We start from the raw sequence: 53,857 nt of genomic DNA on the forward strand, positions 1-53,857 counted from the left end.
GTGCGAGCGTGCGCGCCATGTCCTGTTGCAGGCCGTTCATTTCAGTCGTGAGCGACTGCATCAACGCGCCGATCTGTGCAGTGGTCTGGCTCGCGAAACTCTGCTTGAAGGCTTCGAGCGCGACCAGCCCGTCACGGTAGCCATCCTGGTAACCCGACTGGCGCGCGGCGCGCAGCTGGGCCGCGAGCAGCTCTGCCGGGTCTTGTTTGGGCGGTTCGGCCGCGGCACGTGGCGCACTGGCCGTTGCCTCGGGCCCACCGCCCAGCGCTCCCGGGTTCCACGCGGCGAACTCGGTCAGTTCCTCGCGCGGAATGAAGCGTGCGTAAGCCGCGGCGCGTGCGCCGTCGGCGGGCAAGGGAATGTTCCTGACCTTAGATGAAGTCATCACCGCCGCCACCTCCGAGCACGATCTGGCCTTCGTCGGCGAGGCGCCGCACCACCTTCAGCAGTTCTTTCTGCTCGGCCTCGACTTCCGAGACCCGCACCGGGCCGCGCGACTCGAGGTCTTCGCGCAGCGTTTCCGCAGCGCGCGTCGACATGTTCTTGAACACCATCTCGCGCATCTCGGGCGTGGCGCCCTTGAGCGCGATCACCAGCGACTCGGACTGCACTTCCTTCAGCATCGCCTGGATGCCCTTGTCGTCGAGCTTCTGCAGGTCGTCGAAGCTGAACATGTTGTCGAGGATCTTCTGCGCCAGCTCGTTGTCGGCTTCGCGGATGTAGTCGAGCACGGCGGTCTCGGCGCTCGTGCCCATCAGGTTGATCAGCTCGGCGGCGGCTTTCACGCCACCCAGCGAAGCGCGGCGCGAGCGCTCGCCACCGGCCAGCACCTTGCTCATCACTTCGTTCAGGTCTTTCAGCGCCGAAGGCTGGATGCCGTCGAGCGTGGCCACGCGCACCAGCACTTCGTTGCGCTGGCGCTCGGTGAAGGTCTTGAGCACTTCGGCGGCGTGGTCGAAGTCGAGGTGCACCAGGATTGCGGCCACGATCTGCGGGTGCTCCACACGCAGCAGCTCGCCCACGGCCACCGGGTCCATCCACTTCAGGCCTTCGATGCCGGCGGTGTCACCGCCCTGCAAGATGCGGTCGATCAGCAGGTTGGCCTTGTCGTCGCCGAGTGCGCGGCGCAGCACGGTCTTCACGTACTCGTCGGTGTCGCTCACGAGGTTGCTCTGGGCCGAAGCGGTGCTGGCGAACTTCTCGAGCACGCCGTCGACGCGGTCGCGCGAGATCGACTTCATCTTCGTGATGGTCTCGCCCAGGCCCTGAACCTCTTTCGGGCTCAGGTGCTTGAAAACGTTGGCGGCTTCTTCCTCGCCGAGAGACATCAGCAGGATCGCTGCGTTCTCCAAACCTTGATCGTCCACGGTGCTGCTCTTTCAGTGGGGCCGTCAGGCCGGGGTGCCGCTGGCCTTGGCCGGCGCGGCTTCGCCGTTGACCCAGTCGCGCACGATGCTCGCCACCGCGGCCGGGTTTTCCTTCGCCAGCAGGCGGGCCTCTTCGAGGTGCTCCGAGCGCTTGGGCGCCGGCAGCGCGGGCAGGCTCTGCACATCGTCGACGACCGCGTTCAGGTTCGAGCCGGGCGTGCCCGGCGCACCGGGCGTGCCGGGTGCGGCCACCGGCGGCGCCAGCGCCACCTTCAACGCCGGCCTGACCATGCCGAAGAACAGCAGCAGCGCCACCACCGCGAGGGCAGAAGGCACCGCGGCGGCGCGCAGCATGTCGATCAGCTCGGGTTGTTTCCACAGCGGCAGTTCGACCTGCTTGATGGTCTCGACGCGGAACGGCGTGTTGATCACCTTCACCGAGTCGCCGCGGTCCTGCTTGAAGCCGATGCTCTCTTTCACCAGCGCGGTCAGCTTCTCGATCTCGTCGCTGGTCAGCGGCACCTGCGTGGTCTTGCCCTTGGCGTCGGTCACGCTGCGGTGGTTCACGACCACGGCGGCGTTCAGGCGCTTGATGTTGCCGCTGGCGTTGCGCGTCACACGCACGGTCTTGTCGACTTCGTAGTTGGTGGTGGCGTCGCGCCGGCCGCTGCTGTTGGCGCCGCCGCCTTGTGCGGCCTGCAGCGGCTGGGAGGCTCCGGTGACGGGCGCGGTCGCCGGCACCGGGGGCTGGTTCGTGGCGGCGCCGGGCACACCGCTGGGCGCTCCGCCGCTCGAGCCGGTCTGCTCGGTCGTTTGCTGGCTGCGGATCGCGACGGTGGCGTCGGCGCCCTGGTTCGGCTTGAATTCTTCGGAGGTGGCTTCGCTCTGCGAGAAGTCGACGTCGGCGGCCACGGTGGCGCGCAGGTTGTCGCGCCCGACGATCGGCTCGAGCAGTTCGAAGATGCGCTTGCCGTAGCCGGTTTCGATCTGGCTCACGTACTGCAGTTGCTGCGCGTCGAGGCCGGCCGCCGGGGTGCGGCCCCCGCCGCTGGTGAGCAGCGCGCCGCTCTGGTCGAGCACGCTCACGTTCTTGGGGTCGAGCTCGGGCACGCTGCTCGAGACGAGGTGCACGATGCCGGCCACCTGCGCCTGGTCGAGCGTGCGGCCGGCGTGCATCGTCAGCATCACCGAAGCGCTGGGCTTCTGCTGTTCGCGGAAGAAGCCGTTCTGGTTCGGCAGCGCCAGGTGCACGCGGGCGTTCTGCACCGCGGCCATCGAGGTGATCGAGCGGGTGAGTTCACCTTCGAGGCCACGCTGGGCGGTCAGGCGTTCCTGGAACTGGGTCTGGCCGAAGCGGGCGCTGTCCATCAGCTCGTAACCCGACACCGAACCCTTGGGCAGGCCGGCGGTGGCGAGCTTCAGGCGCAGGTCGTGCACTTGCGCCGCGGGCACCAGGATCGCCGCGCCGCCTTCGCTCATGCGGTAGGGCACGTTCATCTGCGAGAGCTGTGCGATCACGGCGCCGCCGTCCTTGTCGGACAGGTTGGCGTAGAGCACCTTGAAGTCGCCCTTGCTGTTCCACATCAGCATCGCCATCACCACGCCTACCAGGGCGAGCAACCCGAGCACGGCGCTGAGCTTGCTGCGCAGCGGCAGGGCGGCCATGCGGCCACCAAAGCTCGCGCTCTCGACCAGCGGCAGGTTGGGGTTGATGGCGACGGCGTTGTCCATGGGCGAGCTCTCGTTTCAGAGCGGGCACAGCCGAAGGGCCGTTCCCGAATGAAAGTGATTGTTCGAGAACTTGAGGGCAGCGAATGCGCCGAACAGCCGCCCAAAGAGCAGCCTGTTCGCACCATCGTGGCGTGGCCGCTTCTTTACGATTCGGGTCATGCCGGAACTCCGTGAGCCCTGCCATGAACGTGACGCTGAAACCTTTCGACTTTGCCCAGGCCGTGGCCCGCGCCGGCCTGACCACGAGCGGCCAGCCGATCGCCAAGGGCAGCACCGTCGAAGGCGCGGGCTTCCAGCAGGCGCTGAACCAGGCGCTGGGTGCGGTGAGCAAGAGTCAAACCGATGCCACCGCGTTGCAGCGAGAAGTGCAGATGGACAACCCGACCGTCAGCCTCGAGCAGACCATGGTCGCGATGCAGAAAGCGCAGATCGGGTTCCAGGCCACGCTGCAGGTGCGCAACAAGCTCGTGCAGGCCTACTCCGACATCATGTCGATGCAGGTCTGAGCGCGAAGCGAAGGGCGAGGGGCCCCGTCAGCGGGGATCGACCAGCGCAGCGCTCGGCGAGGGAGCGGGCTCGATGCCCGCGACCGAGCAGCAGGTGCTGCCAATGGTCAGGCCGACTTGTCGACCACGTCTCCGAGCACCGGGGCAGGAGCGAAGGCAGCACGCTGGTTCGCCGCCGCTTCGAGCTGCGTCGACAGGCGCGTCAGCCAGGGGAAGCGCACCGGGCGCGGTGTCTCGTGCAACGACTCGGGTTCGGTGGTCGTGCCGCTGATGGACTGGCTGACGGCGGTCCGCGTGAAGTTGGCCGGGGTCGAGGTGTCGGTGTTCAGAGCCGACACTCGCCCGCTCGGGGTGACTCCGTTGACGCTCATGGGGCGCTCCTTGCCGTGATACGGCTGTGGCAGATCAATCGTCTATCGGCACGCCGATTTGCGACTTGAGCTGTTTTTTTTGCCCCTTCCGGCAGAAATCTCGGCGCGGCCTGCGCGTCAACTCAGGGCGAGCAGTTTTCCACGTTTTTGCGTCAGGTCGATGAAGCGCTGCAGTGTGCGTTGCGTGGTGCCATCGGCGCGCACGAGCTCGCAACCGAGGCGCACGCCCTTCGAGTCGGCGTTGATCGCGGTCACGTGGTGCAGGCGCAGGTCGACGTCGAAGCGGGTGTCGGCGTCGAGATCGATCTGCACGCGGGGCAGGGTCACGCCGGGGGTGATGGCCGGCAGTTCGTCGGGCAGGAACAGCGCGCAGCCGCCGATGCTCACGTCGAGCACCCGCAGGGCGTACTCGCGCTCGGCCGGGCCGGCACCGTACCGGAAGCGCGCCGTCGGCGTGCTGCGCAGCAGGGGCCGCACACGGAACGCGCCGCGGCGCTGAAAGCGGAACATCTCGCGCGGCCATCCGCAGTTCAACACGCTGGTGCGGTTGCCGCGCACCAGCACCAGGTTGTTGGCGTCGAACTGCAGCTTCACGCTGTCGAGGTAGCCGACGATCACGGCTTCCTGGCACTCCACCAGCGCGTCGACGGCCGGGTCGTCGGGGTTGACGGAGAAACCAATGCTGCCGCGGGTTTGGTCGGCGGTCCAGAGCGTGGCACTGACGACGCTGCCGTCGCTCCCGTTCAGGTTGAGTTGCACGCTGCCGTCGACCAACAGCTTGAGCATGGCGCCGATCTCGCGCGGCGTGGTGATGCGGAATTCGTCCAGACCGCCGGGCGCAGCGCCCAGCGCGTCCAGCGGCATCGGCAAGGTCTGTTGAGTCACGCCCGTACCTTTCAGTGCACGGTCTTGGTGTGGCCGGCGAGCAGCTCGTCGAGTTCGTCGAGCCAGGGCTCGGCCAGGCGCCGGATCTGCGCGTCGTTGACGAGGATGCGCTGCATGATGCGCGACTTGAACTGCGCTTCGTCGGCGCCCAGGGGGCGGCCGGCCGCGCTTTGCTTGAGCTGCGAGATCAGCAACGCGCACGCGCCTTCGAGCTTGAGAACCTGGTCCCAGTTGCCGGTGCGCGCGGCTTCCAGCATGTCCTGGCTGGCCTTCTCGATGGCCTGGTAGTAGTCGATCAGCGCGGTGTTCATGGCGGCTCCGGGGTCTGGCAGGTTCGGGGGCGTTGGGGTGGTCATTGGCGGGCAGCAGCCACTTGCGGGCCGATGGCGACCCAGGCCAGGCGCACCGGTTCGAGCAGGCGGCCGCACTCTTCGAGCGTGGCCGCGTCGTTGCTCAGGTTGGCGTGGGTCAGGCGCACGCCGATGTAGGCGTAAAGCGCGTTCAGGTCGGCGGCGAGTGAGCCACCGGCCTCGAGATTCAGGCAGGCTTTCAGGCCTTCTTCGACGATGCGTGCCGCGCGCCCGATCGCGCGCCCCTTGGCGGCGATGTCACCGGCGGCGATCGCACCGCGCGCTTGCGCCAGCGAGTCCTGGCAGGCGTCGAGCAGCATCTGCACCAGCTGGTGCGGCGTGGCGCTGGCCACACCGGTCTGCACGCCGACCTGGCGGTAGGTGTTGGTGAAGGCGCTCGCGGGGTTGTTCGGGGCAGCAGTCGCAAACATGGGACGGTGCTTTCAGTGAAGTGGCTTGCCTTGAATATCGGCGCCGCCTCAGGCGACTTGAGCCACTGCAGGCCGGGCTCAGGGCGCGAAACACCGCGCTGTTCCGGCGCTCAACCGTTGTTGTTGTTCGTGCTGGTGAACTGCTGCGTGATGTAGCTCGACAGGCCGGTGAGCTGGCCCATGGTCTTGTCGAGCGCGGTGTACTGCGCACGCAGCCGCTTCTCGACCGCCGCAATGCGGTCGGTGAGCAGGTCCTGGCGGTCCTGGTTCAGGTCGATGCGCTTGCGCAAGCCTTCGCTGCGTGTGCTCACGGTGCCGTCGATGCCGATCAGGCGGTCTGCCAGCGCGCGCATCTGGTTGGCGATGCCGTTGTTGCCCGGCACCAGCAGGTCGGTGTTGGCGAACAGCTTCTTCGTCTCGGCCAGGTTGGCCAGCGCGTTGTTGACCTTGGTGTCGTTGAGCGTCAACGACCCGTCGAGCTTGATGTCGAAGCCGATCTCGCTCAGGCGGGTGAACATCGTCGAGACGCCGCCGGTCGACCCCACCATCGCGCGCATCTGCGCGCGGATGCCGACAGCCGCGCTGTCGCCCTGCAAGCCGCCGGCGGTCTTGGTGCCGGCGTCGTACTTGGTCTGGTCGGCGAGCAGCTTGTTGAGGTCGTTGTAGGCAGTCACGAAGGCGTCGAGCGCCTTGCGGATCGAGGTGTTGTCTTGTGCCGCGGTCAGTTGCACCGGCGCGGTGGTCACCTTGTTCAAGGTCAGCGTCATGCCGTCGAGCACGTTCGAGAGCGTGTTGCTCTCCGAGGTGATCGGCAGGTTGTTCAGCGTGGCCTGCGCGTTCGCGGCGGCCAGGGCTTGCGCCATCGTCGTGACGCCGGCAGACGGGTCGAAAGCCAGCGCGGAGAGGCCGGCGCCATCGGTGTTGTTGCCGTCGGTGTCGGTCACGCCGACCCGAAAGCCGTTGCTCGCGCCGGTGGCCGTCGAGCGCAGCACCAGCCGCGCGCCGTTGGCGTCGCTCAGCACCGAGGCGGTCACCCCGGCACCGGCGCTGTTGATCTGGTCACGCAGTTCGGCCAGCGAGGCGCCGGGCGCGGCGATCGTGATGTCGATCACGGTCGCGCCGGTCTTCGGCGTGAAGCTGGTCTGCCCGGCGCCCCAGGTGCCAAGCTCGATGCGCAACGTGCCTTCGCCGACCATGGCGTCGGCGCTGGCGAAGGTGGCGGTCGCGTTCGACTGCGACGCGGCCAGGCTCTGCACCTCGAGCGCGTAGTTGCCGGTCTTGGTGGTGGCGCTCGTGGTCACGGCCACCGCCGTGGGGTCGCTGCTGGTGCCCGTGGTGGCACCCCAGGTGTCGGTGCGCGTGAGCGCCGACGACGACTCGCGCAAGGCCGACATGTAGGACTGCACCTTGCCGTAGGTGCTCAGCTTGGTCTGAAGCGTCGTCGCTTCGGTCTTGAGCTTGTTGAGCGGCACCTGCTCAACCGCCACCAACTGCGTGATGATGCTGTTGATATCGAGACCGCTGCCGAGACCGATCGATGAAATGGTGGCCATGCAAGTTCTTCCTTAACGTCTTCGGGCTATCGGCCGGCGCAGCACGGACTTGAGCGTTTGTGAAAACAAAAACCCGCCCGGGACCGTGTCCGGGGCGGGTGGTGTTCGTGTCTTGCGCGGATCGATCAGTTGCGCAGCAGCGACAGCACGCCCTGCGGCAGCTGGTTCGCCTGCGCCACCATCGCCGTGCCGGCCTGCTGCAGGATCTGCGAACGCGACAGGTTCGCGGTTTCGGCCGCGAAGTCGGCGTCCATGATCCGGCCGCGGGCGGCCGACTGGTTTTCACCGGTGATGCGCAGGTTCGAGATCGCGAATTCGAAGCGGCTCATCGCGGCACCGTAGGTCGCGCGGTTGGTCGTGATCGTGTCGAGCGCGGTGTCGATCGCCGCCAGCGCGGTCGATGCAGTCGCCGCCGTGGTCACGCCGCCGCCGACCGTGGTCACGGCGGTGGTGGTGACCGTCAGCGTGTCGCCGTTGTTGGCGCCGACCTGGAAGGTCTGCGCGCCGGCGCCGGCGCCGACGATGGCGATGCCGTTGAACTTGGTCTGCGTTGCGATGCGGGTCACTTCAGCCGACAGCTGCTGGTATTCCGTGTCGAGGTTGGCGCGGTCGGACGTGCCGTTCGAGCCGTTCTGTGCCTGCACCGCCAGTTCACGCATGCGTTGCAGCGCGTCGGTCACGGTGGCGAGTGCGCCTTCAGCCGTTTGCGCCAGCGAGATGCCGTCGTTGGCATTGCGGATCGCCACGTTGGTGCCGCGAATCTGCGCGTTCATGCGGTCGGCGATGGCGAGGCCGGCGGCGTCGTCCTTGGCCGAGTTGACCCGCAGGCCGGAAGAAAGGCGCTCCATCGAGGTCGCAAGCGACGACTGCGAGGTGGTCAGGTTGCGTTGGGCGTTCAGCGAACTGATGTTGGTGTTGATCGTCTGGGGCATGTCGGGCACTCCGGTTGGATTCAATGGCACCCGGCACAAAGGCCGGACGTGTCAGGCCAGTGAAGTGCGGCCTGTGTGATGAATTCTCGGCAGCCCCGGCGGCTTCGGTCGGCGGAAAAGACGCGCTTCGACCGGCCATTTGTGTGGCGTGCAGCCACGAAAAAGCCGCCCCGGGGGGCGGCTTGCGTGTGCGGTGCCGAGGCACCGCAGCAGGAGCGCTTGTCGATCAGCGCAGCAGCGAGAGCACGCCCTGCGGCAGCTGGTTGGCTTGCGCCACCATCGCCGTACCGGCCTGTTGCAGGATCTGCGAACGCGACAGGTTGGCGGTTTCCGAAGCGAAGTCGGCGTCCATGATCCGGCCGCGGGCGGCCGACTGGTTTTCACCGGTGATGCGCAGGTTCGAGATCGCGAATTCGAAGCGGCTCATCGCGGCACCGTAGGTCGCGCGGTTGGTCGTGATCGTGTCGAGCGCGGTGTCGATCGCCGCCAGCGCGGTCGATGCAGTCGCCGCCGTGGTCACGCCGCCGCCGACCGTGGTCACGGCGGTGGTGGTGACCGTCAGCGTGTCGCCGTTGTTGGCGCCGACCTGGAAGGTCTGCGCGCCGGCGCCGGCGCCGACGATGGCGATGCCGTTGAACTTGGTCTGCGTTGCGATGCGGGTCACTTCAGCCGACAGCTGCTGGTATTCCGTGTCGAGGTTGGCGCGGTCGGACGTGCCGTTCGAGCCGTTCTGTGCCTGCACCGCCAGTTCACGCATGCGTTGCAGCGCGTCGGTCACGGTGGCGAGTGCGCCTTCAGCCGTTTGCGCCAGCGAGATGCCGTCGTTGGCATTGCGGATCGCCACGTTGGTGCCGCGAATCTGCGCGTTCATGCGGTCGGCGATGGCGAGGCCGGCGGCGTCGTCCTTGGCCGAGTTGACCCGCAGGCCGGAAGAAAGACGCTGCATCGAGGTCGACAGCGAGCTTTGCGAAGTCATCAGGTTGCGCTGCGCATTGAGCGAAGCGACGTTGGTGTTGATCGTGGACATGAAAATCTCCTAAACGGTTGATGGATTCCCGGCCTGGCCGCCGGCGTTACACGCAGGTGCGTCAAAAGCCTGCTTTCTCTTCACCTGTTGCATGCCCGTGCACGAGACGATGTGTTGTGTCTTGTTCACCGGCACCGCCCGCGTCAGTCGGCTTCGGTTCTGCGCAGTGTTGAAGCTGCTTTTCGCCTTGCCTTCCAACCGGACCACGAACCCGAAACTCCAGGTGCGTTGAGAGGGTTATCGGAGCGCCCATTTGCGAACTTGAGGCGAAATTTGCGCGGCTGTGAAAAACGCACTCTGAAACTGAAGCCGGGTGATCGCCGGAAAAGCGGGTCGGGTGCGGGCCTGATCACGCCATCTCCCCAGTTATCGGCGTGTTCGCATCGGGGTTGACACAAAACCTGCGCACGCAAGCGCCCACCATGAACCGCATCGCCCTCGTGATGATCGCCCGCGACGAAGCACGCTGCATCGAGCGCTGCCTCGTGAGCGCGCGCGCCTGGGTCGACGAGATGTGGGTGCTCGACACCGGCTCGAGCGACGCCACCGCACAGATCGCTGCACGCTGCGGTGCACAGGTGGCGCACTTCGCCTGGGTCGACGACTTCTCTGCCGCACGCAATGCCGCGCTGGCCCTGACCGAAGCCGACTGGTGCCTGGTGCTCGACGCCGACGAATGGGTGGTGCGCGGCGGCGAGGCCGTCGCGGCACTGCGAACCCGAAACCCCGACTTCATCGGCCAGATCAGCGTGGCGAGCAGCTTCGACGCCGCCCACGGCGGCCTGGGCGAAGCACCGAGCTGGCTGCCCCGCGTGTTGCCGCGCGGCGTGCGCTACGAAGGGCGTGTGCACGAGCAGCCGCAATCGACACTGCCGCGCCAGCGCCTGCCGCTGCTGGTCGGCCACGATGGCTACTTGGCGGCACAGATGGCGCACAAGCAGGGCCGCAACCAGACCCTGCTGCGGCTGGCGCTGGCAGCGCGCCCCGACGATGCCTACCTGCACTACCAGCTCGGCAAGGACTTCGAGGTGCGCCAAGACTTCGAGGCCGCCGCGCCGCACTATCTTGAAGCGCTGGCGCGTGTGGACGCGCGCGCCACCTGGCGCCACGACCTCGTGTTGCGCACGCTCTTCACGCTGAAGAAGCTCGGCCGTTTCGAAGACGCGATGTCGCTCGCTGCAGAAGAGATGCCCTGCTGGAGCGAGTCGCCCGACTTCCACTTCACGCTCGGCGACCTGCTGCTCGACTGGGCCGCGAGTGCCCCGGCGTGTGCGGCCGAGTTGCTGCCGATGATCGAGTCGACCTGGTTGCGCGCCGTCGAGATCGGTGAACGCCCGGGTTTGCACGACACGGTGCGCGGCCGCGGCAGCTTTCTGGCCGCGCACAACCTGGCGGTGTTTCACGCGAGCCTCGGCCACACAGAGCAGGCCGCGCAATGGCGCGCGCGCGAGGCGGCGTTCCGCGCTCATGCCGGAACCGAGGCGGTCGCTGCCGTCTCGCTGGGCTGATCCACGTCGTTCGCCGAACTGGCAGGCGGCCTCACCGCTTTTCCGGCCTTCGGGCCGGGGCACGCGCGCCTACGCTCGCACACGACTCTGCTCCGAGCTTCTGAACCATGGCCCTCGCCCTGCCTCACCCCGCCAGCCCGCACGCGTCATCGACCGCACACGCCCGCGCCCACCGCCGCTGGCAGGAAGGGCAGGGCCACGCCGAGCGCGAGCACTGGCCGCTGGCAGCGCAAGCCTTCGAGCAGGCCACGAACCTGCATGCCGACGAAGCCTATGCACTGGCTGCGGCGCACGCGCTGATCAAGGCCGGCCGCGCTGCCGACGCTGTCGAGCGCACGCGCGGCCTGCGCCGCACCCACCCCCGCGCCGGCCTGGCCTACACGCTCGAGTCGCACGCCTTGCTCGGCCTGGGCCGCGCCCAAGACGCGGTGGAATGCCTGCGTGCACTGCCCGCCGACGTGGTGCGCGACAACGACTACCACGTGTCGCTCGCGGTGGCGCTGCAGCGCTGCCACCGCCACGACGAAGCGGTCCGCTCGTTCTTCGACGCCCTGGCGCTGAAGATGAACGACGCGGTCTCGCACTTTCGCCTGGGCATGTCGTTCAAGGACCTCGGCATGAAGGCCGAAGCCGCCGAATGCGTGCGCACCGCCGTGCTGTTGGGCCTGGGCACGAGCGAACTCGCCGCCCGCGCACAGCTCGTGTTCCTGGAACGCGAAGCCTGCCACTGGGCCGCCGCCGACGAGGCACTCGCGGCGCTGCGGCCCGCCGTGCGCGCCGTGCCGGCCGACACGCCGCTGGAGACCGGCGCCTTCCCGCACGCCGTGTTCGTGAACGACCCGCTCGAACAGCTGAAAGTGGCACGCCACTACGCGCTGCACGTGGCGCGCGGCGTGCGAGCGCTGCCGCGCCGCCAGGCGCGCCAGCACGGCGGGCGCCTGCGCATCGGCTACCTTTCGGCCGACTTCCACAACCACGCCACCAGCCAGCTGATGGTGCAGATGCTCGAGAGCCACGACCGCAGCGCCTTCGAGATCACGCTGCTCTCGGCCGGCCCCGACGACCAGAGCGGGATGCGCCAACGCATGCGGGCGTCGAGCGAACACTTCGAGGAACTGCGCGGGCGCAGCTTCGAGAGCATGGCGCAGCGTGTGCGCGAGCTCGGCATCGACATCCTCGTCGACCTGAAAGGCGCCACCTACGACACGCTGATGCCCGTGCTCGCCCACCGCGCCGCGCCGCTGCAGGTGAGCTGGCTCGGCTTTCCGGGCACGAGCGGCGCGCCCTTCATCGACTACTTCATCGGCGACAGGGTCGTCACGCCGCTGGCCGACGCCGCCCACTTCAGCGAACAGATCGCGCAGATGCCGCACTGCTATCAGCCCAACGACGCGCAGCGTGGCCTGCCGCTGCCGATGAGCAGGGCTGACTGGGACGCGCCCGAAGACGCGCTGCTGCTGTGCGCCTTTCACCAGCCGTACAAGATCTCGGCCGACGTCTTCGACCAGTGGTGCGCCTTGCTGCACGCCTTGCCCGGCTCGGTCTTGTGGCTGCTGCAATGGAACACCAACGTGCAGGCCACGCTCACGAAGGCCGCGCTCGAGCGTGGCATCGGCCCCGATCGCCTGCTGTTCGCGCCCATGGTCACCCCGCAAGGCCACCTGAGCCGCCTGGCCTGCGCCGACATCTACCTCGACGCCTGGCCCTGCAACGCGCACACCACCGCCAGCGAAGCCCTGTGGTGCGGTGTGCCGGTGGTGACGCTCAAAGGCGCGACCTTCGCCCAGCGTGTGGCCGCCAGCGCCCTGCACACCGTGGGGCTCGACGAACTGGTGTGCGACGACGTGCAGGCCTATGCGCAGCAGGTGGTCGCACTGGCCCACGACGCGCCGCGGCGCGCCGCCCTGCGCGAGCACCTGCACGCGCAGCGCAGCACCAGCCCCCTGTTCGATGGCGCCCTGTTCGCGCGTGACATCGAGGCCCTGTTCCAGCGCATGTGGGCGCGCGCCGTCGCGGGCTTGCCGCCCGAGCACCTGCCGGCGGTCTGAGCGCGGGCTGCGCGCAGCTCGCCGGTTAGCATGGCGCTTCGTCCGCAAGACCGGGTCGAACCCGGCGAGCCGCCCATGACAAACACCACCACACGTACCCGCTGGCCCCTGCCGCGCAGCCTGCCGGCGCTGCTGTGGGCGAGCGCGGTGCTGTGGTCCCCTTCGATCGCGCAGGCCCAGGGCAGCGCCTGCGAGCAACTCAAGGCCACGCTGGCGGCGCGCATCGAAGCCACGGGCGTGCGCGGCTATTCGCTCGAAGCCGTGCCGGCTTCCACGCCGGTGCCGGCTGGCGCCAAGGTCATCGGCAACTGCGAAGGCGGTGAGCGCAAGATGCTGTACCGGCGCTTCGGCGGCGCGTCGGCCGCAGCCTCGGCACCCGCTGTGGCGCAGGAGCCGCCGCCGAAGCGGCAGACAGCGCCTGCAAGAGTGGATGTTCCGGTGGCTGTGGCTGCCTCGGTGCCGGTGCCAGCCCCCAAGCCTGCGCCCGTTCAAGCTGTGGCGCCGGAGCCGGCGAAGGCCGAGCCCGTTGCCTCGAAAGAGATCGAGCCGGTGCGGGTGGTCGAATCTGCGCCACCGCCACCGCCACCGCCACCGCCACCTGCGGCGTCGGCTGTGCTGGCTGTGCCTGTCGAGCCGGGCGTGGAAGGGCCAACGTTGTTGCAGAGGGCGTCTGCATTCGCTGTCGGGTATTGGCCCTGGCTTCTGGCCTTGTTTTTGGTGCCGCTTGGTGTGGTGGGTTGGGCTTGGCGCGCTCACCACTTGGCCTACGACAAGAACGGCTTGCCGCGGGGGCCTCGGCTCTGAATCCGACGTTCGGGGCGTCGCGGCGGGCGGCAGCCGGCGCTGGCTCATGCTGTGGCGGTCGAGGCTGCGCCTCGACTGCACTGCGAAGCGCGTAAGCCTGCCCGCACGCGCCTTTGCCGCTCCAGTCGCCAACTCGAGCAGTCCGACGCACCAGCAGAAAGCGCCCAATAGCGCCCCGATGCCCGTCTTGTTCAAGCCTTCGCCCATCACCCCGCCCGCCTAAGCTCCCAGCACCGGGCTACTGTGACCCGGCTCCTGTCGAACAAGGCGCGCCGATGAGCCAGCACCCTCCCATTCACCTCTGCATCCAGCAACCCGCGGGCTACGTGCATTCGCTCGGGCTGCTCGACCAGGCGCGGTACTTCCGCTACCAGTTCCGGCGCCTCGGCCTGAACGTCACGCTCGCGAAGAACCGGCTGCGCCACGACGCTGTCAACTTTGTCTTCGGCGCACACCTCGGCTTCAACGCGGCACAGCGCGAGCGCCATGCCTGCATCTTCGTCAACCTCGAACAGCTGGGCGAGGGCGGTGCCCAGGTCTCGGCAGCCTACCTGAAGCTGCTGGCCACCTCCGCCGTGGTCGACTACAACGACGACAACCGCGCGGCCTACGCCGCCGACGTGAACGATGTGCCGGTCGTGCCGCTGCTGCACGCGCCCTACCTGAAGCCTGAACACTCGATCCCGCTTGAAGAGCGGTCGATCGACCTGCTCTTCATCGGCAGCATGAACGAACGCCGCCGCGCCTGGCTCGACCGCATCGAAGCGCTCGGCCTGTCGGTGGCCATGTTCGACGGCCCGCTCTACGGCCCCGAGCGTGACCAGTTCATCCTGCAGGCCAAGGCCGTGGTCAACGCGCACTTCTACGAGAGCAGCCGCTTCGAGCAGGCACGCGTGGCGCATTGCCTGTCGCTCGGCACGCCGGTGATCGCCGAGCGCACCGCGCGCACCGAGCCGCACCCGGCATTCGAAGACTGCGTGCTGTGGCTCGAAGGCGAGCAGCTCGAACAGTTCTTCAGCGACGATTTCGGCACGCCAGAATTTTTCAATGCCTCGCGCGAAGCCTTGCAACGCTTCGAGCAGGCCGACCCGATCGAGGCCTATGCCGATCTGGTCGGATTCGCGACCGGCTTTTGCCACGCCCACCACGAGCGCCGCCCGAAAGACGCCTGGCAGCCCACGAGCATCAACCTCGGCTCGGGCAAGGACTACCAGAGCGGCTGGCTGAACCTCGACGTGCTCGACCGCACCGAACCCGACCTGGTGCTCGACCTCGGCCAGCCCTGCACCTGGCCGCTCGAAGCACAGAGCCCGCTGGCCGGCGCCGTGCGGCTCGAAGAAGCCAGCGTCGACACCATCTACGCCAACAACGTGCTCGAACACGTGCCCGACCTGCCGCGGCTGATGGGCAACTGCCTGAAGCTCCTGAAGACCGGCGGCCAGTTCATCATCGAGGTGCCCTACGAACACGCGCAGACGGCCTGGCAAGACCCGACCCACCTGCGCGCATTGAACGAGCAGTCGTGGATCTACTACGCCGACTGGTTCTGGTACCTCGGCTGGTTCGAACACCGCTTTCACGTCGAACAATCGGGCTACCTCGACATCGAGTTGCGCGAATGCACGCGCGACAAGGCTGCCTTCATGCGCGTGTGCCTGCGCAAGGTCGAGACCACGCTGCGCGAACGCACGACCGCGCGCACCATGGCGGCCCGGCTCGAACTGCCCGAAGACGACGCGCCGCTGGCCTTCCAGCCGCAGCGCGAATCGGTGGCGCTGCGCGCCTGAGAACAGCCATGTCGCAGGCCCACCGTTTTGCGAAGCTCGACTTCGAGGCCTTTCGCCAGCTCGCCGGCGAAGCGGGTCTGAGCCGGCACGAGAAGGTCGGCTTCCCCGACGACTACCGCGATGGCAAGGAAGAAGCGATTTTTGCCGACATGCTCGCCAAGCTGCCCTCGCTGCAGAAGCCGGGCGCCCAGGTGATCGAGATCGGGCCGGGCTGCAGCGCCTTGCCGGTGATGCTGGCCGGGCACTGCGCAGCGCTGGAAGGCCGGCTGATGCTGGTCGACAGTGCAGAGATGCTCGCGCTGCTGCCCGACGCGCCGCACGTGCACAAGGTGGCCGGCGCTTTTCCGGAGGCGCTCGTGCCGTTGCAGGACATGCTGCGTGGCCGCATCGACACCATCGTCGCCTACAGCGTCGTGCAATACGTGTTCGCCGAGGGCAATCTGTGGCGCTTTCTCGACCGCTGCTTTGCGCTGCTGGCCGACGGCGGCGAGCTCTTTCTCGGCGACATCCCGAACACGACGATGCGCAAACGCTTCTTCGCCAGTGCTGCAGGCGTTGCGAGCCACCGCGCATACACCGGCACCGATGAAAAGCCGGTGGTCGCCTTCAACGTGCCCGAGCCCGACCAGATGGACGACGCCGTCGTCTTCGGCATCCTGATGCGCGCCCGCGCCCAGGGCTTTCACGCCTGGGTGCTGCCGCAGGCGGCCGACCTGCCCATGGGCAACCGGCGCGAAGACATCCTGATCCGCAAGCCCTGACCCTCACCGTTCGAGGAGCCGCGTGTGAACAAGACCCGCAAACTGATCATCGTCGGTGACTCGGCTTTCGCCGAGATCGCGCACGAATACTTCGACGCCGATTCCGACTACACCGTGGTCGGGTTTTCGGTCGAAGCGGCCTACCTCAGGCGCAGCGAACTGCACGGCCTGCCGGTGGTGCCTTTCGAAACGCTGGAACAGCACTTCGCACCCGGCGAACACGAAGTCTTCGTCGCCACCACCTACACCCAGCTCAACCGCCTGCGCGCGCGGCTGTCGGCGCAGGCCAAGGCGCGGGGCTACAAGCTGGCCTCTTACGTGAGCTCGCGTGCCTTCGTGTGGCGCAACGTGACGCTGGGCGAACACTGCTTCATCTTCGAAGACAACACCGTGCAGCCCTTCGTGAGCATCGGCGACAACGTGGTGCTCTGGAGCGGCAACCACATCGGCCACCACTCGGTCGTGAAAGCACACTGTTTCATCGCGTCGCACGTGGTGATTTCGGGCTTCTGCACGGTGGGTGAATACAGCTTTCTCGGCGTGAATGCCACGCTGGCCAACAACGTGACCGTGGGCCGCGACAACTGGGTCGGCCCGAATGTGGTGTTGATGAAAGACACGCCCGACGGTTCGCTGTTCAAGACCGAGCAGCCCGAACCGGCCCGCGTGAGCGCCACGCGGTTCTTCAAGGTGGCGGCCTGACGATGCAGTGGCGCAAGCACGGCGTGGTGTGGCAGCCCGACGGCAGCCTGCCGTGGGCGCGCTCGCACGCCACCTGCCCCACGCCGCTGCGGCGCGCCGACGGCAGCCTGCGCGTCTACCTGCAAAGCCGTGACGAGAACAACGTCGGCCGCATCGGCTTTGTCGACCTCGACCCCGAAGACCCGCGGCGGGTGGTCGGCGTGGCAAAACGGCCGGTGCTCGACATCGGCGCGCCCGGCAGCTTCGACGACAACGGCGTCTTCCAGACCTCGGTGATCACGCTGCCCGACGGGCGCCTGTTCATGTACTACGTGGGCTTCGAGCTCTGCCACCACATCCGCTACCGGCTGCTCACCGGCCTGGCGGTCAGCGAAGACGGCGGCGACAGCTTCGTGCGCGCGAAGGCCACGCCGATTCTCGAACGGTCTTCGGCCGAGATGCACTTTCGCTGCGGGCCTTTCGTGCTGCACGACGGTGAAACCTTCCGCATGTGGTATGTGGCCGGCAGCGACTGGGAGACCATCGCCGGCAAGGCGATGCCGGTCTACGACATCCGCCACATCGAGTCGAAAGACGGCATCCACTGGCCCGACACCGGCCGACTGGTGCTGCCGGTGCAGGCGCAACAAGAACACGGCTTCGGTCGCCCGTGGGTGGTGCGCGATGGCGACGGCTACCGCATGCACTACTCGGTGCGGCGCCGCAGCCCGGCGCGTTACCGGCTGGGCCTGGCGCATTCGCGCGACGGCCTGGCCTGGCAACGCAGCGACGAACGCCTCGGCCTCGACGTGAGCCCCGGCGAATGGGACGGCGACTCGGTCGAATACGGCGCCGAGATCGAAGCCGGCGGCCGCACCTGGTTGCTCTACAACGGCGACGACTTCGGTGCCACCGGCTTCGGCGTGGCCGAGCAGTTGGCACCGTGATGCAGTTGCGTGCTTGTGCGCCGGCCGATGCCGAGCGCTGGGATGCCTTCTGCGCCGAAGCCCATGGCGCGACCTTTCTGCACACGCGGCGCTTTCTGTCGTACCACGGCGAGCGTTTCGTCGACCGTTCCCTGATCTTTCATGACGGCGAGCGCTGGCTCGGCGTGTTGCCGGCGGCGCAGAGCCCGTCGCGGCCCGAGCTCGTGGTCTCGCACCCCGGCATCACCTACGGCGGCGTGTTGCATCACGGCGCGCTGCGTGGCGAAGCCATGCTCGACGCGCTGAACGCGGCACGCGAGCACTACGCCGCGGCCGGCCACCACTCGCTGCTGTACAAGCCCGTGCCGCACATCTACCAGCGCGCGCCGGCGCAGGACGATCTCTACGCGCTGTTCCGCCTCGACGCGAAACGTGTGCGCTGCGACCTGTCGAGCTGCATCGACCTCGCGCACCCCTTGCCGGTGAGCGAGCGCCGCCGCCGCGCGCTGAAGAAGGCGCAGCGCGCCGGCCTGACGCTCGAAGCCGGCGCGCCTCTGGTCGCCGACCTGTGGCCGGTGCTCGAAGCCAACCTGGCCGAGCGCCACGACCAGAAACCGGTGCACTCGCTCGCAGAGATTCAGCTGCTGCTGGAGCGCTTTCCGCAGGCCATCCGGATCTGCGTGGCACGGCTCGAAAAGCAGGCCATTGCCGGCACTGTTCTGTTCATCGCCGGCGGGGTGTGCCACACACAATACATCGCATCGAATGCCCTCGGGCACGAAACCGGCGCGCTGGACTTCGTGTTCGATCGGCAGATTCAAGAGGCCCGCGACATGCGCGCCCGGTTTTTCGACTTCGGCATCAGCAACGAAGACGGTGGCCGCAGCCTGAACGAGGGCCTGCACCGCTTCAAGTCGGAATTCGGCGCCGGGGGCGTGGTGCACGAGTATTACGAGATCGATCTGAACCGCTGAGGCGGGTTGGAGTGAATGTGATGACGATTGCCGACTGCCGCATGCTCGACCTGCCGAAGATCCACGATCCGCGCGGCAACCTGACCTTCATCGAAGGCAACCAGCACGTGCCGTTCTCGATCGAGCGCGTCTACTACCTCTACGACGTGCCGGGCGGCTCCGACCGCGGCGGCCACGCGCACAAGGGCCTGCATCAGTTCATCGTGGCCATGTCGGGCAGCTTCGACGTGCTGCTCGACGACGGCAAGGACAAGAAGCGCGTGCACCTGAGCCGCTCTTACAACGGCCTGTACCTGTGCCCGATGATCTGGCGCGAGCTCGACAACTTCTCTTCCGGCTCGGTGTGCATGGTGCTGGCCTCGTCGCGCTACGACGAAGGCGACTACTACCGCGACTACCCCGAGTTCATGCGGGCGCGGTGGAGCCAGTGATCCCCTTTCTCGACCTGAAGCAGGTCAACGCGCCACACGAAACCGCCATCCGGCAAGCGATCGCCCGGGTCATTGCATCGGGCTGGTACGTGCTCGGCGAAGAGACCGAAGCTTTCGAGCGCGAGTTCGCCGCCTACTGCGGCGTGGCGCATTGCATCGGCGTGGCCAACGGGCTGGACGCGCTCACGCTCATTCTTCGCGGCTACGGCGTCGGCGCCGGCGACGAAGTGATCGTGCCTTCACACACCTTCATCGCCACCTGGCTCGCGGTGAGCCAGACAGGCGCGCAGCCCGTGCCGGTGGAACCCGACGCCGCCAGCTGCAACATCGACCCGGCGCGCATCGAAGCCGCCATCACGAAGAACACACGCGCGATCATCACCGTGCACCTGTACGGCCAGCCGGCCGACATGAACCCGATCCGCGAGATCGCGGAGCGCCACGGCCTGCGCGTGGTCGAAGACGCCGCGCAAGCACACGGCGCGCGTTACCAGGGCCGCCGCACCGGCAGCCTGGGCGACGCCGCCGGCTTCAGCTTCTACCCGGGCAAGAACCTCGGTGCGCTCGGCGACGGCGGCGCCATCACCACCGACGACGCCGCACTCGCCGCGCGCCTGCGCCAGCTGCGCAACTACGGCTCGAGCGTGAAGTACAAACACGACGTGCAGGGCGTGAACTCACGCCTCGACGAGATTCAGGCGGCGGTGCTGCGTGTCAAGCTCAAAGCGCTCGACGCCGAGAACGCCGCGCGGCGTGTGGTGGCAGAGACCTACCTCGCGCGCCTGCAAGGCCTGCCACTGACACTGCCCTCGGTGTTGCCCGGCAGCGAGCCGGTGTGGCACCTGATGGTCTTGCGCAGTGCGCAGCGCGCGCGCCTGCAGGCCGCGTTGACGTCATGCGGCATCGGCCACCTGGTTCATTACCCCACGGCTTGCCACCGCCAGGGGGCCTACGCTTCCGGAGCATGGCCTTCACTACCGATCGCCGAACGCCTGGCCGGCGAACTGCTCAGCGTGCCGATCGCGCCTTACCTGTCGGCGCACGACGTGGGTTCGGTGGCCGAAGCCTTGCGCGACTGCCTGCTGCAGGCCTGAGCCGTCACTCGGGTTCACACCGAGGCCATTCGGTCGATGACGGGTTCAGCCGTTCGTCGTGTCATGGAAGGCCGGCTTTGTCGGCTGCCCTGAACCCACCGGAGGCGAGATGGCCCGCTACCTGATTTCTTTCAACTACGGCACGATGAACGTCACCGACGAAGACCTGCCCGCCGTGGGGCAGGCCGCCCAGGCGGTGGTTCACGAAGCCAGGGCGGCCGGTGTGCTCGTCTTCGCGGGGGGTGTGGGCGACCCGCTGCAAACCAGCGTGGTCGCCCGCGACGGCACCACGACCGATGCACCGAACCCCGGCCGCGCCGAGTTCATCGGCGGCATGACGGTGGTCGAAGTGGCCAGCCGCGCCGAAGCCCTGGCCTGGGCCGCGAAGATCGCGGCCGCCTGCCGGTGCCCGCAAGAGGTTCGAGAGTTCCTGCCGCGGTCGCTTGCGCAGAACGATTGAAGGGCGCGATCGACGGACGGCCGAAGCGCAGGTCGACCGCCCGTGCCCGCAACGGTCACTGCCGCGCGATCACCAGGTGCGTGGCCAGCGGCGTGCTTTCGTGCCGCGTGCAAGCGTAGCCCAGCGCCGGCAGGTTCACGCCTTCGAACAGCCGCTCACCCGCGCCGAGCAGCACCGGCGACACCGCGATGTGCATCTCGTCGATCAGGCGCGTGCGCAGGTACTGCTGGATCACGCTCACGCCGCCACCCAGGCGCACGTCCTTGCCGTTCGCCGCCGCGCGGGCCTGCGCCAAAGCAGAGGCAATGCCATCGGTCACGAAGTGGAAGGTCGTTCCGCCTTCCATCACCAGCGGCGCACGCGGGTGGTGGGTGAGCACAAACACCGGCACGTGGTACACGGGGTTGTCGCCCCACCAACCGCGCCAGCTCTCGTCGGGCCAGGGCCCGCGCACCGGACCGAACATGTTCCTGCCGAGGATCCAGGCGCCCACGTTCTGAAATCCCCGCGCGGCAAAGTCTTCGTCCACGCCGTCGGCACCGCCGTCGTTGCCGAACACGTTCTTCTGGAACGTGCGTGTCGACATGGCCCAGCCATGCAGGGCGGTGCCGCCCACCCCGAGCGGGTTGTTGATGTCCTGGTCGGTGCCGGCACCGAAGCCGTCGAGCGAGATGGTGAAACTTTCAACGCGTAGCTTGGACATGGCGGTTCCTTGCAAGGTGAGTGCCGTTCAGGCAGGCGATGTCTTCGTCCGGCGGGGTGGCCGGCGTGAGGATCATCTTCATCGCAGGGCAAGCCCGGCGGCCACCGCCACGGCCGCGCAGAGCAACCATGCACCCACGCGCTTGAGCAAGGCGGCGTCGACGCTTTTCGGGTCGGCAGCCTCCGGGCGCCGAAAGCCCACGACGAAAGCGTGGGCCGGCAGCGCCACGACCAGCAGAAAGGCGATGACCAGCACCGTGCTGTCGCTGGCGATGCGAGACCAGAGAATCGGCATGACGGCGCCGGCGAACGCGCCTGCCAGTGCGGCGCTGAAAGGCGTGGGGGCCAGGTTCACGAGGTTTGCTCCGCAGCACTTGAAAGTGCAAAGCCCAGGAAAGCAGGGGTGGTAGGCGCGTTGGCGGTTCGGGCAGACGTTTCAACAGACATGGCGCCCCATTCTCGGTGCCCGAGGTTTTACCTGAGCGAGCCCGGCCAGGGAAGCGTTCGCCGTCAACGCACGGCCCAGCCACCGCTCACGGGGAACACCTGGCCGACAAAACAGTCGGCAGCACTGCTGCAGAGGTAGGCGGCGAACAGTGCATCCTCGCGTGCCGAAACAAGCCTGCCGAGCGGCACTTCGCGCGCCAGGCGTTCCTGGAAGCGTGGGTTCGCCTGAACCTCGGCAGGAAAGTAGGTCGGGTTGTCGACGAAGTTCTGCGCGATGGCGTTGACCTGCACGTTGTGCTGGGACAGCTCGACCCCCACGGCCTGCACGTAGGCGAGTTGAGCGCCACGTGCCGCGCTGTAGGTCGAAGCCCTTTTCATGCCGCGCAGAGCCGACGCGCTGCCGATGACCAGGATCTTGCCCGAGCGCCTGGCAAGCATCGCAGGCGCAGTGGCCGCCACCAGGCGGGGCAGGGGATCGACCAGCGCTGCGAACACCCGGCGCCACTCTTCTTCGCTGACCTCGGTGGCCGGTGTCGTGGGCGCGGTGCAGGCCAGGTTGGCGACCAGAACGTCGAACTCACCTGCGCTGCGAACCACCCGCTCGGCGGCACCGGGCTCCGAGAGCGCTTCAGTGCTGGCAATGACGGTGGCCCCTTGCTCGGCAAACAACCCGCACAGCACGGGCCCCATGAACTCACCCGATTGAGTGATGAGAACGCGCTTGCCGACGAGGGCGTTTTGCATGTGCTTTCCCGGTTGAGGATGCGCCGTGGTGGCCTGCTGCGCGCAGGGTCTGGGCTGCGCGGCCAACACTGGCGAGGTGTTTTGGCCGAGAGCAAGCATGATAGGCCTGCGCCCCTGTGCTGCCGGTCGGTTCGCCGCCGGGCTTGCCTGTGCCGGCAGGCTTGTTCTCGATGCAATGGTCAGGCGGCGAAGTGGACGAGCAGACTCATGGCGAGTCCTCGATCAGCACCAGCTTCATGCGGCCGGAAGCACCGCTCTTGATCGACACGGCAGCCTTGCGACACTTGAAGTGTTTTGCAACGAGCGCAATGAGTTCTGCGTTGGCCTTGCCGTCGACGGGTGGCGATTTGAGTTGAGCGAGCCAGGTGCCGTCTTCGTTCTGCGCCAGTTCACTCGCACGTGAACCGGGCTTGACCTTGATCTGGATGACTCGCTGCGGCATGGCCTCTGGTTCTACGCTTGCGCGATCCGGAAAGCGCCAGAACCCGTGAGAGAGCTGGCCGCTGCGCACGAGGCGCGAGCCAACGTCATGGCGCACCGGCAAGCGGTTTGAACATGTTGATGTTCGTGGGTTCGTAGCCGAGGCTCACGTACAGGCTGCGTGCCGACGCGTTGTGCCCGAAGACGTGAAGCGCCAAGCCGCCGAACCCGAGCCTGATGGCTTCTTGTTCGAGGGCTCGCATCGCCCGAGCGGCATGGCCATGGCGCCTGTGCTCGGGCCAGATGACCAGGTCGTAGATGTAGCCGACGGGGCCGGCCGGACGCTCGGCGCGCGCAAGCCAGATCGCCCCCACGGAATGTTCCGATTCAGACTCGATGGTGAACAGCCAGTGGCCCGCGGTCGCCAGGCCCTGCGGCAGAAGAGACGACAACTCCTTTTCTGCCTCGGCCAGTGCCCCCTGTTCTGGCCACCGCCCGGTGCGGACTTTGTCTGCCGCATACGCAGGTGTGGACTGAGCTCGCCAGTGCGTGAACTCGCCGCTGGTCATTGGACGGATGCGTGTCATGGGCCTGCCTCGTAACGCCTGAGCTTCGAGCCTATCAGGCGGAACTTCGCAACTCGGCCAGAGCCTTGAGCCTGGCCAGTGTGACCGGAAGCCCCGAGTGCAACTGCCTGGCGAGCATTCTGCCCAGAAGCATCGTCAGCGGCCCGGACAAGGTGACCCTGTGGATGACCTCGGTGAGCCCTCGCGCAGGCACGAGTTCGTGCTCGAACACCATGCGAAAAAGCGGGATCTGCGACTCGACGGTGAAGCACTTGTCTCGGGCAACCAGTGTCAGGACCATGGGCAACGGGTTGCCCTTGGTCGGCGTGAGCCGGCCGCGGCTTCCCACCTCGAAAGGCCCATCGAGGGTGGCGGCCTTGGTGTCAGGGTCCCAGGTGTGCCAGTTCCGGACGTCTTCGTAGATGCGGAAGATGACGTCAGGGGTGGCAGAAACCTTGATGCGGTGTTCGATCTGCATGAGCGAAGAAGAGTGTGAAGACAAGCGGTTCAACGCACTCCTGGGGCGAGAGCGGACAGAAGGCGTGTACACCTCGATGTTTCATTTGAGGGGACCACGTCTGGGTGAAGCACTGGGTCAAAGGCCGCGCCGCTCGCGGGAACGCGAAGGAACTTCACACCGTTGGGCGACCATGCGCCCAACTTGGCGGTGTTCTCGACCAGCAGTCACCGGCGATTCCGGGGGTGTTCGCCGGCAAGCCTTTCGTTTCCGTGCTTGTAGTTCCCGGTGATGCGTGCCATGAGTTGCTGAGCTGGCGCGCCGGATTCAGCCGCAGCTTCCTGCTTGAAGTCTTCAGCATCTGCGCCACGAAGCGTCGAGGCCAGCCGACCGCGATGGAATATCTGAACGTCCCCGCTCTTTCGGACGCGGTAGGTGAAGCCCATGTCTTGAGGTTCGTCGGTATCCATGGTGAGCCCACTCGTTGAAAGGGTCGGGCGCCCGTCTGCCCCGCCTGCTCCGGGCCGGCTACTCGGAAGCCAGCTTGCCCTTCACGTGGCGCGAAAAATTGTCCAGAATGGCTTGCCAGCCCGTGCGTTGCTGGTCTTCCGGATGTGTCGTCTCGGCATCGAATTCGACCTTCACGATCACCCCCTGAGGGCTGTCGGTGAACTCGACCACGGCCCGTCGATCGCCGAAGGCGTATTCGATCAGCTGATGCGGAACGACCTTGGTGTACTCACCTTCGAAGTCGAACCCGAACGAGCCGTCCTTCGCTTCCATGCGCGACGAGAACTTGCCGCCAGGCCGAAGATCGACCGAGGCGGCAGTGGTGTGCCAATCCGGAGACGCTGCATTCCAGCGCTTGATGTCTGCAGGCGTGGTGTACGCGCTCCACACCTCATGCATCGGGGCAACGACGACTGTTGAAACGATGATCTTCATGCGAACTCCTTGTCGTGGCTCAAATTGAAGGGTCGGGTGCCCCGCTTCATTTTGCCGGCACGGCACCAGCCGCTGGCCAGTCGGTGCTGCCGATGCGGCGGAGCGTCATTTCGAATGTTTTCACCGGAGCTTGGCCGTCGACCAGGCGTTCCCCTGTCTCGACCCAGACCTCGTCTTTCACCGTCGCTGTGTACCGCAATGTGGCGGGCCCCGCTTTGACAGACCACGTGAAGCCATCGGGTCGCACTTCCAGCGGAAAGTCTCCCGAGTAGCCCTGAGCGTGCGAGTGAAAGTTGTACTTGCTGGTTTGCGGAGAGAAGGAGATGACGGCGAAGGCATTGAACGGACTGCTTCCATCCGGCGCATAGCCACGGCCTTCGATCACCTTGACCGTTTCACCCAGGAAGCTGCCGACTCTTTCAGTTTGAGTGATGAAAATCTCCTTGCCGTCGGGCAGGATGACCCTGGCGGGGCCACGCCACGTGCCGTCAAAGATTTTCAGCGCTTGCATCGATTGCCGCTGCGCGGAAAGCAGCTGAACCGAGTCGGGAGCACCCGCTGCGAAGGTGAGCGATGAGGTGGCTGAAAAAGCGCACCAGACCGCGATGGCCATGTGAACACGATGATGACGCATGAGGCTTCCTGTTCGAACGGGTGGTGAAATGACGATACATGACAAGGCATCCACACGGCCGGGCCAGGCCTCATGTTCGATCCCGCGCTACTTTTGCTTCATCACGCGGACACTCGCTTTCACGAGCTTCTTGATCAAGGACTTCGGCATCGGCCCATGCATGGGAAAGCTGACGATGGCCTTTGTCGTGGCGTAGGCCGAAACTTCTTCCGCGTGGTCTTCCAGCACAGGCGGGCGAACGTGCAGACGCACGTGAGGTGCCTTGAAGCTGAACCAGGCGAACATGCCGCTGTAGTCATAACCTTCGTAGCTGTAGCCGGGCATCTGGAAGTAGCTGACCGTTTCGACGGCGCCAGGCGCAGCCTGCTGCACGGCGACCCGCACTTCCGCCAGGCGACCCCGTATCTCTTCGGGGCACCGTTCTATGTACTCGGAAACGCCACCGGGCTCGATGGGTTTGCCCTTGGGTTTTGTCTCTCGGCTCATGGTTCGTCTTCCGTCAGGTCAGGCCAGAGGGCGAGGGGTGACAACGCCAGCTTGTCGAACGCGAACTCTGCGCCCGGATCGTGATGCATCGATGGCCATGCACTCAGCGCTGCCGCTCGCGCAACCACGCTCGGGCCTCGGCCAGCGTCGGGAAGATGCGATACGGGGCACTGGTGAAGGCGTAGCTCTTGAAGTCCTGGATCGCGGCCACGATGTCTGGGCGGAAGGCCACCGCTGCGATGGCGATGTTCGGGTTGGTCACGAGCGGTGCGATGTGAAGGGCCGCGATCTCTGCCGTGGCCGCACTGGTCACCTCGTAGGCCTCGGCGGCCAGGTAGTTGGTGAGCGCGTAGCGAATGTCGTCGAAGCGCCGGTCACCGCAGATGAGCTCGAGAGAATCACGGCGCTCGGTCACTGTGACGTCGCCGAAGTACTCGCGGTAGACACCGGAAGGCTCCCAGGTGAGTCTGTAGGGCATGGTCAAGGCGCGCAACTCGGGGTGCCCATTGTGCCCGCTGCTGCGTGCCCCGGCCTGCCGGGGCGGCCAGCCCGATGCAAGGTCTAGGCGTCGCCGACGATGGCGCCATGCGCCTGAAGCTCGGTCAGCAGCGCCTTGAAATCCTGCTTCTCGTCGTCGAAGCAGATGGTCTTCATGCCCAGTGCCGCCGGAGCAGCCAGGTTGTCTCTGTTGTTGTCGATGAAGATGCATTCTTCCGGCTTCAAACGCAGGCGTCGTAAAGCAAAGAGAAACATCTCGGGATCGTCTTTGCTGAGCCCGAGCTCGGATGAAACCACGATCGGATCGAACAGACTCGGCAAGTCATGAAGGCGCTTCAGAGTGTCGAGCCGGTCTTTCTTGTTGTCCGTGACGATGCCAACGGCGTAGCGCGGCCGCAGAGCTCTTGCCGTGTTCATCATTCGTTCGCTGAGTGGCGTGCTCTTGAACGCCTCTTCGAGCAGGCCCAGGGGAACCGTCTGGCCAAGAAGCAGGCAAAGTTCTTCCCAGACCTCGGCATGCGTGGTTCTTCCGAGAGTCAAGTCATGGTTGAACACACGCAATGCAGACTGAACCCTTTGCAGGTCGATGCCTGTGCGCTGGCTCAAGTAGCGCGCGGTCGTGAGCGAGCCCGTCTTGTCTGTCGTCAGGACGCCGTCGAAATCGAACAGGACAGCTCGTATGGCCAAGGTTTGTGCTCTGCAATGCCCCGTGTTCGACGCAAGGGTCAGGCCGCACTCCTCGACCCCTCAAACCACTGCAGCCCGACAATGCCCGCGACGACCAGCGCAATGCAGAACAGGCGAGCAGGCGCCGCGGGCTCACCGTAGACCAGTAGCCCCAATGCCGCTGTACCGACCGCGCCGACGCCACCCCAAACTGAGTAGGCGGTTCCGATCGGAATGACCGCAAGCGTGAGGCTCATCAAATACTCACTCAGGCCACCCGACACCACGGCCAGCGTGGCAGGAACGAGCCGAGTGAAACCGTTGGAAGCTTGGATCGCTGCTGCGAAAGCGATCTCTAACAGGCCAGACAAGAGGATAAGAGCCCACGCGGCCTTCGTGCTCGATGCGTCCAACATGGCTGCAGGTTCTCGTTGATGATGCTGCAGTCTGCCAGAAGCAGCGATTGCGCCTATGCCTTGCAGACGCCGAAGCGAGACTGTGCCGCTCGTGCGGCCCGACGTTCGAGCCAAACGGGCGACGACGGTCAGGCGCCGAGCCCGAAAACGACGACCTAGGCCTTCTCGTTGAGCTTCTCTCTGCGTTGGAGCGCGGCCAGTACCCCTTCGCGAATCCTCCGTTCGCGCGTTTGCGGCTTTGCCGCTTCGTCGAGCCGCCGGATGATGAAGTTCTGCTTGCCGGGTGGTAGCGACTGAAACGCTTGCGCGAGACCCTCGGCGCGCAGTGCGCGGAGCAGATCATCCGGAATGTCCACGGCATTGCGGTCAAGGACCGTCAACCGCATCCGAATGCTGTCGCCCGTCCTGGTGCTCGTTTCCTTGCGAACCCTGGCCTTGATCCGAATGTAGTGCTGGCCACCGCCGACGGGGAAGAGACTCACCTCGAACGGCTCGGACTCGTTGACGCGGGCCATGACGAGCACCGGCCCCTTCGTTCCTAGCGCCTCCGTGATCTCGGCGGGCACGGGAATGGCGCAGTAGTCCATGCCTTCGGCCCAGTCTTCCAGGACCGCATGGAACGCGAACTGCTTTCCGACGTGGGGGGAGTGCTTCATGGATTCTGAATCTGTGTCACGCGCAATCTGCGGCCGAGCGGGCAAAAGTGTGGCGCCGGTGCCGGCTGAGCGAGGGGTCAGGCCTCGCCAAGCCACCTTGTGCCGGACGGTGTTTCGATTTCAGCGACCAAACTGCACTGGGTGCCCGACATCAACAAAACGCAGGGGTGAGGCTCGAGCCCGATGCGCTTGAAGACTGCCAGAACTTGACCCGGAGTTGGATGGCGTATCAGCAGCCTCTTGAAACGAAGATCGGTTGGGGGAAGAGCGGCCACCGGGTTTGCACCAGACGCGCGTTGGATCAGCAGAGGCGCCGCACCATCAAAGGGGGCGGCGCCGTCGGCCCGCACCGCCATGAGCCAGGTATGCGTTTCGCGACGCATGGTCTCAACTTCGCCAAGCTCGGGCACGAGATCCCCCGCAATATCTGCGGTGCTGGCGACCCATGCTCCCAGCCGTGGAGTCGAAGCCGGCGATATCTGGTCCAGACCGAACCATCGCGGCCGCGTCGGCGGAGCCGTTGCCGGATCGGCCGCGATGACTTCCAAGTACACCTCGGAGCCCAGCGCCAAGAGCAGGTTGTGGGTGGCCATGCTCGGGTGTGTTCTTCCCGGCCGCGGTTTCACTCCAAGCGCTGCTTCCACATACGCTGAGCCGACTTCGAGCGTTGGCGCGACGACTGAGATGTGATCGAGGCGAGCCACGGTGTTTCTGTGTGGGGCCTAGCGCAGAGTCAACCGGGCGACGACGGGAAGCCAGCCGTTGGCGCTCCGGTTGAACGACCCGTTAGGCGGCATCTGGCTGTTTGGCGCGGAGATCGACGAGCCATTCACCTGCGGCTCGGGCCTCTTGTTCATGCTCGTCGTCGCGCCATACCTCCTGCAAGGCAGCGTGGTACCAGTCGGCCATGTGAGGCAGCGAGAGCAATCGATCAACGTATGCGCTCGCCTCTGGCGAGATGCTCGGCGAGTAGGTCTGGGCCCGGAAGGCCAACGGGGCGAAGAACGCATCGACCGCCGTGAAGCTCGGCCCACTGAGGAAGGGGCCTCCGAAGGAGCTCAAGCCTTGTCGCCAGAGTTCATCGGCCCTCGACCACTCGCGTTCAAGCGCTGGGGTCACCTGCTTCAACCGAACCCGCAATCCGCAGTTCATGGTGCAGATGTTCCGGATGTTCGAGAAGCCTGAGTGCATCTCGGCTGAAGCCGACCGCGCCCATGCCCTGGCCCGTGGGGTCTGAGGCCAAGCCAGAGGATCCACCTCTGCGATGTATTCAACGATCGAAAGCGAGTCCCAGACGATCAAGTCGTCGTGCACCAGGCACGGCACCCGGCCCGACGGCGAGAACGTTCTGAAGCCGCCCGGGTCGGCAATCGATCCGAATGGCACAAGCCGCTCATTGAATGGGATCTGTAGTTGCTTGAGCAAAAGCCAAGGCCGCAGCGACCACGACGAGTAGTTCTTGTTGGCGATGTAGAGGGTCAGCAACGGGCTTGTCCTTCATGCCGAGCAACCTTTGACATGAGCGGCTCGCGGAGACGGCTGCGCCTGGCCCGGAATGAAATGAAGGCCAAGTCTGGCGTGCCGGTGGGGGCCGGTCCGACCGAAGGGTCAGCACGCATTTTTTGCCCGCCCCAAGGAAGGGCTTGAGCGCGAACGCCGCTTGCCGGGAGCAACTTTCTCGGCCTTGAACGCGTAGGCTTGCTCGATGAGGCGCAGCACCGTTGCCTTTCGTGCCAGTGGCAGCTTTGCACGCACGCCGAGCACCTTGCTTCCCCAGTGCACCGGCTCCAGGAACTCCGGATTCATGGCCAGTGCGAGTTCCCGTTGTTCTTCTGGCAGGAAGATGTGAAGCAACTCGCCGCTTGGAGGAATGGTGACGAAGATCTTGCCGCGCACGCGGAACGAGCCGAAATTGTGATGCGGCTCCTCTGTTGTGTCCGGGAGCGCCAAGGCGAACTTGCGGGTGTCTTCGAGCTTCACGGCCATGGTGGTCCCCTCCTCGACGGCGAGTTGTGCGGCCTGACCTTTGACATGAGACCCTCGATCCGGCTTGCCGGCGCGAGCCCTCTCTATGGAAGAGTTGGGCGTGACGTGGGCGAGTCCGCTCGATAGAAGGGTTAGGCCGCAACACGCGAATGCGCGCGAATGTACCACCCGCACACAAGGGCCCAACCGAGCACCGAGGCCTCAATGGCACGCTGACTGAGGCCAACGTACGGCGAAGATGCTGACAGGGAAAGAAGACCAAACAGCGAGAGCGCCGAAGCAGCGAAGCCCATGGCCGGAAGTGGTGCGGACGCTGGCCAAGAACGAGAGCAATGGGCCAGAGCAAAGAGGAAGCCGGGAGCCAGGAGATAGCCAAGGCCGCCCACGAGGTTGTGGATTCTTTGCGAAACACTGGGGAGCTCCGGTCGACAGCCTGGATCGCACGGAAAGAAGGCTGCCGCTACATAGCCGAGTGCGTAGATGGCCAGCGCGAAAAGCGATGAGGTTGCAAGACTGGACTTCGGAAGACTCTTGTAGGCGAGACAGCTGAAGGCCAGGAGCGAGATGCCCGCCGGCAAGAAGCCTGCAAAACGCACGGGGAATTCGTATCTTGCCTGCGATGCCCCGAGCTCACTGATGAATTGAGAGAGATGACTGTAGCCCGGAGTCGCGATGGCTGCGAGCACCGTGACCAGCAAGATGCAAAGCGCAGAGACAAGGGCGGAAGCGAAGACAACTTGGCGAGGCATATTCGATGACTTTGGGGCCTAACGTTGCACATGAGGGGCGGCCCAAGGCGATAGCCCTTGGACGCCCACCTCGATGGAAGGCTTGGGCGCCAACCAGTCTGGCTGTGCGCCCGCCATCGCACTCATGCCATGACCTCGACCACCTTGGCCAAAAGTGCCGCGGCTTCGGGCGGAACCGACTCGACAGGCACGTGAAGACGGGTTTGCTCGCGGAGCCTACCAAGTGAGACTTGGGCGCTGCCGAGAACTGGCAACGAGTCTTTGTGCAGATCAAAGTGCGTCTCATGGGCCACAGTCGTTCCGTGAGCCCACTTGATGACACACGCCTGCTTGCCTCTGCCGTCGGTTGTGCAGATGGCGGCCCCGCTCGAAGACAGACCGAGAACGCTTGCTTCACCGGCGCTCGACCTGGCAAGCAACACAAACTCAGCTCCGCCGAATTCGCGCTTGATGAGGCGCTGGACGCGCCTTCCGCGAATGCTGGACATGCGATCTGTGTACTCGCTCGCGAACGAGGACAAGGAGTCTGGGTTGATGGGCATGCTCCGAACTCGCGTACTTGGCGCCTGACGTTTGACATGAGCGAGTCCGCTCGATGGAAGGGTTAGGCGCTTGCCTTGTAGATGAATGCTTTTGGTGTTTGTTGATTCAATGTGCCAACTCAGTCCTTCTTGGACTTTGCGCCAGACAGTGCGACGAGCCGGCCCAGCAAGACAGCAGGAAGGATGCCGAGAAGCACGATGAACCACGAAACTGCTCACGTGTAGCTCATGTGCGCCTAACGTGTTGCAGACGACGCGCTTGCCCACTCCGCCGCCGTCATCTTTGGAGGTGAATGCCGACGCGAGGATTGGCAAGTCGTCGAATTCATGGCGTGGCACAACCCCCTGATCCAATCGCGACCAACCGGCAAATGCCGCCCCCGTCAATGTAACCGGGCGCTCGTCGAACCGTCACGCAACCGTCGGTCGCGCTGTCGCGTGCCCCGTCAGGCGGTCATCAACTCGCCCACTGGCGCCACGTCGCTCCGCGAGTCGCTGTCGCTCGACAGCATGCGTGCCCACCAGGCGCCGAAGTGCTCGTCGAACGACGCCAGATTGCGCGCATGCGCGATCGCGATGCCGAAGAACTCGCTCAGCGCCACGTCGCTGGCGAAGTGGTTCATGCACTGGCCCACGCTTTTTGCGAGCGACGCCTGCGTCTGCTCGGCGCTCAGGTGGCCGCCGCGCCAGCCGGCCAGGGCCAGCGCCACCCAGGCGAGGTAGCCGCACTTCAGCGCGAACGACTGGCGCTGGTGCGTGGTCTGCTGCGGGTGGCTGCGAAAGCCGCCGAGGTGGTCGCGAATGAACACGACCGGCGCGTGGGTCGACACGTCGAGCAGCACGCCGATGTCGGCCAGGCCGTAGTACGACAGGCCGTTCATCTGCGAGCCGCGCAGCCGCCGCACCGCGTCTTGCGACAGCACCATGTTCGAGAACTCGCCGAGCCAGTTCTGGCAGTGCAGGGCGGTCGTGGCAAACAGCGCTGGCGCGTCCAGGTACACCAGGCGTTCGGGCACGTCGTCGAAGAAGCTCGGCAGCGGCAGCATGGCGCCCGGCCTGCCGTCGGCGGCCGTGAGCCAGCGTTGGCTCACCGAAGCGCCCGGCGCGCCGCGCGTGTGGGCCAGTGCGTGCTGGCGGTAGAAGTCAGGGTAGACGATGTCGTCGTCCATCAGCACGTGCACGAGCGGCGCCTGCGCCGCCCAGCCGTCGATCAGGTGGTGGATGTTCTTCAGCGAGCCCTGGCGCGGGCCCGGCACCACCAGCAGGTCGATTGATGAGATCAGGCTGTCGAGCGCGCCGCTGCGGATGAGCGCGGTGACCGCGCCGCCGGGGCTGTCGTCGGAGAGCACGACGCGAAAGTCCTTGAAGCTCTGGCTGCGCAGGCCGAGAAACAGCTCGGCCAGGTAGTCGGGCTTGTAGGCGGGGATGAGCGTGATCATCGGTGTCATGCGGCCTGGCTCCGGTGGGTTTGCAGAAACCGTTCGTCGATGGTTCCGCACAGGGTGGCGATGGGCCCGAAGCCCGGGTGCTTGGCGGCCAGCCGGTGAGCCGACGCGTGGAACGCCGCCGGCAACTGGTGGTCGTTGCTCGAGTTGTGGAACAGCGGCAGCCGCACGATGCGCGGAAAGACCTTGTGCGTGCAGATCGCCTCGATGCACAGGTCGGTGGCCCACAGGTGCCAGCCGAGCGCAGGGTCGATGCGGTGCACCGTGTCGCGCGCGAGCACGATCGCCAGCTCGTCGATCGAGACGGCCGCTTCCGAAGCCGGGTGGTCGAAGCGGTGGCGGCGGTCGATCACGAAGCCCGCTGGTTCGTAGCCTTGGCGCGCCGCGTTCACGCCCATGCCGGCAAAGCCGATCAGCGTGCGCGGCCGCTCTTCGGCCGAAATGCCGGCGAGCAGTTCGTTCAGGCGCTGGCCGAAGCCGGCGGGAAAGTACACGTCCTGGTGGCACAGCAGCACCCAGTCGGTGTTCAGGTGCTGCAGCGAGGCTTCCAGTGCTTCGGCCGGGCTGGCCGCGCGGCGGTAAGAGACGATGCGGGCGTCGACCTCGCGCAGCCCCGGCGAATGTTCGACGTTCAGGCGCAGCTGGGTCTCGCGCGTGGTCGGCACCACGACTGAAAAGCGGGCGGGTTCGGGCGTGGCGGCCGCAGGCTCGAAGATGCACGGCTCGAAACTGCGTTGGGCCTGCACGATCAGCCGCCCTGTGCCGAGCTGGCGGCGCGCCGTGGCGGCCGGCACACCGACCGATTGCGCCAGCGCCACGGCCGCTTCGGTGAAGGCCGGGTTCGCCGGTGGCGCCGCGGTTTCGGCGGCCTGCGTGGGTGACCAGCCGGTGTCGAGCAGCAGCTTGTAGAGCGAGGCGGGCGACTCGTAACGCAGTTGCGGGCTGGCGAGCGGCCCGTCGGGGGCGTCGGTCAGGTCGGCTTCGACCCAGCGTTGCAGCATCGCGAACTGCGCCTGGTTCTCGATCTCTGCGAAGAGTTGGCCCCCGGGCGCGCAACGTGCATGCAGGCCCAGCAGCAAGGCTGGCGGGTCGCCTTGGGCGAGCCAGCCATCACCGAGCACGATCAGGTCGAACCGGCCGCTCGCGTCTTGCGCGTCGCGCGTGTCGTGTGCGTCGTGCCACTGGCACCCCGGGTGCCTGCCGGCGTAGGCGCGTGCGAGGGCAGAGCCGTCGGCACCCACGTGCAGCACCCGTTCGGCCGCCGGCAAGGCTTTCAGCAGCGCCGTGTGGTCGGCGTGCACGCGGGCCGGTGCTGCCGCAGCGCTGCCGATCACCACGAGGGCAGGGCGCACGGGCCGGGCGGCGGGCAGCGGTGTGTTCATGCCCGGATCATCGGTGCGGCACCTCTCATGCGAAGCGCGGAGGAAACGCGCCTTCCCGCCCCATTTCGCCCGGCAGGCCAGGCTCGACAGGGCCAACCCTTGTAGGAAGTTGCCCGACAAGCCGCATGGCGAAAGATGGACTCAAGCCACAGCCAGGCCCTGATGTCGGGGTTGAAACCCGATCTTCACAATTCGCTTCACGTTGAGACACAGAGCAACGCGACAAGCAGACGAACAAAGCACACACCGGAGCCACCCCATGAACGCCGACCAGATCCTCACCGAAATTCGCGAAGCCAACCTCTCTTACCTGATGCTGGCGCAAAGCCTGATCCGCGCTGACCGCGAACAAGCCCTGTTCCGCCTCGGCATCTCTGAAGAAAGCGCCGCGCTGATCGGCCTGCTCACGCCGGCCCAGATGATGAAGGTCGCTTCCGGCAACACGCTGCTGTGCAAGTTCCGCATGGACGACGAACTGGTCTGGACGCTGCTCACCAACCACGGCAAGAGCGCCGCGAACGACACCACCTCGCGCCTTCATGCATCCATCCTGATGGCGGGCCGCCATCAAGAAGCCGCCTGATTCACCCCAGCAGTTCACCGGACACAGCACCATGCGCGTCAAGAGCATCCTCACCGAAGCCAAGCAGATCAGCCGTGCGATCACGCTGATCAACCTCGGCGCCCGCCTGCAAGTGCTCGAATCGGAGACCGACCTGTCTTACGAGCGCCTGCTGCGCCTGTACAAGGAAGTCTCGGGCAAGAGCCCCAGCAAGGGCCAGCTGCCGTTCTCGACCGACTGGTTCATGACCTGGCAGCCGAACATCCACGCCTCGCTGTTCCTGAACATCCACGAATACCTGAACAAGGTGGCCGAGATGGACGAGATCGACACCGTCATCAAGGCCTACCAGCTCTACCAGGAACAGACCCAGGCGCAGGGCCTGGAAGCGCTGCTCTCGGTCACCCGCGCCTGGCGCCTCGTCAAATTCGTCGACAACGGCATGCTGACCATGACCAAATGCTCGAAGTGCGGCGGCCACTTCGTGACACACCCGCACGAAATCGCGAAACACTACGTGTGTGGCCTGTGCAACCCGCCGGCACGTGCCGGCAAGGGCAAGGCAGCGGGCGGCATCCAGATGCACTGAGTGCGAGCCGGCCTCCAGTTTTGCCGACAAGCGCCGAAAAGCTTGTCACGTACCGATCTCTTGCTTGTCTCCTCCTGACACAGATTCATGTGTCTTCAAACGGGCCCTTCGGGGCCCGCTTTTTTTGCGGCCCATCGCCCGTGTAGCGGCCGCAAACCGCCGCTGTTGTGGGCATCGTGAGATGCCGGCCGCCCCCAGACTCAAGCCAGCCCGTTATTGGCCGATAAAGCTGCAGGCGCGGCCGGCTTCGACTCTCGGCCCAACAACTCTCGGACCTTCACACCATGTTCGTTCTCGTCGGCTGGGGCCTGGCCCTGGTTTGCATCTTCGGGGTGTACATCGCGCACGGCGGCAACATCGGCGTGATCCTGCACGCCCTGCCGTTCGAGATGATCACGATCTTCGGAGCCGCGGCGGGGGCGTTCCTGGCGAACAACCAGATGAAGGTCATCAAGGCCTCGTTGTCGGGTCTGGGCAAGTGCTTCAAAGGCAGCAAGTACAGCAAGGCGCGCTACATGGAGCTCATGGCGCTGATGTACGACATCCTGCAGAAGGCCCGCAAGGAAGGCCTGATGTCCATCGAGAAGGACGTCGAGGAGCCGCACAGCTCGCCGCTGTTCCAGAAGTACGCCACCGTCGGCAACGACCACCACGTGGTCGAGTTCATCACCGACTACCTGCGCATGATGGTCTCGGGCAACCTGAACGCCCACGAGATCGAAAGCCTGATGGACAGCGAGATCGAAACGCACCACCAGGAAGAACACGCCGCCGTGGCCGCCATCGGGCGCCTGGCCGGTGGCCTGCCGGCCTTCGGCATCGTGGCGGCCGTGCTCGGCGTGGTGAACACCATGGGCTCGGTCGGCCAGCCGCCGGCGGTGCTGGGCGGCATGATCGGCTCGGCGCTGGTCGGCACCTTCCTCGGCATCTTGCTCGCCTACGGTTTCGTGGAGCCGCTCGGTGGCCTGATGGAACAGAAGATGGAAGACGGCTCGAAAGAACTGCAGTGCATCAAGACCACGCTGCTCGCCAGCATGCAGGGTTACGCGCCGCAGGTGGCGGTCGAGTTCGGCCGCAAGGTTCTCTACTCGGGTGACCGCCCCACCTTCGCCGAGCTCGAAGGCCATGTCAAAGGCAAGAAGTGATGGAGCCCCTCGCCCGACGAGTACATCGGTCGATCCCCCAAGGGGATGCGGGCCGGCTTGGGTCGGCCCGGCGCTCGGCCCGCGCCGCCTCCACCGTTGAGAGAGACCTCTGATGTCTGGCGACTCGAAAAAGCTCCAGCCCATCATCATCAAGAAGGTGAAGAAGGGCGGCCACGGTGCCCATGGCGGCGCGTGGAAGATCGCCTACGCCGACTTCGTGACCGCGATGATGGCGTTCTTCTTGCTGATGTGGCTGCTCGGCTCCACCGCCGAAGGCGACAAGAAGGGCATCGCCGACTACTTCAACTCGCCGCTGAAGCTCTCGCTGATGGGCGGCGCCACCGGCTCGGGCGATTCTTCGAGCGTGGTCAAGGGCGGCGGCAAGGACCTCACGCGCACTTCGGGCCAGGTGAAGGCCGGCGACGTGGAGGCCGAGCGCCGCACCCTGCAGCTCAAGGCCCTGAAGGCCGAGCAGAAGCGTGCCGAAGCAGCGCGCCTCGAATCGCTGAAGCAGCGCGTCGAAGAAGCGCTTGCCGCCAGCCCGAAGCTGGCCGCGATGAAGTCGCAGATCCGGCTCGACATGACGCGCGACGGTCTGCGCATCCAGATCGTCGACGAGCAGAACCGCCCCATGTTCGACAGCGGCAGCGCCATCGTCAAACCGTACATGCGCGAGCTGCTGCAGGAGATCGGCGCCGTGCTCGCCGAAGTGCCGAACAAGCTCACGCTCGAAGGCCACACCGACGCGTCGCCGTTCGGTGCCGGCGAACGCGGCTACAGCAACTGGGAGCTTTCGAGTGACCGCGCCAACGCCTCGCGCCGCGAGATGAATGCCGGTGGCCTGCCCGTCGACCGTGTCTTGCTGGTGCAGGGCCTGGCCTCGAGCGTGCTGTTCGACCCGGCCGCGCCCGACAGCCCGGTGAACCGGCGCATCAGCATCATCGTGATGAACCGCGAAGCCGAAGACCGATTGCGTCACATCACACGCGATGACGAAGAACCCACCCCGAACGCCGGAACTGACGAGAAGTTGTCCTCAACTTCCGGCCCCGTGACCCGATAGAACGTGCGATCGAACGTGAATTTGCAAGAGGACAACCATGAGCAACCCGAGTGACCTGAAGTTCCTGATCGTCGACGACTTCTCGACCATGCGCCGCATCGTGCGCGGCCTGCTCAAGGAGATGGGCTGCTCCAACGCCGACGAGGCCGAGGACGGCGCGGTCGCCCTGGCCATGTTGAAGGCGCAGAAGTTCGACTTCGTCGTCTCCGACATCAACATGCCGAACATGAACGGCTTCGACCTGCTCAGCGCGATCAAGAAGGACGACAGCCTCAAGCACCTGCCGGTCTTGATGGTCACCGCCGAAGCGCGCAAGGAAGACATCGTGCGCGCCGCCCAAGACGGCGCGGCCGGCTACATCGTCAAGCCTTTCACCAAGGCGACGCTGGAAGACAAGGTCAACAAGATCATGCAGAAGCTCGCCGCCACGGCGTGAGCGGCCGCGTCTGAACCCGGAGCCCGAACAACATGAAGAGCGATTCTCCCGAGACCCTGTCGGAACGCGAGATCAAGGCCGCTTCGACCGCCGACGTGTTCCTGCAGGTCGGCAGCATCACACGGCTGCTGCACGACACGCTGGCCCAGGTCGGCGTGATGCCCAAGCTGCAGGTGGCGGCCGACGGCCTGCCCGACGCGCGCAGCCGCCTGAACTACATCGCCGAGAAGACCGCGGCCGCGGCCGACAAGGTGCTGAACTCGGTCGACCAGGCCAAGGCCGAACACAAGCTGATCGCCGATGCGACGCGCCAGATGGCCAAGGACATCGTCGCCGACCCGGTGAAGGCCGTGGCCAGCGGCGCAGTGATGAACTTCGTGGGCGACGTGGAAGCCTCCACCGCACGCATCGACCAGCACCTCACCGACATCATGCTGGCGCAGGACTTTCACGACCTGACCGGCCAGGTGGTCACCAAGGTCGTGAAGCTCGCCACCGAGCTCGAAGACAGCCTGCTGAAACTGCTGATGCAGGTGATCCCGCCCGACCAGGTGCACAAGGTCGAAGACGCCTTCCTGAACGGCCCGGTGGTCAACCCCGAAGGCCGCAGCGATGTGGTGACCAACCAGGAGCAGGTCGACGACCTGCTCGCGAGCCTGGGGTTCTGATGCACAGCGAACACGCAAGTGACGGCGCCGCCGGTGCCCACGGCCTGGCCTTCATGGCCGCGGCCGACCTGCAGGACCACCTCATGACGGCGACGAACGATCTCGACCGCCTGCAGACCTTGCTGGCCGACGCCTGCGACACGCTGCTGGCCGGTTTCTTCGGCGCCTCGCAGCACCTGAACGACCTGCGCGCCACGGCGCTGCCCGATGCCCAGCCGGTGGAGCGCGCCGTCGCGCACCTGGGTGCGGCGGTCACGGCGTTGCAGTTCCAGGACATGGCCTCACAGCTTATCAACCACACCCGAGGCCGCCTGCGCAACTGCGCCGACCGCCTGGCGCGCGACGCGTTCGAGGGCGACGAAGACGGCGACGCCGTGGTCGCCGAAGAACCGCTGCGGCCCAACCCCGTCACGCAGTCGGAAATGGACACCGGTTTCGTCGAGCTCTTCTGACGCTCCGACACCCGCCAACCACAGAATTCCTGGAGAACAACATGCACTCGATCCTTGCTGTCGACGACTCGGCGTCCATGCGCCAGATGGTTTCTTTCACGCTGAAGAACGCGGGCTACAACGTGGTCGAGGCGGTCGACGGCCAAGACGCGCTCGAGAAGTCGGGCTCGCGTGACTTCGACCTCGTGCTCACCGACCAGAACATGCCCCGCCTCGACGGCATCGGCCTCACGAAGAAGCTGCGTGACAACCCGAAGTTCAAGGCCACGCCGATCCTGATCCTCACCACCGAGTCGAGCGACCAGATGAAGCAGGCCGGCCGCAGCGCCGGTGCCACCGGCTGGCTCGTGAAACCTTTCGACCCCACCAAGCTGATCGAAGTGATCAAGAAAGTCGTGCGCTGAGCTTCGGCTCGCGAGCACACGAACCGCAGAACCAAGACTGGAGTACCCACCATGGGTGACATCACTTCCGACAGCGCCGGCGCCGGCATCGACCTCACGCAGTTCTACCAGGTCTTCTTCGAAGAAGCCGGTGAGAACCTCGATCGCATGGAGCAGCAGCTGCTCGAGATCGACATCACCGCGGCCGACGACGAAGAACTGAACTCGATCTTCCGCTGCGCGCACTCGGTCAAGGGCGGCGCCGCGACCTTCGGCTTCTCGGACGTGGCCGAACTCACGCACCAGATGGAAACGCTGCTCGACAAGCTGCGCCGCCACGAGCTGGAGCCGACCGCGCCGATGGTCGACGTGCTGCTGCAGTCGGGTGATGCGCTGCGTTCGCAACTCGCGCGCCACCAGGGCGCCGGCGGCGACGAAGTCGACACGACCGAGCTGCTGGCGAGCATCGGCGCCATGCTGGGCGGTCAGGCCGCACCGGTGGCTGCACCCAAGCCGGTGGTGCCCGTGGCCAAGCCCCAACCCGAACCTGCAGCGCCGGCGGCTGAAGCCACAGCCTCGGCGGTGCGCAGCCTCGAGCTGCGTGTCGGGCCGCTCGAACACCCCGAACAGGCCGGCAACATCGTCGAGCTGTTCAGCGAGATCCCCGACCTCGGCACCATCGAGCCGATCGACGGCGGCCAGCCCAGCGACGGCATGCGCCGCTTCAAGGTCATCACTTCCAGCAGCGACAGCGACCTGCTGGACCTGTTCACCTTCCACGTGGCGCGCGAAGCGGTGCAACTGCTGCCGCTGGGCAGTGGTTACGGCTTCCACGCCGGTTCGCCCGGCGCACCCACCGAGCCCGAACCGGCCCCCGCCGACGCGAGCTACGGCTTCTTCGACGAAGCGCCCGGCGCGCCGCGCGCCGATGCGGCCGCCCCGGTGGCCGTGGCCGAGAGCGAAGCACCGAAGGCACGTGTCGTTCCCAAGACCGACAAGGCGCCCGCCGCCGCGCTCGAATCGGCCACGCTGCGCGTGTCGATCGAGAAGGTCGACCAGCTCATCAACCTCGTCGGCGAACTTGTCATCACGCAGGCGATGCTGGCGCAGACCAGCGCCAAGGTCGACCCGACGCTCTACCAGCAGATGGCCGCCGGCCTGGCCGACCTGGACCGCAACACCCGCGACCTGCAAGAGTCGGTGATGTCGATCCGGATGATTCCGATGTCGATGGTGTTCAGCCGCTTCCCGCGCATGCTGCGCGACCTGGCGGGCAAGCTCGGCAAGAAGGTCGAGTTCGTCACCAAGGGCGAGTCGACCGAGCTCGACAAGGGCATGGTCGAGAAGATCACCGACCCGCTCACGCACCTGGTGCGCAACAGCTGCGACCACGGCATCGAGCTGCCGGCCGAGCGCCTGGCCAAGGGCAAGCCCGAGCAGGGCACGATCACACTGAGCGCTTCGCACCAGGGCGGCTCGATCGTGATCGAGGTGCGCGACGACGGCAAGGGCCTGTCGCGCGACAAGCTGATCAAGAAAGCGCGCGAGCGGGGCATCGACGCGCCCGACAGCATGACCGACGCCGAGGTCTGGAGCCTGATCTTCGCGCCCGGCTTCTCCACCGCCGACGTGGTGACCGACGTGTCGGGGCGTGGTGTCGGCATGGACGTGGTGAAGAAGAACATCACCGCGCTCGGCGGCACGGTCGAGATCGACTCGGCCGAGGGCTACGGCATGAGCGTGAAGGTGCGCCTGCCGCTGACGATGGCCATCATGGACGGCATGTCGGTCGGCGTGGGCGACGAGGTCTACATCCTGCCGCTGTCTTCGGTGGTCGAATCGTTCCAGGTGCAGCCGGGGGTCATCAAGACCATCGGCGGCAGCGGCCGCGTGGTCGAGGTGCGCGGCGACTTCATGCCGGTGCTCGAACTCGAACAGATCTTCAGCGTGCCCCGCTTCAACTACGACAACGCCAGCGGCATCATGGTCGTGGCCGAAGCCGAAGGCGGGCGCGTGGCGCTGCTGGTCGACGAACTGCTCGGGCAGCAGCAGGTGGTCGTGAAGAACCTCGAAGCCAACTACCGCAAGGTCAACGACGTGTCGGGCGCGACCATCATGGGCGACGGCCGTGTGGCACTCATTCTCGACGTGGGCAGCCTCGTGCGCCGTTCGCGCCACTGATCTCCGAAAACCTGAACCAACGAGCCACGCCATGAACCTGAACAACGTCCGCATCGGCTCCCGCCTGGCCATCGGCTTCGGCGCCGTGCTTTTGCTGCTGCTGGTAATCGTCGGCATCGCCTGGACCCAGCTCAACCGCGCCAACGGCGGCCTGGCCGAGCTGGCGAAGCTGGAGGAGCGCGCGAGCGTCGCCCGCGAATGGGTGAGCAAGACCCAGATCAACGTGAGCCGCAGCGTGGCCATCGCCAAGGCGAACGGCCAGCCCGGAATCGAAAATTATTTCGGCCCGCTGATCAAGGCCACCTCGGCCGAGATCAGCACGCTGCAGAAGTCGATGGAGGCCCTGGTCGCCGACGACGAAGGCAGCAAGGCGCTGCTGGCCACGGTGGCGAGCCAGCGCGCCGCCTACGTGGCGGTGCGGGGCCAGTTGCTCGAACTCGTCAAGCAGGCCGACGCGCCCGCGGCCGAGGCCCTGCTCACGAACAAGATGTTGCCGGCCTCCGAGGCCTACCTCGCCGCGATGGCGGCGGTGCAGGATCGCCAGATCGAGCTGGCCGGGGCCGAGGCTGCGCGCCTGAGCGCCGGCATCAGCACCTCGAGCAAGGCGCTGCTGATCCTGCTGTTGCTGAGCGTGGCGGTGGGCGCGACGATGGCGTTTTTCATCACCCGCTCGGTCACCACGCCGCTGCAGGAAGGCGTCAAGACGGCCGCGCTGATCGCCGGTGGCGATTTGTCGCAGACCCTGAACTCGACACGCCGCGACGAGATCGGTGACCTGCTGCGGGCGCTTGGCCAGATGCAGGGTGCCTTGCACCAGCTTGTCGGCCAGGTGCGTTCCAGCACCGACAGCATCTCGACCGCCTCGGCCGAGATCGCGACCGGCAACCAGGACCTCTCGGCACGCACCGAGCAGACCGCCAGCAACCTGCAGCAGGCGGCGGCCTCGATGGAGCAGCTCACCGGCACCGTGTCGCAGTCGGCAGACTCCGCAGCCCAGGCCAACCGCCTGGCGGCCGGCGCCGCCGAAGTGGCAGGCCGCGGTGGCGTGGTGGTCGCACAGGTGGTCAGCACCATGGACGAGATCAACGCCAGCTCGAAGCAGATCTCCGACATCGTCGGCGTGATCGACGGGATTGCGTTCCAGACCAACATCCTGGCCTTGAACGCGGCCGTGGAAGCCGCCCGTGCCGGCGAACAGGGCCGCGGCTTCGCGGTGGTGGCGAGCGAAGTGCGCTCGCTGGCCCAGCGCAGCGCGCAGGCCGCGAAAGAGATCAAGGTGCTGATCGGCGCTTCGGTCGACAAGGTCGAGAGCGGTTCGCGCCTCGTGGCTGCGGCCGGCCAGACCATGCACGAGATCGTCGATTCGGTGCGGCGCGTTTCGGACATCGTGGGCGAGATCACCACCGCCGCCTCCGAGCAGAGCAACGGCATCGGCCAGATGAACCAGGCCGTCACCCAGCTCGACCAGATGACGCAGCAGAACGCGGCGCTGGTCGAACAAAGCGCCGCTGCGGCCGAGTCGCTGCAAGGCCAGACGGTGAAGCTCGCGTCGCTGGTGGCGGTGTTCAAGCTCGGCTCGGGCCAGCTCGCCCACGCCTGACCGCTCGTTTCGCAACGCCCGGCCGTTCTTGCGGACTGCCGGGCGTTTTTGCGTCCGCCGTGCGCAGCGCCACAAAGAATCTGCGGCCAACCCTTCATTTGCAAGGGAAAACGGCCGATACCTGTTGCAGCCCCGCCAGAAGTACCGAGGGCCGCCACCCAACCCGCAGCGCCCGACGCGCACCGACTTCAAGGATTGCCCCATGAACAGACATTTCAGCCTCGCCACCCTGGCCGCCACCCTGGCCTTTGCCGGCATTGCCCACGCCAACGAAGGCGCTTCGGCCGCCGAAGCCACCGCCATGGTCAAGAAGGGCGTCGCCTTCATCAAGGCCCAGGGCAAGGACAAGGGCTACGCCGAGATCAGCAGCAAGACCAGCCAGTTCAAGGACCGTGACCTGTACCTCGTGGTCTACGGCCTGGACGGCACGGTGCGCGCGCACGGCGCCAACGAAAAGATGATCGGCAAGAACCTGATCGAGCTGAAAGACGTGGACGGCAAGGCCTTCGTCAAAGAACGCGTCGAGCTGGCCGCGAGCAAGGGCACCTTCTGGCAGGACTACAAGTTCACCAACCCCACCAACAAGAAGATCGAGCCCAAGACCGCGTACTGCGAGAAGCTCGAAGACACGGCGGTGTGCGGCGGCATCTACAAGTAAACCCGTCCGCCCCGAAGCGCTTCCCACCCGACAGGACGTTCCCATGAAACTGGCTCTGAAACTGCTCGCTGCTCCGCTGCTCACGGCCGTCGTGGTCTTCGGTGCCGGGCAGGTCGATTCGCTGGTGGCAAGCCGCGCGGCCACCGCCAACCGCGCCACCTTCGCGGCCCAGCTCGACGACTTTCGCACCCTCGCCAGCGCGCAGGAGCAGGTGGCCCAGGTGCACGCCGGCGTGTACCGCACGGTGGCCCTGATCGGTTCGCTCGACGAGCCCAAGGTCAAGGCCTACCGGGCCGACCTGGCCAAACAACTGGCGGGCGTGAAGCGGGTGGCGGCCGGCGTCGCCGAGTCGCGCAGTGGCGACGAAGCGCTGGCCGCCGGTGTCGCCGCGCTCGGCAAGCAGATCGACAAATACCTGGCGCAGGCCGACTCGGCGATCGACCTGTCGTCGGTCGACCCGAACACCGGCATCGCCGCGATGCAGGGCGCCGACGCGACCTTCACCGCGCTCGCCACATCGATGGGCGGCGTGGTCAAGCGGGTCGAGACCGCCTCGAGCGAGACCATGGCCGCGGCCGACAAGAGCTCGAGCCGCATCGGCTGGATGCTCACCGCCCTCGGCCTCTTGTGCGCGGTGGTGGCGGTCACTCTCTCGTGGCTGATGCAGCGCAAGCTCACGGCCGAACTGGCGCGCGCTGCCGCCATTGCCGGCGAAGTGGCGGCGGGCAACCTGGCCGTCAAGGCCAGCAGCGAACGCCGCGACGAGGTGGGCGACCTGGTGCGTGCACTCGGCGCGATGACCAAGCAGCTCGGCGACTCGATGCGCACGGTGCTCGACTCTTCGGAGTCGATCCGCACGGCGAGCGCCGAGATCGCCACCGGCAACCTCGACCTGAGCGTTCGCACGGAACAGACGGCGTCGAGCCTGCAGCAGGCCGCGGCCTCGATGGAACAACTCAACGGCACCGTGAAGCAGTCGGCCGACTCGGCGCGCCAGGCCAACCAGCTCGCCTCGACCGCCGCCGAAGTGGCGGCGCGCGGCGGCCAGGTGGTGTCGCAGGTGGTCAGCACCATGACCGAGATCAACGTGGCCTCGAAGAAGATCGGCGACATCATCGGCGTGATCGATGGCATCGCCTTCCAGACCAACATCCTGGCGCTGAACGCCGCCGTGGAAGCGGCGCGTGCGGGCGAGCAGGGTCGCGGCTTCGCAGTGGTGGCGAGCGAAGTGCGCTCGCTGGCGCAGCGCAGTGCGCAGGCCGCCAAGGAGATCAAGGTGCTGATCGGCGCTTCGGTCGACAAGGTCGAAGGCGGCTCGCGCCTGGTGGCCGATGCCGGCCAGACGATGAACGAGATCGTCAGCAGCGTGCAGCGTGTCTCCAACATCATCGGCGAGATCACTGCGACCTCGAGCGAACAGTCCGACGGCATCGGCCAGGTCAACACCTCGGTGGTGCAGCTCGACCAGATGACGCAGCAGAACGCGGCGCTGGTCGAACAGAGCGCCGCCGCCGCTGAAAGCCTGAAAGACCAGGCCGGCAAGCTCGCCACCGTGGTGGGCAACTTCAGGCTCGCCGACCACGCCGGTCGCTCTTTCGCCGCGGCGGCTTGAGCCCTGTCAACCCTTCACTCCCCGAACCGCAAGACACAAGGAAACCCCATGAACACGATGACCGACGCCGCCGTGGTGGCACGCCACGAAGCCAGCCACACCGCCCAGCACGTGGGCGGCGAATTCCTGACCTTTCGCCTCGGTGGCGAAGAGTACGGAATCGACATCCTGAAAGTGCAGGAGATCCGCTCCTACGAACCGCCCACCCGCATTGCCAATGCGCCGGCGTTCATCAAGGGCGTGGTCAACCTGCGTGGCGTGATCGTGCCGATCGTCGACCTGCGACTGCGTCTGGGTTGCGAGAGCGCCGACTACAGCGCGCTGACCGTCGTGATCGTGCTCAACGTGAAGGGCCGCGTGGTCGGCGCGGTGGTCGACTCGGTTTCCGATGTGCTCGAACTGGCCAAGGACGCCATCAAGCCCGCACCCGAAATGGCCTCGGCCGTCGATGCGAGCTTCATCACCGGCATCGGCAGCGTCGGTGAACGCATGCTGATCCTGATGGACATCGAAGGCCTGATGGCCAGCGAAGAAATGGGCCTGGTCGGGGTCTGAAGGCCGGCGCAGCACAACAACCAGAACAAGCCCATGTCAAGCCACACTGCCACACCGTCGTCCTCTTCACTGGGCGCGACCGCCGATGCGATCCTGCTGGTCACGCTGGTGACCGCCGCTGCCGCCGCCGTCGCCATCGGTTCCTACTACGGCTCGCTCATGTTGGCCATCGCGGCCGCGGGCGCCCTGCTGGGCCTGGGCGCCGTGGCGTACATGACGATGCGCGGCAGCACGGCTTCGCGCCTCGTGATGGCGGTGTGCCTGTCGTCGATGGTCGCGCTGCACATTCACCTCGGCCGCGGCACCATCGAGTTCCACTTCGGTGTGTTCGTCACGCTGGCGTTGTTGCTCGTCTACCGTGACTGGCGCCCGATTCTCGTGTCGGCAGGCTTCTTCGCGGTGCACCACGTGCTGTTCGATCGCCTGCAGGCGGCCGGTGTCGGCGTGTACTGCACGCCGGAGCCGAACTTCCTGAAAGTGATGATGCACGCCGGCTACGTGGTGGTGCAGACCGCGCTCGAAATCTTCGTTGCGGTGAGCATGCGCCGGGCTGCCGAGCAGGGCGACGAACTGCAGAAGCTGGTGCAGGCCGTCGACACCGAAGGCCGTGTCTCGCTCAAGCTCGACCATGTCGAGGTGAAGAGCGAAGGCGGCCTGGCCCTGAAGCGGGCATTCGGTCGCATCGACTCGGCACTGCTGGAAGTGCAGCGCTCGTCGGCGAGCATCGAGGTGGCCAGCTCCGAGATCGCATCGGGCAACCAGGACTTGAGCCAGCGCACCGAGCAGCAAGCCAGCGCGCTGGAAGAGACCGCCGCGTCGATGGAGCAACTCGGCTCCACGGTGCGCCAGAACGCCGACAACGCCAAGCAGGCCAACCAGCTGGCCATGGGTGCGAGCACCGTGGCCATCAAGGGTGGTGAAGTCGTCGGCCAGGTCGTGCAGACCATGAAAGGCATCAACGACGCCAGCAAGAAGATCAGCGACATCATCGGCGTGATCGACGGCATCGCCTTCCAGACCAACATCCTGGCCCTGAACGCGGCGGTCGAAGCAGCGCGTGCCGGCGAACAAGGCCGAGGCTTCGCGGTCGTGGCCAGCGAAGTGCGCAGCCTGGCGCAGCGCAGCGCCGAAGCGGCCAAGGAGATCAAGGGCCTGATCGGTGCCAGCGTCGAGCGCGTCGAACAAGGCACCACACTGGTCGACCAGGCCGGCGAGACCATGACCGAGATCGTCACCGCCATCAAGCGCGTGACCGACATCATGGGCGAGATCAGCAGCGCCAGCACCGAGCAGAGTGCGGGTGTGGCGCAGGTGGGTGAAGCGGTCACGCAGATGGACCAGGCCACGCAGCAGAACGCCGCGCTGGTCGAAGAAAGTGCCGCTGCGGCCGAGAGCCTGAAGGTCCAGGCCCAGCAACTGGTGCAGGTGGTGGCGCTGTTCAAGCTGTCGCAAGGCGACGCCGCAGCGCCGGCCACCAAGGCCTGGGCGCCGAAGGCCGCCCCCGCCGCGAGCGGCGTTGAGCGCCGCGGCCCGAACCGCGCGAAGAACGTGGTTCGGCCGGGGTTCAACAAGGCCGCGATCCCCACGCTCAGTGCCGCCGTTCCGGCGGCCAGCCTGAAGCCGGCGAAAACCGGCACCGACGACTGGGAGACTTTCTGAGGAGTGCTGCAGTAGCTCGTGGCGAGAAGTCGAGGCGCCGTTTCAATAGTGATTGAAAACGAAAGAAGAACATGTCAATCGGAAACATGAAGATCGGCGCTCGTCTCGGTTTGGGTTTTGCAGCGCTGCTGGTGATGCAGCTCGTGACCACGGGCCTGGGCCTGCGCGAAATGGCTTCGCTCTCGGAGCGAGTGGCGTTCATCACCGACGTGGGTGAAGCCAAGCTGAAGGCGCTGAGCGTCGTCGAGATGAATGTCAGCGCGCGCGCCATCTCGGCACGCAACCTGGTGCTGATCACCGACGCGGCGGCGCAGAAGCCCGACCTCGAACGCGAAAAAACCGCGCAGGCCGGCATCGACAAGGGCATGGAGCAATTGGCGGTGTTGATGAAAGACACGACCGCCAGCACCGAAGAGCGCAAGATGCTCGAACAGCTGCGCACGCTGGAGGCCAGCTACCTGCCCATCGCGGGCAAGGTGCTCGACCTGGCCGCCACGCAGAAGACCGAAGCGGCCGTCAAGGCGCTGACGCAGGAGTGCATGCCCATGCTGACGCAGGTGTTGGCTCACATCAACGCCTTCGACGACATGCTTAAGAAGCAGACCGCCGACAGCGGCGCGGCAGCGCAAGTCGCCTACCAGAAGGCGAAGTGGCTGATCCTGCTGATCAGTCTGGCTTCGCTGCTGGCCGGCGGCTTCGTGGCCTGGTGGCTCACCCGCTCCATCGTGCGCCCCATCGGCGAAGCGGTGGCGGTGGCCGAGCGTGTTGCTGCGGGCGACCTCACGGCGCGCATCGAAGTGAAGAACAGCGACGAAGCCGGTCAGTTGCTGGCCGCGCTCAAGCAGATGAACGACAGCCTGGTCAAGGTCGTCGGCAACGTGCGCATGGCGAGCGATTCGATCGCGACCGGCTCCTCGGAAATTGCCTCCGGCAACCAGGACCTGTCGTCACGCACCGAGCAGCAAGCCAGCGCGCTGGAAGAGACCGCCGCGTCGATGGAGCAACTCGGCTCCACGGTGCGCCAGAACGCCGACAACGCCAAGCAGGCCAACCAGCTGGCCATGGGTGCGAGCACCGTGGCCATCAAGGGTGGTGAAGTCGTCGGCCAGGTCGTGCAGACCATGAAAGGCATCAACGACGCCAGCAAGAAGATCAGCGACATCATCGGCGTGATCGACGGCATCGCCTTCCAGACCAACATCCTGGCCCTGAACGCGGCGGTCGAAGCAGCGCGTGCCGGCGAACAAGGCCGAGGCTTCGCGGTCGTGGCCAGCGAAGTGCGCAGCCTGGCGCAGCGCAGCGCCGAAGCGGCCAAGGAGATCAAGGGCCTGATCGGTGCCAGCGTCGAGCGCGTCGAACAAGGCACCACACTGGTCGACCAGGCCGGCGAGACCATGACCGAGATCGTCACCGCCATCAAGCGCGTGACCGACATCATGGGCGAGATCAGCAGCGCCAGCACCGAGCAGAGTGCGGGTGTGGCGCAGGTGGGTGAAGCGGTCACGCAGATGGACCAGGCCACGCAGCAGAACGCCGCGCTGGTCGAAGAAAGTGCCGCTGCGGCCGAGAGCCTGAAGGCGCAGTCGCATGCGCTGGTGCAGACCGTGGCCGTGTTCCGGCTGACTCACGGTGACGCTGCCCACGCGGCGAGCCCGGCAGCATCATTCCAGGCCGAGAGCACGCCGGCGGACCGCCGTGGCCCGAACCGCGCCAAGAACGTGGCGCGCCTGAGCCCGAAGGTCAGTGCCCCGGCGAGCCCGGCAGCGGCGCCCATCGCGGCCCGCAAGACCGGCACCGACGACGAGTGGACCAGCTTCTGAGCCCGCGCGAGCTGCCTGCAGCAGCACCCGACCCCGCACCGCGACTGCAGCCGCCGCCATGAAAGAGAACTTCGCTTCACCGCCCCAGGTCGAGAGCCGGCGCGAGCAGCGCTACCGCGTCTACTGGCGTGCCAACCTTCACCTGAGCGGCGAGCGCACGATCAATGCGCGGCTGAGCGACATTTCCGGTGACGGCCTGGGCCTGCTCACCGGCGAAATGGTGGCCGTGGGCACGGTCTTGTCGATCACGATGGGCGTGCCCGACGCCGACGGCGGCCCGCAACTTTTGGCGGTGCAGTGCAAGGTGCGCGTCGTCAACGTGGTGCTCTCGGGTGACGACTATCGGCTGGGGGGCCTCTGGGTCAGCCTGCCCGCGAACGTCCGCCAGGTCATCGACCACTGGATTCGCAAGCTGCGCCACACGAGCTCGGTGATCGGCTCGTCTTGAGCTCCAGGTCGTAGACGCTGCGGGCGCTCACGCGCCGCGGCCTCAACAAGCGAGAAACCGGCTCAGAGCCGGTTGCTGCCCGCCCCGCCAAAGCCACGCAGGCGCTCGAGCAGGCGGTGCGTGATCTGCGTCAGCGGCAGCACTTCATGCGCCGCACCGGCCGCGATGGCTTCACGCGGCATGCCGAAGACCACGCAGCTGGCTTCGTCCTGCACCAGGTTGTAGCTGCCGGCGTCGCGCATCTCTTTCATCGCCGTGGCGCCGTCGGCGCCCATGCCGGTGAGCATGATGGCCAGCGCGTTCGGGCCGACCACACGCGCGGCCGACTTGAACAGCACTTCGACCGAGGGTTTGTGCCGGTTCACCGGCTCGCCGTCGCGCACACGCGCCACGTAGTTGGCGCCGGAGCGTTCCACGCTCAGGTGAAAACCACCCGGCGCCAGGTAGGCATGGCCGGGCAGCACGCGTTCGCCGTCGACCGCTTCGGCCACGGCGATGCGGCACAGGCCGTTGAGCCGCGCCGCATAACTCTTCGTGAAACCGGGCGGCATGTGCTGCGTGATCATCACGGCAGGCGCGTCGTGCGGCAGGTTGACGAGCACGTCTTTCGTCGCTTCGGTGCCGCCGGTGGACGCGCCGATGAAGATGATCTTCTCGGTCGACAGCCGGCCCAGGTTGGCGACTGGTGCGCTGGCCTTCGCCGGCGCCGCGCCAGGTGCGACGGTGGGCGCCCGCTTCACGTGCGCGCGCGAGGCGATTCGGATCTTCTCGGTGATGTCTTGCGCCAGCAGGCGCAGGCCGTCGGCCACGCCGATCTTGGGCTTGGCCACGAAGTCGATCGCGCCGAGCTCGAGCGCGCGCAGCGTCACGTCGGCACCGCGCTCGGTCAGCGTGGAGACCATCAGCACCGGCATCGGGCGCAGGCGCATCAGCTTCGACAGGAAGTCGATGCCGTCCATGCGCGGCATTTCCACGTCGAGCGTGATCACGTCGGGGTTCAGGTCGCGGATCATTTCGCGTGCCACCAGCGGGTCGGCGGCGGCGCCCACACATTCCATGTCGGCCTCGCGGTTGATGATCTCGGCGAGCAGGCTGCGAACCAGGGCGGAATCGTCGACGACGACGACGCGGGTCTTGGCCATGGTGCTTGTCTCCTTGTTCTTGCGTTCCTGGTGCCGTGGCGTTCAGAACAGGTCGACCGACCCGCCGCTGCTCGCTGCCGGGGCCACCTTCTGTGCGGCGGCGCGCTCCTGCGCCAGCAGCGCTTCGTTGTTGGCCGAGGCCAGGCGTTTGACCATGGCCTTGCCGCTGGCCGGCAGAAAGCACACCTTGCGCGGGTAGATGTCGAGCACGTCCTTCGAGACCACCTGGATGTGCTCGGCCTTCAGGTAGTCGAGCACGAAGGCGGTGTTGCGCTCGCCCACGTTCATCGAGTTCATGCCCGAGATCACCTGGCCGCCACCGAAGACCTTGGCCTCCATCGACGAGCGGGTGGCGCCGAGCTTGATCATCTCGTTGATCAGCAACTCCATCGCGAACGAGCCGTAGCGGCCAGATTCACCGGCGCCTTCGGGCAGCATGAAGTGGTTCATGCCGCCGACCTTGGCCTGGCGGTCCCACAGGCAGGCGGCGATGCACGAGCCGAGCGTGGTCATGATGAGGATGTCTTCGTGGTACACGAAGTACTCGCCGGGCAAGACCTTCACGGCCTCGTTGGCGAACTGCGGTTCGTACCAGAAGAACGAAGCTTCGCCGGGCTTGCGCGGGCGGCGCTTCAGCTGCTCGAGCCGCGAGGAGGCCGAGCCGGCGGGGGCGCTGCGGGTGGGGGCGAGAAGGGCCATGGCGTGCGCTGGGTGCTCAGACGCGTTCGTAGACGGTCTTGCCACGCAGGCGAAACAGGTCTTTCGAATCGCCGAAGTTTTCGGAATGCCCGGCGAACAGCAGGCCGCCGGGGCGCATCGTGCGGTGCATGCGCTCGAGCACGCGGCGCTGCGTGGGCGCGTCGAAGTAGATCATCACGTTGCGGCAGAACACGATGTCGAACGGGTCGCCGAGCGACCAGCGTTCGTCCATCAGGTTGAAGGCGCGAAACTCGACCAGCTTCTTGAGTTCGGGCTTGATGCGGATGAAACCGCTGTTGGCGCCGGTGCCCCGCATGAAGTGCTGGCGCAGCCGCTCCGGGCTCAGGCCGCGCGCGTCGGCGGCATAAACGCCGGCCGCAGCGGTGGCGAGCACCTTGGTGTCGATGTCGCTGCAGAATATCTTCGCGTTGGCGTTGGCACCGAGTGCTTCGTTCACCGTCATCGCGAGCGAGTAGGGTTCTTCGCCGGTCGAGGCGGCGTTGCACCAGATGCGCACGGCGCTGGCCTTGCGTGCGGTGAGCTCGGCGTGCAACACCGGAAAGTGGTGCTCTTCGCGGAAGAACGAGGTGAGGTTGGTGGTCAGGCAGTTCACGAACTCCTGCCATTCCTGTTCGGCGGCCGCGCCGGTGGCGTTTTCCAGGTTCTGAAGGTACTGGCCGAACGACTGGAAGTTCGCGTCGCGCAGACGTCGCGACAGGCGGCTGTAGACCATGGCCTGCTTGCCCGCGTGCAGGCTGATGCCGGCGCGTTTGTAGATCAGCTTGCGGATGCGTTCGAAATCGGTGGCATCGAAGCTGAATTCCGGTTCCGAGCGCTGGGAAGCGGGGTTGGCATAGGCGGGCAGGGCGCTCATCGGGATCCCTCGGGGCAAGGCAGCATGAGGCGCACCGGGGTTGTCCGGTGGGCCTGTTGATGGCTTGTTATCGGCAGGATCGCCGGCAGCTTGAGCGCCGCGCGGCACGCCCCGAAAGCGGAAAAGGCGGCCCGTGGGCCGCCTCTTTCGGTCGGGTGGGGCGAGTGCCTTACTTCGGCAGCAGCACCTTGTCGACCACGTGGATCACGCCGTTCGATTGCGTCACGTCGGCGATCGTCACGTTGGCGGTGCCACCGCTTTCGTCCATCACCATCACGGCGCTGCCGTTGCTGGTGGCGGTGAGCGTGCCGCCCGACACGGTCTTGAGTGTCGCCTTGCCGTTGCCGGCCTTCACGGCGGCCATGAGCGCCTTCGCGTCCATCTTGCCCGAGACCACGTGGTAGGTGAGCACCTTGGTCAGTGCGGGCTTGCTCTCGGGCTTGAGCAGGGTGTCGACGGTGCCGGCCGGCAATGCAGCGAACGCGGCGTTGGTGGGTGCGAACACGGTGAACGGGCCGGGGCCCTTCAGCGTTTCGACCAGGCCGGCGGCCTTCACGGCAGCCACGAGCGTGGTGTGGTCCTTCGAGTTGACGGCGTTGTCGATGATGTCCTTGCTGGCATACATCGGCGCACCGCCGACCGTGACCTGCGCGATCGCGGTGATCGTGGAGGCCGACATCACGAGGGCGAGGGCGATCGTCGAGAGTTTGAGTTGTTTCATGGTTCAGTCCTTCTGCGTTAGTGGGTTGACGCTGCGAAGCGGCGCGGGGTGGGATACGCGGCGTTTTGCGCGACAGATGCGCCGGCCCGAAAGTTTTTTGCAGTCACACCGCGAAACAACCCCGGCTTCACCCCTCTGATCCGCCCCCGGTTTTTGGCCCACCCCGGAACAATGGCGAGGCGCTGAACCCCTGTTCGCCGCTTCCGCCATGGCTTCCCAAGA

The 53,857-nt window shown here is 66.3% G+C and carries 64 protein-coding genes (2 of these 64 cut by a window edge); 29 read left to right on the plus strand and 35 right to left on the minus strand.

Annotated elements, in window-relative coordinates; all coding sequences use genetic code 11:
- The 3 genes in view from AC30PD_RS17675 to fliF are tightly spaced (at most 24 nt apart) and all read right to left on the minus strand, a layout consistent with a single transcriptional unit that may run on beyond the window.
- Positions 1-385 carry the 5' portion of a FliH/SctL family protein gene (locus AC30PD_RS17675; protein ID WP_489536980.1) on the minus strand. Its footprint begins 368 nt before the window's first position, so the window shows 385 of its 753 coding nt (coding positions 1-385); it begins with the start codon at positions 383-385; the stop codon falls past the left edge of the window.
- On the minus strand, positions 372-1,367 hold the full coding sequence (gene fliG / locus AC30PD_RS17680; RefSeq protein WP_489536981.1) for a flagellar motor switch protein FliG: 996 nt from the start codon (positions 1,365-1,367) through the stop codon (positions 372-374). Before fliG ends, AC30PD_RS17675 begins: the two co-directional genes overlap by 14 nt.
- Positions 1,368-1,391: 24 nt before the next feature.
- On the minus strand, positions 1,392-3,098 hold the full coding sequence (gene fliF / locus AC30PD_RS17685) for a flagellar basal-body MS-ring/collar protein FliF (RefSeq protein WP_489536982.1): 1,707 nt from the start codon (positions 3,096-3,098) through the stop codon (positions 1,392-1,394).
- A gap of 182 nt (positions 3,099-3,280) precedes the next feature.
- On the opposite strand from fliF, the gene fliE reads away from it, so the two are divergent.
- Positions 3,281-3,604, plus strand: coding sequence for a flagellar hook-basal body complex protein FliE (gene fliE, locus AC30PD_RS17690; protein WP_489536983.1), 324 nt, complete (start codon positions 3,281-3,283; stop codon positions 3,602-3,604).
- A 107-nt stretch (positions 3,605-3,711) separates the two neighbouring features.
- Here fliE and AC30PD_RS17695 read toward each other — a convergent pair whose 3' ends face one another.
- The 7 genes from AC30PD_RS17695 to AC30PD_RS17725 form a co-directional block, all read right to left on the minus strand.
- Positions 3,712-3,975 (minus strand): hypothetical protein, encoded by a 264-nt coding sequence (locus AC30PD_RS17695; protein WP_489536984.1) that lies wholly within the window; start codon positions 3,973-3,975, stop codon positions 3,712-3,714.
- 117 nt (positions 3,976-4,092) lie between these two features.
- A complete protein-coding gene (locus AC30PD_RS17700; RefSeq protein ID WP_489536985.1) occupies positions 4,093-4,860 on the minus strand; it encodes a flagellar brake protein in 768 nt (255 codons plus the stop codon).
- 11 nt (positions 4,861-4,871) lie between these two features.
- Positions 4,872-5,171: a flagellar protein FliT gene (locus tag AC30PD_RS17705; protein WP_489536986.1), complete on the minus strand. Its 300-nt coding sequence runs from the start codon at positions 5,169-5,171 to the stop codon at positions 4,872-4,874.
- Between the two features lie 41 nt (positions 5,172-5,212).
- On the minus strand, positions 5,213-5,641 hold the full coding sequence (gene fliS / locus AC30PD_RS17710) for a flagellar export chaperone FliS (protein WP_489536987.1): 429 nt from the start codon (positions 5,639-5,641) through the stop codon (positions 5,213-5,215).
- A gap of 110 nt (positions 5,642-5,751) precedes the next feature.
- Complete coding sequence (gene fliD, locus AC30PD_RS17715; protein WP_489536988.1) at positions 5,752-7,194, minus strand: flagellar filament capping protein FliD; 1,443 nt, start codon at positions 7,192-7,194, stop codon at positions 5,752-5,754.
- A 125-nt stretch (positions 7,195-7,319) separates the two neighbouring features.
- Complete coding sequence (locus AC30PD_RS17720; RefSeq protein ID WP_489536989.1) at positions 7,320-8,126, minus strand: flagellin N-terminal helical domain-containing protein; 807 nt, start codon at positions 8,124-8,126, stop codon at positions 7,320-7,322.
- Positions 8,127-8,352: 226 nt separating this feature from the next.
- Positions 8,353-9,153, minus strand: a complete 801-nt coding sequence (locus AC30PD_RS17725) for a flagellin N-terminal helical domain-containing protein (protein WP_489536990.1) — start codon at positions 9,151-9,153, stop codon at positions 8,353-8,355.
- Between the two features lie 422 nt (positions 9,154-9,575).
- Between AC30PD_RS17725 and AC30PD_RS17730 the strand changes: the two genes are divergently transcribed.
- From AC30PD_RS17730 to AC30PD_RS17780, 11 genes are all read left to right on the plus strand, one after another.
- The gene (locus tag AC30PD_RS17730; protein ID WP_489536991.1) at positions 9,576-10,661 is read left to right on the plus strand and encodes a glycosyltransferase; all 1,086 of its coding nucleotides are present in this window, start codon (positions 9,576-9,578) and stop codon (positions 10,659-10,661) included.
- 107 nt (positions 10,662-10,768) lie between these two features.
- Positions 10,769-12,709, plus strand: coding sequence for an O-linked N-acetylglucosamine transferase, SPINDLY family protein (locus AC30PD_RS17735; protein WP_489536992.1), 1,941 nt, complete (start codon positions 10,769-10,771; stop codon positions 12,707-12,709).
- Between the two features lie 75 nt (positions 12,710-12,784).
- The gene (locus AC30PD_RS17740; protein WP_489536993.1) at positions 12,785-13,513 is read left to right on the plus strand and encodes a DUF1161 domain-containing protein; all 729 of its coding nucleotides are present in this window, start codon (positions 12,785-12,787) and stop codon (positions 13,511-13,513) included.
- 275 nt (positions 13,514-13,788) lie between these two features.
- Positions 13,789-15,300, plus strand: a complete 1,512-nt coding sequence (locus tag AC30PD_RS17745) for a class I SAM-dependent methyltransferase (RefSeq protein ID WP_489536994.1) — start codon at positions 13,789-13,791, stop codon at positions 15,298-15,300.
- Positions 15,301-15,308: 8 nt separating this feature from the next.
- Positions 15,309-16,061 (plus strand): class I SAM-dependent methyltransferase, encoded by a 753-nt coding sequence (locus tag AC30PD_RS17750; protein ID WP_489536995.1) that lies wholly within the window; start codon positions 15,309-15,311, stop codon positions 16,059-16,061.
- A 24-nt stretch (positions 16,062-16,085) separates the two neighbouring features.
- Entirely contained in the window at positions 16,086-16,763 is a 678-nt protein-coding gene (locus AC30PD_RS17755; protein WP_489536996.1) for an acetyltransferase, read from the plus strand.
- Between the two features lie 2 nt (positions 16,764-16,765).
- The gene (locus tag AC30PD_RS17760; protein ID WP_489536997.1) at positions 16,766-17,689 is read left to right on the plus strand and encodes a glycoside hydrolase family protein; all 924 of its coding nucleotides are present in this window, start codon (positions 16,766-16,768) and stop codon (positions 17,687-17,689) included.
- Positions 17,689-18,642, plus strand: a complete 954-nt coding sequence (locus AC30PD_RS17765) for a GNAT family N-acetyltransferase (RefSeq protein WP_489536998.1) — start codon at positions 17,689-17,691, stop codon at positions 18,640-18,642. Before AC30PD_RS17760 ends, AC30PD_RS17765 begins: the two co-directional genes overlap by 1 nt.
- Before the next feature lie 20 nt (positions 18,643-18,662).
- A complete protein-coding gene (locus tag AC30PD_RS17770) occupies positions 18,663-19,073 on the plus strand; it encodes a sugar 3,4-ketoisomerase (protein ID WP_489536999.1) in 411 nt (136 codons plus the stop codon).
- The gene (locus AC30PD_RS17775; RefSeq protein ID WP_489537056.1) at positions 19,070-20,167 is read left to right on the plus strand and encodes a DegT/DnrJ/EryC1/StrS family aminotransferase; all 1,098 of its coding nucleotides are present in this window, start codon (positions 19,070-19,072) and stop codon (positions 20,165-20,167) included. The genes AC30PD_RS17770 and AC30PD_RS17775 overlap by 4 nt, the downstream gene beginning before the upstream one ends.
- A 109-nt stretch (positions 20,168-20,276) precedes the next feature.
- On the plus strand, positions 20,277-20,627 hold the full coding sequence (locus tag AC30PD_RS17780; protein ID WP_489537000.1) for a YciI family protein: 351 nt from the start codon (positions 20,277-20,279) through the stop codon (positions 20,625-20,627).
- Between the two features lie 55 nt (positions 20,628-20,682).
- Here the strand turns inward: AC30PD_RS17780 and AC30PD_RS17785 are convergent, their stop codons facing one another.
- The 21 genes from AC30PD_RS17785 to AC30PD_RS17885 form a co-directional block, all read right to left on the minus strand.
- Entirely contained in the window at positions 20,683-21,330 is a 648-nt protein-coding gene (locus AC30PD_RS17785) for a dihydrofolate reductase family protein (protein WP_489537001.1), read from the minus strand.
- 78 nt (positions 21,331-21,408) lie between these two features.
- Entirely contained in the window at positions 21,409-21,684 is a 276-nt protein-coding gene (locus AC30PD_RS17790; RefSeq protein WP_489537002.1) for a hypothetical protein, read from the minus strand.
- A gap of 155 nt (positions 21,685-21,839) precedes the next feature.
- Positions 21,840-22,520, minus strand: a complete 681-nt coding sequence (locus AC30PD_RS17795) for an SDR family oxidoreductase (protein WP_489537003.1) — start codon at positions 22,518-22,520, stop codon at positions 21,840-21,842.
- Positions 22,521-22,725: 205 nt separating this feature from the next.
- Positions 22,726-22,962 carry a DUF167 domain-containing protein gene (locus AC30PD_RS17800; protein WP_489537004.1) on the minus strand — a complete coding sequence of 79 codons (237 nt, stop codon included), beginning with the start codon at positions 22,960-22,962 and terminating at the stop codon, positions 22,726-22,728.
- 85 nt (positions 22,963-23,047) lie between these two features.
- Positions 23,048-23,509 (minus strand): GNAT family N-acetyltransferase, encoded by a 462-nt coding sequence (locus AC30PD_RS17805; protein WP_489537005.1) that lies wholly within the window; start codon positions 23,507-23,509, stop codon positions 23,048-23,050.
- 52 nt (positions 23,510-23,561) lie between these two features.
- The gene (locus AC30PD_RS17810; protein ID WP_489537006.1) at positions 23,562-23,984 is read right to left on the minus strand and encodes an SRPBCC family protein; all 423 of its coding nucleotides are present in this window, start codon (positions 23,982-23,984) and stop codon (positions 23,562-23,564) included.
- A 206-nt stretch (positions 23,985-24,190) separates the two neighbouring features.
- Entirely contained in the window at positions 24,191-24,433 is a 243-nt protein-coding gene (locus tag AC30PD_RS17815; protein ID WP_489537007.1) for a hypothetical protein, read from the minus strand.
- A 58-nt stretch (positions 24,434-24,491) separates the two neighbouring features.
- Positions 24,492-24,908 carry an SRPBCC family protein gene (locus AC30PD_RS17820; protein WP_489537008.1) on the minus strand — a complete coding sequence of 139 codons (417 nt, stop codon included), beginning with the start codon at positions 24,906-24,908 and terminating at the stop codon, positions 24,492-24,494.
- A gap of 46 nt (positions 24,909-24,954) precedes the next feature.
- The gene (locus AC30PD_RS17825) at positions 24,955-25,521 is read right to left on the minus strand and encodes a DUF1579 domain-containing protein (RefSeq protein WP_489537009.1); all 567 of its coding nucleotides are present in this window, start codon (positions 25,519-25,521) and stop codon (positions 24,955-24,957) included.
- A gap of 108 nt (positions 25,522-25,629) precedes the next feature.
- On the minus strand, positions 25,630-26,028 hold the full coding sequence (locus AC30PD_RS17830; protein WP_489537010.1) for an iron chaperone: 399 nt from the start codon (positions 26,026-26,028) through the stop codon (positions 25,630-25,632).
- A 103-nt stretch (positions 26,029-26,131) separates the two neighbouring features.
- Positions 26,132-26,506 carry a hypothetical protein gene (locus AC30PD_RS17835; protein WP_489537011.1) on the minus strand — a complete coding sequence of 125 codons (375 nt, stop codon included), beginning with the start codon at positions 26,504-26,506 and terminating at the stop codon, positions 26,132-26,134.
- 83 nt (positions 26,507-26,589) lie between these two features.
- Positions 26,590-27,213 carry an HAD family hydrolase gene (locus AC30PD_RS17840; protein ID WP_489537012.1) on the minus strand — a complete coding sequence of 208 codons (624 nt, stop codon included), beginning with the start codon at positions 27,211-27,213 and terminating at the stop codon, positions 26,590-26,592.
- A gap of 38 nt (positions 27,214-27,251) precedes the next feature.
- Positions 27,252-27,608, minus strand: coding sequence for a DMT family transporter (locus tag AC30PD_RS17845; RefSeq protein WP_489537013.1), 357 nt, complete (start codon positions 27,606-27,608; stop codon positions 27,252-27,254).
- A gap of 155 nt (positions 27,609-27,763) precedes the next feature.
- Positions 27,764-28,264, minus strand: coding sequence for a YdeI/OmpD-associated family protein (locus tag AC30PD_RS17850; RefSeq protein WP_489537014.1), 501 nt, complete (start codon positions 28,262-28,264; stop codon positions 27,764-27,766).
- Between the two features lie 77 nt (positions 28,265-28,341).
- On the minus strand, positions 28,342-28,968 hold the full coding sequence (locus tag AC30PD_RS17855) for a VOC family protein (RefSeq protein ID WP_489537015.1): 627 nt from the start codon (positions 28,966-28,968) through the stop codon (positions 28,342-28,344).
- Between the two features lie 82 nt (positions 28,969-29,050).
- Entirely contained in the window at positions 29,051-29,749 is a 699-nt protein-coding gene (locus tag AC30PD_RS17860) for a glutathione S-transferase family protein (RefSeq protein ID WP_489537016.1), read from the minus strand.
- A 123-nt stretch (positions 29,750-29,872) separates the two neighbouring features.
- On the minus strand, positions 29,873-30,250 hold the full coding sequence (locus tag AC30PD_RS17865) for an MmcQ/YjbR family DNA-binding protein (RefSeq protein ID WP_489537017.1): 378 nt from the start codon (positions 30,248-30,250) through the stop codon (positions 29,873-29,875).
- Between the two features lie 131 nt (positions 30,251-30,381).
- Positions 30,382-30,999 carry a DUF998 domain-containing protein gene (locus AC30PD_RS17870; RefSeq protein WP_489537018.1) on the minus strand — a complete coding sequence of 206 codons (618 nt, stop codon included), beginning with the start codon at positions 30,997-30,999 and terminating at the stop codon, positions 30,382-30,384.
- Between the two features lie 122 nt (positions 31,000-31,121).
- Positions 31,122-31,487 carry a hypothetical protein gene (locus AC30PD_RS17875; protein ID WP_489537019.1) on the minus strand — a complete coding sequence of 122 codons (366 nt, stop codon included), beginning with the start codon at positions 31,485-31,487 and terminating at the stop codon, positions 31,122-31,124.
- 500 nt (positions 31,488-31,987) lie between these two features.
- Complete coding sequence (locus AC30PD_RS17880; RefSeq protein ID WP_489537020.1) at positions 31,988-32,989, minus strand: hypothetical protein; 1,002 nt, start codon at positions 32,987-32,989, stop codon at positions 31,988-31,990.
- Positions 32,986-34,368: a class I SAM-dependent methyltransferase gene (locus tag AC30PD_RS17885; RefSeq protein WP_489537021.1), complete on the minus strand. Its 1,383-nt coding sequence runs from the start codon at positions 34,366-34,368 to the stop codon at positions 32,986-32,988. The genes AC30PD_RS17880 and AC30PD_RS17885 overlap by 4 nt, the downstream gene beginning before the upstream one ends.
- A gap of 259 nt (positions 34,369-34,627) precedes the next feature.
- Between AC30PD_RS17885 and flhD the strand changes: the two genes are divergently transcribed.
- The 16 genes from flhD (at position 34,628) to AC30PD_RS17965 (ending at position 50,199) form a co-directional block, all read left to right on the plus strand.
- On the plus strand, positions 34,628-34,951 hold the full coding sequence (gene flhD / locus AC30PD_RS17890) for a flagellar transcriptional regulator FlhD (RefSeq protein WP_489537022.1): 324 nt from the start codon (positions 34,628-34,630) through the stop codon (positions 34,949-34,951).
- Between the two features lie 31 nt (positions 34,952-34,982).
- Positions 34,983-35,519 (plus strand): flagellar transcriptional regulator FlhC, encoded by a 537-nt coding sequence (flhC, locus tag AC30PD_RS17895; protein WP_489537023.1) that lies wholly within the window; start codon positions 34,983-34,985, stop codon positions 35,517-35,519.
- A gap of 284 nt (positions 35,520-35,803) precedes the next feature.
- Positions 35,804-36,664, plus strand: coding sequence for a flagellar motor stator protein MotA (gene motA, locus AC30PD_RS17900; protein WP_489537024.1), 861 nt, complete (start codon positions 35,804-35,806; stop codon positions 36,662-36,664).
- Between the two features lie 112 nt (positions 36,665-36,776).
- Complete coding sequence (gene motB / locus AC30PD_RS17905) at positions 36,777-37,727, plus strand: flagellar motor protein MotB (protein ID WP_489537025.1); 951 nt, start codon at positions 36,777-36,779, stop codon at positions 37,725-37,727.
- Between the two features lie 37 nt (positions 37,728-37,764).
- Positions 37,765-38,163 (plus strand): chemotaxis response regulator CheY, encoded by a 399-nt coding sequence (cheY, locus tag AC30PD_RS17910; protein ID WP_489537026.1) that lies wholly within the window; start codon positions 37,765-37,767, stop codon positions 38,161-38,163.
- Positions 38,164-38,195: 32 nt separating this feature from the next.
- Complete coding sequence (locus AC30PD_RS17915; protein WP_489537027.1) at positions 38,196-38,831, plus strand: protein phosphatase CheZ; 636 nt, start codon at positions 38,196-38,198, stop codon at positions 38,829-38,831.
- Positions 38,831-39,283, plus strand: coding sequence for a hypothetical protein (locus AC30PD_RS17920; RefSeq protein WP_489537028.1), 453 nt, complete (start codon positions 38,831-38,833; stop codon positions 39,281-39,283). The genes AC30PD_RS17915 and AC30PD_RS17920 overlap by 1 nt, the downstream gene beginning before the upstream one ends.
- Before the next feature lie 41 nt (positions 39,284-39,324).
- Complete coding sequence (locus tag AC30PD_RS17925; protein ID WP_489537029.1) at positions 39,325-39,687, plus strand: response regulator; 363 nt, start codon at positions 39,325-39,327, stop codon at positions 39,685-39,687.
- 51 nt (positions 39,688-39,738) lie between these two features.
- Complete coding sequence (locus AC30PD_RS17930; protein ID WP_489537030.1) at positions 39,739-41,847, plus strand: chemotaxis protein CheA; 2,109 nt, start codon at positions 39,739-39,741, stop codon at positions 41,845-41,847.
- 31 nt (positions 41,848-41,878) lie between these two features.
- Positions 41,879-43,447 (plus strand): methyl-accepting chemotaxis protein, encoded by a 1,569-nt coding sequence (locus AC30PD_RS17935; RefSeq protein WP_489537031.1) that lies wholly within the window; start codon positions 41,879-41,881, stop codon positions 43,445-43,447.
- A 202-nt stretch (positions 43,448-43,649) separates the two neighbouring features.
- Entirely contained in the window at positions 43,650-44,105 is a 456-nt protein-coding gene (locus AC30PD_RS17940; protein WP_489537032.1) for a cache domain-containing protein, read from the plus strand.
- Positions 44,106-44,148: 43 nt separating this feature from the next.
- Positions 44,149-45,717 carry a methyl-accepting chemotaxis protein gene (locus tag AC30PD_RS17945; protein WP_489537033.1) on the plus strand — a complete coding sequence of 523 codons (1,569 nt, stop codon included), beginning with the start codon at positions 44,149-44,151 and terminating at the stop codon, positions 45,715-45,717.
- A 48-nt stretch (positions 45,718-45,765) separates the two neighbouring features.
- Positions 45,766-46,272, plus strand: a complete 507-nt coding sequence (locus tag AC30PD_RS17950; RefSeq protein WP_489537034.1) for a chemotaxis protein CheW — start codon at positions 45,766-45,768, stop codon at positions 46,270-46,272.
- A 33-nt stretch (positions 46,273-46,305) separates the two neighbouring features.
- A complete protein-coding gene (locus AC30PD_RS17955) occupies positions 46,306-47,931 on the plus strand; it encodes a methyl-accepting chemotaxis protein (RefSeq protein ID WP_489537035.1) in 1,626 nt (541 codons plus the stop codon).
- Between the two features lie 71 nt (positions 47,932-48,002).
- Positions 48,003-49,751 carry a methyl-accepting chemotaxis protein gene (locus tag AC30PD_RS17960; protein ID WP_489537036.1) on the plus strand — a complete coding sequence of 583 codons (1,749 nt, stop codon included), beginning with the start codon at positions 48,003-48,005 and terminating at the stop codon, positions 49,749-49,751.
- Positions 49,752-49,809: 58 nt separating this feature from the next.
- A complete protein-coding gene (locus AC30PD_RS17965; protein ID WP_489537037.1) occupies positions 49,810-50,199 on the plus strand; it encodes a PilZ domain-containing protein in 390 nt (129 codons plus the stop codon).
- Positions 50,200-50,261: 62 nt separating this feature from the next.
- On the opposite strand, the gene AC30PD_RS17970 is transcribed toward AC30PD_RS17965, so the two are convergent.
- The 4 genes from AC30PD_RS17970 to AC30PD_RS17985 all read right to left on the minus strand — a co-directional run bounded on the left by AC30PD_RS17970 (position 50,262) and on the right by AC30PD_RS17985 (position 53,635).
- Entirely contained in the window at positions 50,262-51,341 is a 1,080-nt protein-coding gene (locus AC30PD_RS17970) for a protein-glutamate methylesterase/protein-glutamine glutaminase (protein ID WP_489537038.1), read from the minus strand.
- Positions 51,342-51,383: 42 nt separating this feature from the next.
- Positions 51,384-52,040: a chemoreceptor glutamine deamidase CheD gene (gene cheD, locus AC30PD_RS17975; RefSeq protein WP_489537039.1), complete on the minus strand. Its 657-nt coding sequence runs from the start codon at positions 52,038-52,040 to the stop codon at positions 51,384-51,386.
- Positions 52,041-52,056: 16 nt separating this feature from the next.
- Positions 52,057-52,914, minus strand: coding sequence for a CheR family methyltransferase (locus tag AC30PD_RS17980; RefSeq protein ID WP_489537040.1), 858 nt, complete (start codon positions 52,912-52,914; stop codon positions 52,057-52,059).
- A gap of 169 nt (positions 52,915-53,083) precedes the next feature.
- A complete protein-coding gene (locus tag AC30PD_RS17985; RefSeq protein ID WP_489537041.1) occupies positions 53,084-53,635 on the minus strand; it encodes a fasciclin domain-containing protein in 552 nt (183 codons plus the stop codon).
- 208 nt (positions 53,636-53,843) lie between these two features.
- On the opposite strand from AC30PD_RS17985, the gene AC30PD_RS17990 reads away from it, so the two are divergent.
- Positions 53,844-53,857, plus strand: partial view of an EscU/YscU/HrcU family type III secretion system export apparatus switch protein gene (locus AC30PD_RS17990; protein ID WP_489537042.1) — the beginning only. It continues 1,150 nt past the right edge of the window; the window shows 14 of its 1,164 coding nt (coding positions 1-14); it begins with the start codon at positions 53,844-53,846; its stop codon lies beyond the right edge, outside the window.

It is taken from the genome of Rhizobacter sp. (assembly GCF_032229685.1).
Taxonomy (GTDB): Bacteria; Pseudomonadota; Gammaproteobacteria; order Burkholderiales; family Burkholderiaceae_C; genus LMDS01.

What these genes read in the sequence shown, in the direction of transcription:
- fliF (WP_489536982.1), bottom strand. Translation starts at nt 3,098, where the DNA reads ATGGACAACGCCGTCGCCATCAACCCCAACCTGCCGCTGGTCGAGAGC.
- fliE (WP_489536983.1), top strand. Translation starts at nt 3,281, where the DNA reads ATGAACGTGACGCTGAAACCTTTCGACTTTGCCCAGGCCGTGGCCCGC.
- AC30PD_RS17695 (WP_489536984.1), bottom strand. Translation starts at nt 3,975, where the DNA reads ATGAGCGTCAACGGAGTCACCCCGAGCGGGCGAGTGTCGGCTCTGAAC.
- AC30PD_RS17705 (WP_489536986.1), bottom strand. Translation starts at nt 5,171, where the DNA reads ATGAACACCGCGCTGATCGACTACTACCAGGCCATCGAGAAGGCCAGC.
- fliS (WP_489536987.1), bottom strand. Translation starts at nt 5,641, where the DNA reads ATGTTTGCGACTGCTGCCCCGAACAACCCCGCGAGCGCCTTCACCAAC.
- fliD (WP_489536988.1), bottom strand. Translation starts at nt 7,194, where the DNA reads ATGGCCACCATTTCATCGATCGGTCTCGGCAGCGGTCTCGATATCAAC.
- AC30PD_RS17720 (WP_489536989.1), bottom strand. Translation starts at nt 8,126, where the DNA reads ATGCCCCAGACGATCAACACCAACATCAGTTCGCTGAACGCCCAACGC.
- AC30PD_RS17725 (WP_489536990.1), bottom strand. Translation starts at nt 9,153, where the DNA reads ATGTCCACGATCAACACCAACGTCGCTTCGCTCAATGCGCAGCGCAAC.
- AC30PD_RS17730 (WP_489536991.1), top strand. Translation starts at nt 9,576, where the DNA reads ATGAACCGCATCGCCCTCGTGATGATCGCCCGCGACGAAGCACGCTGC.
- AC30PD_RS17735 (WP_489536992.1), top strand. Translation starts at nt 10,769, where the DNA reads ATGGCCCTCGCCCTGCCTCACCCCGCCAGCCCGCACGCGTCATCGACC.
- AC30PD_RS17740 (WP_489536993.1), top strand. Translation starts at nt 12,785, where the DNA reads ATGACAAACACCACCACACGTACCCGCTGGCCCCTGCCGCGCAGCCTG.
- AC30PD_RS17745 (WP_489536994.1), top strand. Translation starts at nt 13,789, where the DNA reads ATGAGCCAGCACCCTCCCATTCACCTCTGCATCCAGCAACCCGCGGGC.
- AC30PD_RS17750 (WP_489536995.1), top strand. Translation starts at nt 15,309, where the DNA reads ATGTCGCAGGCCCACCGTTTTGCGAAGCTCGACTTCGAGGCCTTTCGC.
- AC30PD_RS17760 (WP_489536997.1), top strand. Translation starts at nt 16,766, where the DNA reads ATGCAGTGGCGCAAGCACGGCGTGGTGTGGCAGCCCGACGGCAGCCTG.
- AC30PD_RS17765 (WP_489536998.1), top strand. Translation starts at nt 17,689, where the DNA reads ATGCAGTTGCGTGCTTGTGCGCCGGCCGATGCCGAGCGCTGGGATGCC.
- AC30PD_RS17770 (WP_489536999.1), top strand. Translation starts at nt 18,663, where the DNA reads ATGACGATTGCCGACTGCCGCATGCTCGACCTGCCGAAGATCCACGAT.
- AC30PD_RS17780 (WP_489537000.1), top strand. Translation starts at nt 20,277, where the DNA reads ATGGCCCGCTACCTGATTTCTTTCAACTACGGCACGATGAACGTCACC.
- AC30PD_RS17785 (WP_489537001.1), bottom strand. Translation starts at nt 21,330, where the DNA reads ATGTCCAAGCTACGCGTTGAAAGTTTCACCATCTCGCTCGACGGCTTC.
- AC30PD_RS17795 (WP_489537003.1), bottom strand. Translation starts at nt 22,520, where the DNA reads ATGCAAAACGCCCTCGTCGGCAAGCGCGTTCTCATCACTCAATCGGGT.
- AC30PD_RS17800 (WP_489537004.1), bottom strand. Translation starts at nt 22,962, where the DNA reads ATGCCGCAGCGAGTCATCCAGATCAAGGTCAAGCCCGGTTCACGTGCG.
- AC30PD_RS17805 (WP_489537005.1), bottom strand. Translation starts at nt 23,509, where the DNA reads ATGACCAGCGGCGAGTTCACGCACTGGCGAGCTCAGTCCACACCTGCG.
- AC30PD_RS17810 (WP_489537006.1), bottom strand. Translation starts at nt 23,984, where the DNA reads ATGCAGATCGAACACCGCATCAAGGTTTCTGCCACCCCTGACGTCATC.
- AC30PD_RS17815 (WP_489537007.1), bottom strand. Translation starts at nt 24,433, where the DNA reads ATGGATACCGACGAACCTCAAGACATGGGCTTCACCTACCGCGTCCGA.
- AC30PD_RS17820 (WP_489537008.1), bottom strand. Translation starts at nt 24,908, where the DNA reads ATGAAGATCATCGTTTCAACAGTCGTCGTTGCCCCGATGCATGAGGTG.
- AC30PD_RS17825 (WP_489537009.1), bottom strand. Translation starts at nt 25,521, where the DNA reads ATGGCCATCGCGGTCTGGTGCGCTTTTTCAGCCACCTCATCGCTCACC.
- AC30PD_RS17830 (WP_489537010.1), bottom strand. Translation starts at nt 26,028, where the DNA reads ATGAGCCGAGAGACAAAACCCAAGGGCAAACCCATCGAGCCCGGTGGC.
- AC30PD_RS17835 (WP_489537011.1), bottom strand. Translation starts at nt 26,506, where the DNA reads ATGCCCTACAGACTCACCTGGGAGCCTTCCGGTGTCTACCGCGAGTAC.
- AC30PD_RS17845 (WP_489537013.1), bottom strand. Translation starts at nt 27,608, where the DNA reads ATGTTGGACGCATCGAGCACGAAGGCCGCGTGGGCTCTTATCCTCTTG.
- AC30PD_RS17850 (WP_489537014.1), bottom strand. Translation starts at nt 28,264, where the DNA reads ATGAAGCACTCCCCCCACGTCGGAAAGCAGTTCGCGTTCCATGCGGTC.
- AC30PD_RS17865 (WP_489537017.1), bottom strand. Translation starts at nt 30,250, where the DNA reads ATGGCCGTGAAGCTCGAAGACACCCGCAAGTTCGCCTTGGCGCTCCCG.
- AC30PD_RS17870 (WP_489537018.1), bottom strand. Translation starts at nt 30,999, where the DNA reads ATGCCTCGCCAAGTTGTCTTCGCTTCCGCCCTTGTCTCTGCGCTTTGC.
- AC30PD_RS17875 (WP_489537019.1), bottom strand. Translation starts at nt 31,487, where the DNA reads ATGTCCAGCATTCGCGGAAGGCGCGTCCAGCGCCTCATCAAGCGCGAA.
- AC30PD_RS17880 (WP_489537020.1), bottom strand. Translation starts at nt 32,989, where the DNA reads ATGACACCGATGATCACGCTCATCCCCGCCTACAAGCCCGACTACCTG.
- AC30PD_RS17885 (WP_489537021.1), bottom strand. Translation starts at nt 34,368, where the DNA reads ATGAACACACCGCTGCCCGCCGCCCGGCCCGTGCGCCCTGCCCTCGTG.
- flhD (WP_489537022.1), top strand. Translation starts at nt 34,628, where the DNA reads ATGAACGCCGACCAGATCCTCACCGAAATTCGCGAAGCCAACCTCTCT.
- flhC (WP_489537023.1), top strand. Translation starts at nt 34,983, where the DNA reads ATGCGCGTCAAGAGCATCCTCACCGAAGCCAAGCAGATCAGCCGTGCG.
- motA (WP_489537024.1), top strand. Translation starts at nt 35,804, where the DNA reads ATGTTCGTTCTCGTCGGCTGGGGCCTGGCCCTGGTTTGCATCTTCGGG.
- motB (WP_489537025.1), top strand. Translation starts at nt 36,777, where the DNA reads ATGTCTGGCGACTCGAAAAAGCTCCAGCCCATCATCATCAAGAAGGTG.
- cheY (WP_489537026.1), top strand. Translation starts at nt 37,765, where the DNA reads ATGAGCAACCCGAGTGACCTGAAGTTCCTGATCGTCGACGACTTCTCG.
- AC30PD_RS17915 (WP_489537027.1), top strand. Translation starts at nt 38,196, where the DNA reads ATGAAGAGCGATTCTCCCGAGACCCTGTCGGAACGCGAGATCAAGGCC.
- AC30PD_RS17920 (WP_489537028.1), top strand. Translation starts at nt 38,831, where the DNA reads ATGCACAGCGAACACGCAAGTGACGGCGCCGCCGGTGCCCACGGCCTG.
- AC30PD_RS17925 (WP_489537029.1), top strand. Translation starts at nt 39,325, where the DNA reads ATGCACTCGATCCTTGCTGTCGACGACTCGGCGTCCATGCGCCAGATG.
- AC30PD_RS17930 (WP_489537030.1), top strand. Translation starts at nt 39,739, where the DNA reads ATGGGTGACATCACTTCCGACAGCGCCGGCGCCGGCATCGACCTCACG.
- AC30PD_RS17935 (WP_489537031.1), top strand. Translation starts at nt 41,879, where the DNA reads ATGAACCTGAACAACGTCCGCATCGGCTCCCGCCTGGCCATCGGCTTC.
- AC30PD_RS17940 (WP_489537032.1), top strand. Translation starts at nt 43,650, where the DNA reads ATGAACAGACATTTCAGCCTCGCCACCCTGGCCGCCACCCTGGCCTTT.
- AC30PD_RS17945 (WP_489537033.1), top strand. Translation starts at nt 44,149, where the DNA reads ATGAAACTGGCTCTGAAACTGCTCGCTGCTCCGCTGCTCACGGCCGTC.
- AC30PD_RS17950 (WP_489537034.1), top strand. Translation starts at nt 45,766, where the DNA reads ATGAACACGATGACCGACGCCGCCGTGGTGGCACGCCACGAAGCCAGC.
- AC30PD_RS17955 (WP_489537035.1), top strand. Translation starts at nt 46,306, where the DNA reads ATGTCAAGCCACACTGCCACACCGTCGTCCTCTTCACTGGGCGCGACC.
- AC30PD_RS17960 (WP_489537036.1), top strand. Translation starts at nt 48,003, where the DNA reads ATGTCAATCGGAAACATGAAGATCGGCGCTCGTCTCGGTTTGGGTTTT.
- AC30PD_RS17965 (WP_489537037.1), top strand. Translation starts at nt 49,810, where the DNA reads ATGAAAGAGAACTTCGCTTCACCGCCCCAGGTCGAGAGCCGGCGCGAG.
- AC30PD_RS17970 (WP_489537038.1), bottom strand. Translation starts at nt 51,341, where the DNA reads ATGGCCAAGACCCGCGTCGTCGTCGTCGACGATTCCGCCCTGGTTCGC.
- cheD (WP_489537039.1), bottom strand. Translation starts at nt 52,040, where the DNA reads ATGGCCCTTCTCGCCCCCACCCGCAGCGCCCCCGCCGGCTCGGCCTCC.
- AC30PD_RS17980 (WP_489537040.1), bottom strand. Translation starts at nt 52,914, where the DNA reads ATGAGCGCCCTGCCCGCCTATGCCAACCCCGCTTCCCAGCGCTCGGAA.
- AC30PD_RS17985 (WP_489537041.1), bottom strand. Translation starts at nt 53,635, where the DNA reads ATGAAACAACTCAAACTCTCGACGATCGCCCTCGCCCTCGTGATGTCG.